This window comes from Streptomyces viridiviolaceus, from assembly GCF_014650995.1.
Taxonomy (GTDB): Bacteria; Actinomycetota; Actinomycetes; order Streptomycetales; family Streptomycetaceae; genus Streptomyces; species Streptomyces viridiviolaceus.
The window spans coordinates 1-48,528 of sequence record NZ_BMWA01000043.1 but is presented as its reverse complement, the minus strand read 5'-3'; the positions used below and the strand labels follow the sequence as shown (position 1 = coordinate 48,528).

General features: G+C 68.4%; 48 protein-coding genes and 2 pseudogenes. 33 read left to right on the top strand and 17 right to left on the bottom strand.

The window, feature by feature from the left end:
- Positions 1 to 1,219 precede the first annotated feature (1,219 nt).
- Complete coding sequence (locus IE260_RS38380) at positions 1,220 to 1,918, top strand: HNH endonuclease family protein (protein ID WP_189880515.1); 699 nt, start codon at positions 1,220 to 1,222, stop codon at positions 1,916 to 1,918.
- Positions 1,919 to 2,013: 95 nt separating this feature from the next.
- Here the strand turns inward: IE260_RS38380 and IE260_RS38375 are convergent, their stop codons facing one another.
- Positions 2,014 to 2,412 (bottom strand): peptidase inhibitor family I36 protein, encoded by a 399-nt coding sequence (locus IE260_RS38375; RefSeq protein ID WP_229881737.1) that lies wholly within the window; start codon positions 2,410 to 2,412, stop codon positions 2,014 to 2,016.
- Positions 2,413 to 3,095: 683 nt separating this feature from the next.
- Between IE260_RS38375 and IE260_RS38370 the strand changes: the two genes are divergently transcribed.
- The 3 genes and pseudogenes from IE260_RS38370 to IE260_RS42295 all read left to right on the top strand — a co-directional run.
- A complete protein-coding gene (locus IE260_RS38370; RefSeq protein WP_189880514.1) occupies positions 3,096 to 3,602 on the top strand; it encodes a lamin tail domain-containing protein in 507 nt (168 codons plus the stop codon).
- Between the two features lie 356 nt (positions 3,603 to 3,958).
- Positions 3,959 to 5,827 carry a hypothetical protein gene (locus tag IE260_RS38365; protein WP_189880513.1) on the top strand — a complete coding sequence of 623 codons (1,869 nt, stop codon included), beginning with the start codon at positions 3,959 to 3,961 and terminating at the stop codon, positions 5,825 to 5,827.
- A gap of 109 nt (positions 5,828 to 5,936) precedes the next feature.
- Positions 5,937 to 6,155, top strand: a pseudogene (locus IE260_RS42295) (lamin tail domain-containing protein); the annotation flags it as partial.
- Between the two features lie 52 nt (positions 6,156 to 6,207).
- On the opposite strand, the gene IE260_RS38355 reads toward IE260_RS42295, so the two are convergent.
- Together IE260_RS38355 and IE260_RS38350 are read right to left on the bottom strand one after the other, a co-directional pair.
- Positions 6,208 to 6,717, bottom strand: a complete 510-nt coding sequence (locus IE260_RS38355; RefSeq protein ID WP_189880512.1) for a PASTA domain-containing protein — start codon at positions 6,715 to 6,717, stop codon at positions 6,208 to 6,210.
- A gap of 197 nt (positions 6,718 to 6,914) precedes the next feature.
- Positions 6,915 to 7,418 (bottom strand): lamin tail domain-containing protein, encoded by a 504-nt coding sequence (locus IE260_RS38350; protein WP_189880511.1) that lies wholly within the window; start codon positions 7,416 to 7,418, stop codon positions 6,915 to 6,917.
- A 605-nt stretch (positions 7,419 to 8,023) separates the two neighbouring features.
- On the opposite strand from IE260_RS38350, the gene IE260_RS38345 reads away from it, so the two are divergent.
- Genes IE260_RS38345 through IE260_RS38335 form a run of 3 tightly spaced genes read left to right on the top strand, consistent with a single transcriptional unit; the run spans position 8,024 to position 9,956 of the window.
- Positions 8,024 to 8,242, top strand: a complete 219-nt coding sequence (locus IE260_RS38345) for a hypothetical protein (protein ID WP_189880510.1) — start codon at positions 8,024 to 8,026, stop codon at positions 8,240 to 8,242.
- Entirely contained in the window at positions 8,239 to 9,132 is an 894-nt protein-coding gene (locus tag IE260_RS38340) for a sigma-70 RNA polymerase sigma factor region 4 domain-containing protein (protein ID WP_229881736.1), read from the top strand. The genes IE260_RS38345 and IE260_RS38340 overlap by 4 nt, the downstream gene beginning before the upstream one ends.
- 11 nt (positions 9,133 to 9,143) lie before the next feature.
- Positions 9,144 to 9,956 (top strand): hypothetical protein, encoded by an 813-nt coding sequence (locus IE260_RS38335; RefSeq protein ID WP_189880509.1) that lies wholly within the window; start codon positions 9,144 to 9,146, stop codon positions 9,954 to 9,956.
- Between the two features lie 122 nt (positions 9,957 to 10,078).
- On the opposite strand, the gene IE260_RS38330 is transcribed toward IE260_RS38335, so the two are convergent.
- Positions 10,079 to 10,342, bottom strand: a complete 264-nt coding sequence (locus tag IE260_RS38330) for an ATP-dependent DNA ligase (RefSeq protein ID WP_189880508.1) — start codon at positions 10,340 to 10,342, stop codon at positions 10,079 to 10,081.
- A 492-nt stretch (positions 10,343 to 10,834) separates the two neighbouring features.
- Between IE260_RS38330 and IE260_RS42290 the strand changes: the two genes are divergently transcribed.
- Positions 10,835 to 11,074 carry an STAS domain-containing protein gene (locus IE260_RS42290; RefSeq protein WP_229881735.1) on the top strand — a complete coding sequence of 80 codons (240 nt, stop codon included), beginning with the start codon at positions 10,835 to 10,837 and terminating at the stop codon, positions 11,072 to 11,074.
- Positions 11,075 to 11,140: 66 nt separating this feature from the next.
- On the opposite strand, the gene hxlA is transcribed toward IE260_RS42290, so the two are convergent.
- Positions 11,141 to 11,764: a 3-hexulose-6-phosphate synthase gene (hxlA, locus tag IE260_RS38320; protein WP_189880507.1), complete on the bottom strand. Its 624-nt coding sequence runs from the start codon at positions 11,762 to 11,764 to the stop codon at positions 11,141 to 11,143.
- 26 nt (positions 11,765 to 11,790) lie between these two features.
- On the bottom strand, positions 11,791 to 12,384 hold the full coding sequence (gene hxlB / locus IE260_RS38315) for a 6-phospho-3-hexuloisomerase (protein WP_189880506.1): 594 nt from the start codon (positions 12,382 to 12,384) through the stop codon (positions 11,791 to 11,793).
- Positions 12,385 to 12,480: 96 nt separating this feature from the next.
- Between hxlB and IE260_RS38310 the strand changes: the two genes are divergently transcribed.
- Positions 12,481 to 13,749: a LuxR C-terminal-related transcriptional regulator gene (locus IE260_RS38310; protein ID WP_189880505.1), complete on the top strand. Its 1,269-nt coding sequence runs from the start codon at positions 12,481 to 12,483 to the stop codon at positions 13,747 to 13,749.
- A 101-nt stretch (positions 13,750 to 13,850) separates the two neighbouring features.
- On the opposite strand, the gene IE260_RS38305 is transcribed toward IE260_RS38310, so the two are convergent.
- Positions 13,851 to 14,633 (bottom strand): IclR family transcriptional regulator, encoded by a 783-nt coding sequence (locus IE260_RS38305; protein WP_189880504.1) that lies wholly within the window; start codon positions 14,631 to 14,633, stop codon positions 13,851 to 13,853.
- A 411-nt stretch (positions 14,634 to 15,044) separates the two neighbouring features.
- On the opposite strand from IE260_RS38305, the gene IE260_RS38300 reads away from it, so the two are divergent.
- The 6 genes from IE260_RS38300 to IE260_RS38275 all read left to right on the top strand — a co-directional run bounded on the left by IE260_RS38300 (position 15,045) and on the right by IE260_RS38275 (position 20,334).
- Complete coding sequence (locus tag IE260_RS38300) at positions 15,045 to 16,340, top strand: MFS transporter (protein ID WP_229881733.1); 1,296 nt, start codon at positions 15,045 to 15,047, stop codon at positions 16,338 to 16,340.
- A gap of 84 nt (positions 16,341 to 16,424) precedes the next feature.
- On the top strand, positions 16,425 to 17,186 hold the full coding sequence (locus IE260_RS38295; protein ID WP_189880503.1) for an SDR family NAD(P)-dependent oxidoreductase: 762 nt from the start codon (positions 16,425 to 16,427) through the stop codon (positions 17,184 to 17,186).
- Between the two features lie 16 nt (positions 17,187 to 17,202).
- Entirely contained in the window at positions 17,203 to 17,649 is a 447-nt protein-coding gene (locus IE260_RS38290) for an RbsD/FucU domain-containing protein (protein WP_189880502.1), read from the top strand.
- A gap of 10 nt (positions 17,650 to 17,659) precedes the next feature.
- Complete coding sequence (gene gnd / locus IE260_RS38285; RefSeq protein WP_189880501.1) at positions 17,660 to 19,111, top strand: NADP-dependent phosphogluconate dehydrogenase; 1,452 nt, start codon at positions 17,660 to 17,662, stop codon at positions 19,109 to 19,111.
- Complete coding sequence (locus IE260_RS38280; RefSeq protein ID WP_189880500.1) at positions 19,108 to 19,677, top strand: gluconokinase; 570 nt, start codon at positions 19,108 to 19,110, stop codon at positions 19,675 to 19,677. The genes gnd and IE260_RS38280 overlap by 4 nt, the downstream gene beginning before the upstream one ends.
- Before the next feature lie 453 nt (positions 19,678 to 20,130).
- Positions 20,131 to 20,334, top strand: a complete 204-nt coding sequence (locus IE260_RS38275; RefSeq protein WP_189880499.1) for a hypothetical protein — start codon at positions 20,131 to 20,133, stop codon at positions 20,332 to 20,334.
- A 431-nt stretch (positions 20,335 to 20,765) separates the two neighbouring features.
- On the opposite strand, the gene IE260_RS38270 is transcribed toward IE260_RS38275, so the two are convergent.
- Both IE260_RS38270 and IE260_RS38265 read right to left on the bottom strand, forming a co-directional pair.
- A complete protein-coding gene (locus tag IE260_RS38270; RefSeq protein WP_189880498.1) occupies positions 20,766 to 21,164 on the bottom strand; it encodes a PIN domain-containing protein in 399 nt (132 codons plus the stop codon).
- The gene (locus tag IE260_RS38265) at positions 21,164 to 21,439 is read right to left on the bottom strand and encodes a hypothetical protein (protein ID WP_189880497.1); all 276 of its coding nucleotides are present in this window, start codon (positions 21,437 to 21,439) and stop codon (positions 21,164 to 21,166) included. The genes IE260_RS38270 and IE260_RS38265 overlap by 1 nt, the downstream gene beginning before the upstream one ends.
- A 103-nt stretch (positions 21,440 to 21,542) precedes the next feature.
- Between IE260_RS38265 and IE260_RS42285 the strand changes: the two genes are divergently transcribed.
- From IE260_RS42285 to IE260_RS38235, 6 genes are all read left to right on the top strand, one after another.
- On the top strand, positions 21,543 to 21,857 hold the full coding sequence (locus tag IE260_RS42285) for a hypothetical protein (RefSeq protein WP_229881731.1): 315 nt from the start codon (positions 21,543 to 21,545) through the stop codon (positions 21,855 to 21,857).
- Positions 21,826 to 22,353 carry a DUF6879 family protein gene (locus IE260_RS38255; RefSeq protein WP_189880496.1) on the top strand — a complete coding sequence of 176 codons (528 nt, stop codon included), beginning with the start codon at positions 21,826 to 21,828 and terminating at the stop codon, positions 22,351 to 22,353. The genes IE260_RS42285 and IE260_RS38255 overlap by 32 nt, the downstream gene beginning before the upstream one ends.
- 30 nt (positions 22,354 to 22,383) lie before the next feature.
- Positions 22,384 to 23,235 carry a helix-turn-helix domain-containing protein gene (locus IE260_RS38250; protein WP_189880495.1) on the top strand — a complete coding sequence of 284 codons (852 nt, stop codon included), beginning with the start codon at positions 22,384 to 22,386 and terminating at the stop codon, positions 23,233 to 23,235.
- A 96-nt stretch (positions 23,236 to 23,331) separates the two neighbouring features.
- Positions 23,332 to 23,514 (top strand): hypothetical protein, encoded by a 183-nt coding sequence (locus tag IE260_RS38245; RefSeq protein ID WP_189880494.1) that lies wholly within the window; start codon positions 23,332 to 23,334, stop codon positions 23,512 to 23,514.
- Between the two features lie 44 nt (positions 23,515 to 23,558).
- Positions 23,559 to 23,942: a DUF6415 family natural product biosynthesis protein gene (locus tag IE260_RS38240; protein WP_189880493.1), complete on the top strand. Its 384-nt coding sequence runs from the start codon at positions 23,559 to 23,561 to the stop codon at positions 23,940 to 23,942.
- Between the two features lie 731 nt (positions 23,943 to 24,673).
- On the top strand, positions 24,674 to 24,892 hold the full coding sequence (locus tag IE260_RS38235) for a hypothetical protein (protein WP_189880492.1): 219 nt from the start codon (positions 24,674 to 24,676) through the stop codon (positions 24,890 to 24,892).
- A gap of 139 nt (positions 24,893 to 25,031) precedes the next feature.
- On the opposite strand, the gene IE260_RS38230 is transcribed toward IE260_RS38235, so the two are convergent.
- On the bottom strand, positions 25,032 to 25,442 hold the full coding sequence (locus IE260_RS38230; RefSeq protein WP_189880491.1) for a hypothetical protein: 411 nt from the start codon (positions 25,440 to 25,442) through the stop codon (positions 25,032 to 25,034).
- Positions 25,443 to 26,098: 656 nt separating this feature from the next.
- On the opposite strand from IE260_RS38230, the gene IE260_RS38225 reads away from it, so the two are divergent.
- Genes IE260_RS38225 through IE260_RS38215 form a run of 3 tightly spaced genes read left to right on the top strand, consistent with a single transcriptional unit; the run spans position 26,099 to position 29,558 of the window.
- Entirely contained in the window at positions 26,099 to 27,235 is a 1,137-nt protein-coding gene (locus tag IE260_RS38225) for an ABC-three component system protein (RefSeq protein WP_229881730.1), read from the top strand.
- Positions 27,232 to 27,714: an ABC-three component system middle component 2 gene (locus IE260_RS38220; protein WP_189880490.1), complete on the top strand. Its 483-nt coding sequence runs from the start codon at positions 27,232 to 27,234 to the stop codon at positions 27,712 to 27,714. The genes IE260_RS38225 and IE260_RS38220 overlap by 4 nt, the downstream gene beginning before the upstream one ends.
- Positions 27,711 to 29,558: a hypothetical protein gene (locus IE260_RS38215; protein ID WP_189880489.1), complete on the top strand. Its 1,848-nt coding sequence runs from the start codon at positions 27,711 to 27,713 to the stop codon at positions 29,556 to 29,558. Before IE260_RS38220 ends, IE260_RS38215 begins: the two co-directional genes overlap by 4 nt.
- 59 nt (positions 29,559 to 29,617) lie before the next feature.
- On the opposite strand, the pseudogene IE260_RS38210 reads toward IE260_RS38215, so the two are convergent.
- The 4 genes and pseudogenes from IE260_RS38210 to IE260_RS38195 form a co-directional block, all read right to left on the bottom strand.
- Positions 29,618 to 31,756: pseudogene (locus IE260_RS38210) on the bottom strand (helicase associated domain-containing protein); the annotation flags it as partial.
- A gap of 104 nt (positions 31,757 to 31,860) precedes the next feature.
- Positions 31,861 to 34,194 carry an nSTAND3 domain-containing NTPase gene (locus tag IE260_RS38205; RefSeq protein WP_189880488.1) on the bottom strand — a complete coding sequence of 778 codons (2,334 nt, stop codon included), beginning with the start codon at positions 34,192 to 34,194 and terminating at the stop codon, positions 31,861 to 31,863.
- On the bottom strand, positions 34,191 to 35,336 hold the full coding sequence (locus IE260_RS38200) for a helix-turn-helix domain-containing protein (RefSeq protein ID WP_189880487.1): 1,146 nt from the start codon (positions 35,334 to 35,336) through the stop codon (positions 34,191 to 34,193). Before IE260_RS38200 ends, IE260_RS38205 begins: the two co-directional genes overlap by 4 nt.
- A 46-nt stretch (positions 35,337 to 35,382) precedes the next feature.
- Positions 35,383 to 35,760: a hypothetical protein gene (locus tag IE260_RS38195; protein WP_079181329.1), complete on the bottom strand. Its 378-nt coding sequence runs from the start codon at positions 35,758 to 35,760 to the stop codon at positions 35,383 to 35,385.
- 335 nt (positions 35,761 to 36,095) lie between these two features.
- On the opposite strand from IE260_RS38195, the gene IE260_RS38190 reads away from it, so the two are divergent.
- From IE260_RS38190 to IE260_RS38170, 5 genes are all read left to right on the top strand, one after another.
- Complete coding sequence (locus tag IE260_RS38190; RefSeq protein ID WP_189880486.1) at positions 36,096 to 36,362, top strand: hypothetical protein; 267 nt, start codon at positions 36,096 to 36,098, stop codon at positions 36,360 to 36,362.
- Complete coding sequence (locus IE260_RS38185; protein WP_189880485.1) at positions 36,359 to 36,730, top strand: hypothetical protein; 372 nt, start codon at positions 36,359 to 36,361, stop codon at positions 36,728 to 36,730. The genes IE260_RS38190 and IE260_RS38185 overlap by 4 nt, the downstream gene beginning before the upstream one ends.
- Positions 36,727 to 38,217 carry a ThiF family adenylyltransferase gene (locus IE260_RS38180; RefSeq protein ID WP_189880484.1) on the top strand — a complete coding sequence of 497 codons (1,491 nt, stop codon included), beginning with the start codon at positions 36,727 to 36,729 and terminating at the stop codon, positions 38,215 to 38,217. The genes IE260_RS38185 and IE260_RS38180 overlap by 4 nt, the downstream gene beginning before the upstream one ends.
- Before the next feature lie 232 nt (positions 38,218 to 38,449).
- The gene (locus tag IE260_RS38175; RefSeq protein ID WP_189880483.1) at positions 38,450 to 39,052 is read left to right on the top strand and encodes a hypothetical protein; all 603 of its coding nucleotides are present in this window, start codon (positions 38,450 to 38,452) and stop codon (positions 39,050 to 39,052) included.
- A gap of 48 nt (positions 39,053 to 39,100) precedes the next feature.
- Entirely contained in the window at positions 39,101 to 40,312 is a 1,212-nt protein-coding gene (locus tag IE260_RS38170) for a HEPN-associated N-terminal domain-containing protein (RefSeq protein ID WP_189880482.1), read from the top strand.
- Here IE260_RS38170 and IE260_RS38165 read toward each other — a convergent pair.
- Positions 40,277 to 40,492: a hypothetical protein gene (locus IE260_RS38165; protein ID WP_189880481.1), complete on the bottom strand. Its 216-nt coding sequence runs from the start codon at positions 40,490 to 40,492 to the stop codon at positions 40,277 to 40,279. The two genes, IE260_RS38170 and IE260_RS38165, sit on opposite strands and share 36 nt — an antisense overlap.
- 342 nt (positions 40,493 to 40,834) lie before the next feature.
- On the bottom strand, positions 40,835 to 41,017 hold the full coding sequence (locus IE260_RS38160) for a hypothetical protein (RefSeq protein WP_189880480.1): 183 nt from the start codon (positions 41,015 to 41,017) through the stop codon (positions 40,835 to 40,837).
- Positions 41,018 to 41,306: 289 nt separating this feature from the next.
- On the opposite strand from IE260_RS38160, the gene IE260_RS38155 reads away from it, so the two are divergent.
- Positions 41,307 to 41,912 carry a transglycosylase SLT domain-containing protein gene (locus tag IE260_RS38155; protein ID WP_373303463.1) on the top strand — a complete coding sequence of 202 codons (606 nt, stop codon included), beginning with the start codon at positions 41,307 to 41,309 and terminating at the stop codon, positions 41,910 to 41,912.
- A gap of 290 nt (positions 41,913 to 42,202) precedes the next feature.
- Here IE260_RS38155 and IE260_RS38150 read toward each other — a convergent pair whose 3' ends face one another.
- Positions 42,203 to 44,881 carry a DEAD/DEAH box helicase gene (locus IE260_RS38150; protein WP_189880478.1) on the bottom strand — a complete coding sequence of 893 codons (2,679 nt, stop codon included), beginning with the start codon at positions 44,879 to 44,881 and terminating at the stop codon, positions 42,203 to 42,205.
- A 923-nt stretch (positions 44,882 to 45,804) separates the two neighbouring features.
- Between IE260_RS38150 and IE260_RS38145 the strand changes: the two genes are divergently transcribed.
- Genes IE260_RS38145 through IE260_RS38135 form a run of 3 tightly spaced genes read left to right on the top strand, consistent with a single transcriptional unit; the run spans position 45,805 to position 48,323 of the window.
- Positions 45,805 to 46,461: a class I SAM-dependent methyltransferase gene (locus IE260_RS38145; protein ID WP_189880477.1), complete on the top strand. Its 657-nt coding sequence runs from the start codon at positions 45,805 to 45,807 to the stop codon at positions 46,459 to 46,461.
- Entirely contained in the window at positions 46,458 to 47,477 is a 1,020-nt protein-coding gene (locus IE260_RS38140) for an HNH endonuclease (protein ID WP_189880476.1), read from the top strand. Before IE260_RS38145 ends, IE260_RS38140 begins: the two co-directional genes overlap by 4 nt.
- A gap of 57 nt (positions 47,478 to 47,534) precedes the next feature.
- Positions 47,535 to 48,323, top strand: a complete 789-nt coding sequence (locus tag IE260_RS38135; protein WP_189880475.1) for an 8-oxoguanine DNA glycosylase OGG fold protein — start codon at positions 47,535 to 47,537, stop codon at positions 48,321 to 48,323.
- The last annotated feature ends 205 nt before the right edge of the window (positions 48,324 to 48,528 follow it).

The window sequence follows — 48,528 nt, the reverse complement described above, 5'->3', positions numbered from 1 at the left end:
GCCGAGCACGACCAACCGGCCGAAGGGGGCGAGCAGTTCGTAGGCGCGCCTGCTCAGCTCACCGCCGACGGGGTCGATGACAACGTCCACCTCTCCGCTCCGATGCTGCCGAGGTCGTCGCTGCGGACGGTGTGTGTCCACGGGCCGGTGGGGGACGGCCGGCCCGGGGTGCGGCCGAAGACACCGGTCGGCCGCGTGCAGGGCCTGGATGCCAGGCTCGGCGCCGGTCGGGGCCGGTGCCTGCCGTTCGTGGCAGTCTCGTCTGTTCGTGGTACTGCGGATCCTAGCGTTGCCGGTGGTGTCATGGATCGTTGAGCGTCGTATGAAAGCACTGGACGAGGACGGAGAGCGGCAGGAGTTCGCCCGGCTGACGAACGCGTACGGGCTGGGCGGGGACATCGACTGCCCTGGATGCTAGGAGCTTCTCGGCGGCGGTTGTGGTCCTGCAGAGACCGGCTGTCGGAGCCGAAACGAACACTTCGGGCGAGGCCGCGATTCCCTGGTTCAGGTGGAGCGGGCACGGATGTTCATGGTGGGCGTAGCGGTCTTCATTGTGTTGGCCGCGTTGGCGGCGGCGGCTGGGTGATGCATCCGTGTCTTCGCCGCGTAGCGATGCCGTGCCGAGGCTTCCATACAAGGCCGCATGAAGTGCGGCGGCGAGTTCGCGGGACCGGTCCTCGCTGTCCACGTCGTACAGCATGAGGCCGACGGAGCCTGCGGCGGAGGTCTCCGTCATCATCGCCCGCAACTGCTGGTGCACCTGCGGCGGCTGACGACGTATGCGTAGATCACCGCTCCGCACGGCCGGGTGGGCAGCCCGGCACCCCCTCTGTACACCCCCGCGCTCGCCCAGACAGAAGACAAGAGATGGAAAAGGGCGGAGGGATGGGCTGGCGCCCAGAAGGGAAGCGCTTGAGCTGTACGCCCCTCACCCGGGTGAGGGGCGCAGTGGTGTGCGGGGAGCTGGTGGTGGGCCTGGCTGAGCCGGTCTGCTGGTCTGGTGTACGGGCGTACCCCGGTGGTGCGGCCTGTGTCGGCTTGTGATGCGGTGCGCCCGGTCATCACTCTCCCAGGGCACAGACCCGGTTCGCCCTGACTGCGACGGTTGTTGAGCAAGCGGCCAGCCCCTGCCCGCCCCCGGTTCCTCCCTAGATGTGAGGTCCCCTCGGGCAGGGGCTGCGCCGCGCCGACAACTGGGCGACGGTGAAGGGGAGCTGGCATGGCAGAGACCGCGCAGGTCCGGGCGAGGATCGGCAAGCGTTGGCGGCGGGGCGGCTGGCTGGCAGCCGCCGCACTGACACTGTCCACCCTGGCCGGCACAGCCCCCGCGCACAGTGCTGCCCCGGCTCAAGAGGTCACCCTGCCGCTGAGTCAGGCCATCGCCCGGCTTCCTGTGGCGGTCGAGGACCGTACGGGCTATGACCGTGACCGGGAGTTCGGCTCCGGTTGGACCGACGAGGACCGGGACGGTTGCAACACCCGGCAGGAGGTCCTGCTCGCGGAGGCTGTCACCCCGCCGACCGTGACCGGTCGTTGCACGTTGTCGGGTGGCTCCTGGTATTCCTGGTACGACGAGCAGACCGTCACGGCCACCGACATCGACCATGTCGTCCCGCTTGCCGAGGCCTGGGACTCCGGGGCCAAGTTCTGGACCCGGGATAGGCGTGTCGCCTACGCCAACTACCTGAACGACCCCCGGCACCTGGAGGCCGTCAGCCAGCGCACCAACCGGCAGAAAGCCGACCAGGACGTCGCCGAATGGCTGCCCGTCGAGTCCGTACGCTGCCGGTACCTCACCTACTGGGTGCCCATCAAGCTCTCCTGGAGCCTGGCCGTCGACACCGCGGAGCTGGACGCCCTGAGCGCCCTCGCGGCCGACTGTCCTGACAGCGACATCACCTACACACCCGTCCCCTGACACCCCGATCCGCGCGTCCTGGCCAAGAAGACCGTGACCACGGGCCAGCCCGGCTGTGCCCTGCCCGAGAGGCAGGGCACAGCCGGGGGTGTGGGTCAGCCGCAGTCGTTGCGGTTGATCTTGAGGGAGCGGGTCTGGTCGTTGAGGTTGTAGCCGCGCAGGTCGTGGATGGAGCCGCCGCTGCGGGTGACGCACACCCACCGGCCGGCGTGGTTGCGCTTCTCGTAGATGCGGGCGGTGCGGTCGGAGTTGTTGCGGATGGAGCTGCCGCGGTCGCGGATCGCGGAGGGCAGGTCCTTCACGCTGCCGTCGGAGGCGCGGCGTACCCAGGGCTGCCCGCCGAAATTGATCTCGGGGTAGATGCACACGTAGCCGGACGGGCAGTCGATCCCCGCCCGCACGGCACTGGGCTGGCTGGAGGCGGAGGCCGGATCGGCCATCGGACACAGGACGAGGGCGGCGACCGCCGCGGCACGCATCATGTTCTTGATCACGGCACTACCTGTACTGGCTGCCTGCTGCCGGCTGGCCGCAGTTGCCAGCAGGTTCACTCCAGCGGCGGAGCGCAGCGCCGGTGCATGGCCGGCGGATGTGGTGCGGGGCCTGGGCGGCAGCGCAGGCGTGCGGGTGGAAGCGGGGTCTCCCGCTGTGCGCCGTTGGCGCGGCCCCGCTATGGTTGATCTTGAAGACGCGGACCGCGACTGCTTCGGCGGATGCTGTCCTGTGCGTTGGTCGTCTAAGGAAAGACGTCCCGCTTCCTGCGGGGAGATGCAGGTGCAAGGCCTGCCCGGCGCTCCACGCAACGCCCCGTTCCTGCTGCTGCAGGGCGGGGCTTCTTCACGTCCGCGGCAGGTGCAGGCGTCAGGTGGCTGTTACTCACTTTCGGGTGACGGCTCCGCCGCTGCCGGGGTGGCGTGGCATGGTGGTCTCGGGCAGCGGGGCAGTGGCCGCAAGGGCTACGAGCCTGACAAACAGTCAACCGGGCGCATTCGGCCGGTAAATGGACGATGCAGGCAAGAGTCGCAGCAATATGGACGATTCGTAACACGCTTCACGTCTCCTCCATGCGCCGGCCACGGGGTGGGCAGGGTGTGCATGCGCGGCCGACCGGCCGCCACCCGCACCACGCACAGCCCGGCCATACGGCCTCGAGCCGCGCACCCGGCTGTGCCCGCACATGCAGGGGGAACCTGTGTCGAAGTCCATCACTGCCCGCCGTCTGACCGCCGCCGCCCTGAGCGCCGGAGCCCTGACCGCCGTCCTGGCGGCGCCGACATCTGCGGCCGACCACCGGGACCACCGGCCGAAGGTGGAGATCAGCCGGGTCCAGTACGACTCCCCGGGCCGCGACGACTACTCCAACCGCTCCCTGAACCGGGAATGGGTGGAGATCACCAACAACACCCGCCGCTCGGTGAACCTGGACGGCTGGACCCTGACGGACGAGGACGGCCGCACCTACACCTTCGACCACTACCGCCTCGACGGCCGCTCCACCGTCCGCGTCCACACCGGCCAGGGACGCGACAGCCGCCACGACCTCTACCAGGACCGCCGCACTTACGTCTGGGACAACCGCTCCGACACCGCCACCCTGCGCAACCACCGCGACCGCTTCGTCGACGACCACTCCTGGGGCCACCACCGCCACGGAGGCGATCACCGCCACGGAGGTCACCGCTGACAGCATGCGGTCGTGCCGGTGACTCAGGCTCCGGGCACCGGCACCCGCCCACGCCAAGACGGCGCCCAACCCACAAGGGGGGCGGCGCGCCGTCGGCTTCGGTGGGACGTGATGTGGCGCTGCCGGCGCGCAGTGACTCGTCGCGGGCAGGGGCTGTCCCGCCCCTTGTGTAGAGGCCGCCCCTTGGCCCGTCTACAGCACGGCCGCCGCGCTCGGCCTGGACGCCAGAATCGTCTGAAGCGAGCCCGGGTCGAGCCCAGGAGACGCCATGAGGCCCGCCTTGGTTCCTCTCACTGCAGCATTGTCAGCGGTGATCGGTATGGTCGGCGCACCTGATCAGTTGAGGAGCGCGGACCATGAAATCCCCGAAGGAACTGGACAACGTCCAGTGGCACGCCTTGACCCATGCCTACGGCTCCGCCGAGGACGTGCCTGAGCTGATCAGGGCGCTTTACCAGGATGATGAGGAGATGGCCGGAGAGGCGATTTACGAGCTCTACGGCAACATCCACCACCAGGGCACTGTCTACCCGGCTTCGGCACCCGCCGTCCCCTTCCTCGCCCATGCCGTCCGGCACGCCCCAGGCAAGCGCGACGAGCTGCTGATGCTGCTGGCCGTCCTCGCCGACCACGACCCGACGGATACCGAATCACCGCACTGGCCGGGCAGTTCGGTCGCCGCGATCTGCGCCGAGCTCTGCCGGGTCCTTCCGGACCTGCTGCCCTGTCTGAGGGACGCTGAACGGGGGGTGCGCCGGGCGGCTCTGCGGGTGGTCGCAGCCGTGGCCGAACTCCTCCCGGCCGAGCTACGGGCCTCCATCGTGGCGCAGCTCGACAGGCTGTACGCCACCGACCCCGTCCCGGCGGTGCGGGCGGACGCCGTGGTCGTCCTTGCCCGGTTCTGCCGGGAGACAGCGGCACTCGACAGCGCATTGCCCGAGGTCAGGTTGGCGGCGGCCTTGCTCGGCGCCGAGCGGTCCGGGCCGCCGTACTCGACTGAGCTTGTGGAGGTCATCGCCGAGGACGGTGCGGAACCCGACCCAGGGGACGACGACTTCCCCTGGTCGGGCACCACCACTCAGGAAGAGCAGCTCACCCGCCTGCTCACTCGGGATCCGGATGCCGGCCTCGCCGTGGCCGCCCGTTGGATCGCGGCCGGAGACCTCGGCTCGCGCGGTTCATGGCTGGCCCAGCAGATCGCCGAGACCTGGCGCGACCAGGAGCCGCAAGTCCTGGACCTGCTGGTGGCTGCCCTGCCCCAACAGGAGGACGCCGGCGCCCTCGCCAGTCGCCTCCGCACCATCGGCCACTGGATCGAGCACCTGCCCGAGCCGGGCGCCGACCTCCGGGACACGCTGAACCGGTACGCAAGTGCCGACGATGAGACCGCCGAGCCCGCGCTCCTCGCCCTGGTGCGCGCCCGCGACCCCCGCGCCCTGAAGCCGGTGCTGCGCCGCCCCAGTGCCCAGCTGCTCGAAGCGGCGGCAAGGCACTTCCCCGAGGCGGCCGACCAGCTGATACCCGTGATCCGCCGTGAGCTGGCAGCAGGAGCCACCGGGAACACAGGCATCGCCCTGGTCGGTGCCCTGGAGCCGCTCGGTGCCGCCGCCTGCCAAGCCCAGCGCGAACTGGTCGACTGCCTCAAGACCGGCCGCGCGGCCATCGTCGCCGCCCGCCAGCTCGGGCTCAACGGCATACAGACGCGGGAGATAACCGAACTGCTGTGCAACGCCGCGCAGAGCACCGATGCCTCGCTGAGCGCCGCGGCAGCCGTGGCCCACTACCGGCTGACCGGCAACGCCGGCGTGGCGCTGCGCGCATTCGAGGGGTTGCTCTCGGGCCGGGACCAGACCCACTGGTACCTGAGCAGCCTGCAGCCGCTGGGCAGCGCAGCCGCTCCGCTGCTGCCGTTCATCGAGCCTTTGCTGGAGGCCGGGTACGAGTGGACCCGGATGGCGGCCGCCGAGGCCCACCACTGGATCACCGGATCCCCGGACCGCGCCGTCCCCGTCCTCATCGAGCTGGTCGGCCCCACACCGGTCGGCCTCCGCGCCCTCAAGGCCCTCGCTTCCACCGGCCAGGTCCCGGACGAGCTCCGCCCCACCCTTCGCTCCTTCTTCTTCTCCCCACTCCGCCTGCTCAATGACTCGCCTCTGTCTGGACAAGGCCATCCGGACGAAGAACTCCGCACCCTGGCCAGGACGTTGCTTGCTGCTGACGGCTAGCTTCCGCTCTCTGCCGTCCTGGAGCGCTGCGTGGCGGCCTTTGCCGTTTCAGGACGTTGTGCGGCTGAAGTCGGTGTCGCGGTGGACTCGGAGGCAGGGAGAACTCCGGGACGGCCGCACCTACACCTGCGACCACTACCGCCTCGACGGCCGCTCCCCCGTCCGCGTCCATACCGGTCAGGGCCGCGACAGCCGGCAAGACCTCTACCAGGACTGCCGTACTGACGTCTGGGACAACCGCTCCGACACCGCCACCTTGCGCAACCACCGCGCCCGCTTCGTCGACGACCACTCCTGGGGCCACCACCGCCACGGAGACCACCGCTAGTCACACCTGACGGCCGCGCCGGTACCAGGCGCGGCCGCCGGGACGGGGGTGGTCAGCAGGACTCGTCGTTCTTCACGGAGTAGATCGCGACGCGGAGGACGTCCGTGGCGCCGGGTGCCGGATCCTGGCGGCATACTTTCCAGCCGCTGTTGAGGATGATCATGCGGCCCTCGGGTGATGCGTCCTCCTCGTTGACCATGAAGCCCCGCTCGTGCAGCACGCCCATCGCGGCGCGGTGGTTCATGCCCACGACGTCGGGAACCACGGCGGCCTCGGCAGCGGGCTTCGCAGAAGTCTGCTCGGCGGCCGGGGTGGCCTCCGGCGTGGTCTCGGTGGCCGGCGGGTCCGCCGTGGTTGGGGTGGCTGGGCTGGTCTTGGTGACGGTGACGGTCGGCTGCGGCGCGGCCTCGTTGTCGACGCCGGCGTCCTCGTTGGTGGCGTTGGCCACCGCGCCGACGACAACGAGCCCGGCCACGACGATCCAGAAGCCCTTGCGCTGGTAGACCTTCTTGCTCTTGGGCTGTGGCGCGGGCGGCGGGTTGTGCAGGTCGTTCATGATCATCCTGGGTGTGTCGTGGTGGCGGACGGGTTCACGGGCGGGTCAACCCGTCGCCGCGGACGCCGTCGTTCTCGAGGTCGGCGCCGATACGGACAACGCAGGGCCCCCGGGGACTCGTGCTGCTCAGGGACTGCCGAGCACTCGAGGAGGGCACGGCAGCACCGCCCGCGGGAGCGCGCTGCGTCGTCGGCGTGGCGTGGTCAGCCGTGGTAGGTGATGTAGCCGTTGCCGTCGCGGTCGTTGGCCGTCTTGGTGTAGGCGTGGACGTCGGCGCGGGCGCCGCCCGGCTTGTAGAAGTAGATGGTGTCCTTGTCGTTGTTCCAGATGAAGTTGCAGTTCTGGCGGTAGACGACGTTGTTCGCGTCGGAGTCGGTGCCGCGGCCGCCGCGGAGCTGGACGTAGTCGCCGGGCTGCAGGGTGTGGTTCGCCTTGAAGGTGAACGTGTTGCCGGCGGCGTCCTTGACGACGTAGCCCTTGAGGTTGACGTTCGTGCTGCGCGAGTAGTTCTTGATGGTCAGGTACTCGTTCTTGGTGTTGCCGCCGGAGCAGCGGTTGTCGTCCCGGCCCGGGGCGTCGTACTGGATGCCCTTGATCTTCAGGGCCGAAGAGTACTCGGCGGCCTGCGCCGGAACGGCCGCGACCAAGCCGAGCGCAGCGACGGCGCCGGTGGTGGTGGCGGCGGTCAGGATGCGACGGATGCGCATGAGAAATCCCCCCTCAGTGGAGCCAATTGGAGCGTCCCGGAGCATACCGAATCGGTGATCAAAGTATGGGCAGCTAGTGAAGAAATTGTGATGCTCGATGGTTCGCGGGCAGCGGCGCGAAGCCAGCCTGCCGGGCGGGGGAGAGTAGCGCTCCCTCGTCCGGGCGCCCGTGGCGGCTCGCTCCAGTACGGCAAACCAGCAAGCGAGCGGCGCCCCGAGGAGGCGCTTACGGTCGGAGGGCTGCTGAAGCGGCCGGCGGGAGGGAGGGCCGTGCGGCCCCCTCTTGGGTCTTGCTTCAGCACAGGGGGCCGCACGTGAGTGCGGCGTCGAGTAGGCGCCTTGCCCCTTCCATGATGAGGGATCGAGCGCCGTGGTGGGTCAGAAGTGGCGTTTCCCCCTCAAAGGGTTGAACTCGCAGCGCCCTTGACTCGCGAACGGGGTGGCGAGAGGTAGCGCACGGTGGCGCAGCCACCCATTGTTCCGTAACTCCGTGATCACGTGGCGTGGTACGCCGGATCGGAGTCATGCTGACGTTCCTTCCTGATGGCGCTTCAGCACCGCCATCAGGAAGACCCGTTGCTGTTCACTCACAGAAACCGAGTGCCATGTCGAGTAAGAAGGTGGTGATCGTTGCCGTGCTGGCAGCGGTCCTCACGTGGAGCACGGCCATGATCGTGCTGGGACACGCGGCAGCCGCTGCCGTCCTGCTGCCCTCCTTGGGCCTGCTCGTCCAGCAGATCGTCCAAGCCCTCACGACATCCGAAGAAGGCACCCGGCGTACCGACGAGCCGGCCGGGCCGACGGACCGGGAGGCGGCCCGATGATGCATCCCTCCGGCCCGGCCCAGCCCCCGCCACTGCACAGCACCGCCAAACGCGGCCGCCCGCCGGCCCCCATCTCCCCCGACGCAGGCCCGTCACACCGCGCCTGGCTCGAACCAGTCCGCAACGTGCTCTTCGCCAGCAGCCTGACTCTCGACGACCTCGTCGACCGCTCCGGCTACTCCAAGACCCGTATCAGCGAACTCCTCCGCGGCAACGGCTACTACCCCGCCTGGGAGATCACCTTCAGCGTGACCCGGGCCCTGGGCCTACCGACCCCGCCTCTGCGCCGCCTGTGGACGGCCGCCGCCCGTGAATCCAACAAGGGAGCCGACTGGATCCGCCGCTGCATACAGCAGGTCGCCGACGAAGGCGAAGACCCGCCCCTGCCCTACCAAGCCTTCACCGAGGCCATGCGCCGCCCCTACACCGACTACGCCCGCGCCTTCCTCCTCACCGACAGACGGGCCCACTGGGTAGTCGGGGAAACCTTCGACATCCTCTGGCTCACCTGGAACGAAGCCGCCGCCAGCCCCAACATCCACCGCCACGCCTGGCGCCTGCTCCGATCCCGCGTCATGCTGCGCACCGCCCGCCACCCCGACGGCCACCCCGACCTGCGCGCCGCGGTCTTCTCCACCAGCGAAGTCCACGACTACGACAAAAACCCCGGACACCTCGTCGTCGTGACCGAGCTCATCGACCTCTTCGACGCCATCACCCGCCTGCCCGACGACCAGATGGACGTCGCCGTCCTGCACTACCTGTGCGGCATGCCCGACCACCGCATCGCCGACGTCCTCGGCCTGGCCCCCGCCCTCACCCACGCCGTCGACCACCACGCCCGCGTCACCGTCGAAGCCCTCCTCACCACCCCGAACCCCACGGAGTGACCCCCCGCGCCATGACTGCCATCGACCAGCTCCTCGCCCGCGCCCGCCTCCACCCGCAGCCCGACGTCCCCGACGACACCATCCCCTACGAAGACACCCCCTACCCCGCTCAACTGCCCGACACAGCTGCGCCCACCGGCACCGACAGCAACGATCAGGCCGCCGCCCGGCACCTGTACACCCTGTGCGAAACAGCCGCCGGCACCGTCACCCCCGACACGCTCGCCTTCCTCACCGACCAGGTCCCTGACCTGCACAGCGCCTGGCTCCTCGGCTGCACCCTCCACCTAGCCGGCATCGAGGACGGCGCCCGCTTCTGGTGGCAGTACGCCGCCGGCGACGGCCACGCACCCGCCTGCTACACCCTCGCCCTGCACCACCTCGCCCGCGGCGAACACCACGCCGCCGCCTTCTACCACCGGCAAGCCCCCGCCGACATCCCCCACGAATCCGAGACCCTCACCGTCTCCGGCACCTGCCCACCCCGCAAGATCAGCTTCGACTCCAGCCTCTCCACCGTCCTGCGCATCCTCACCCAGCTCTCCACCCCCGGCCAGCGCCGCCGACCCCACCGCATCGACGCCCTGACCAACTACGTCGCCGACACCGTCACCCGCCACTACATCCGCAACCCCAGCATCGAAATCCCCGTGCCCGAACCCCGCTTCGCCGACAGGGTCGGATGGCTTCTGACCGCCACCCTTCCCTGGAGAAGCAGCCCTCGCCCCTCCCCGACTCCCGAGCCAGCCCTGCCCACACGCCCAGCACCCCGCCACCCCAGGAACCCAGCGACACGGACCAGGACCTACGCCTCAAAGACCTGACCGGTCAGCCGACGCGCGGGGGAGATGGCTCTGCACGCGATAGCGTCGGTGCCAGTGGGCAAAGCTGACGACCTGTCCAAGCAAGACGATCCGCCCGCTGGGCACCCGCCACCCCGCCGAGCTCACGGACACCGCGTGTTGCCGTCGGCGTTGGAGAGGTACACCACCGCCTCGCCGTCCAGGATCACGCCAGGCGGCAGACGCATGGCGGCCACGGCCAGGTCCGTCCAGAGCGCGGTGACGTCGCGGCTGGTACGCGACTGCAGCCGGACACTGTCCTCGGTCCGCCACAGCACGGTCCGGTGGCCATCGACCTTGATCTCATAGGCCCATGGTCCCGTCGGAAGCTGCGTCACCGGGCGGGCCAGGGCGACGTCTACGGCCACTCCACCCCATCAGCCTGCGCCCCTGCGCGCACCAGCAGGGGGCCAGGGCGCCGGCCCGGCCCAGCGGCCGCGCGGGGCCGGGGGCCAGGCGGAGCTCCTGGCGACGCCCGCCCCGGCACGACACCCCGGACGCACCGAAGATCATGGGGTTCACGGGGCGGGCACCGCTGCACCGTAGTGCCGACGTCCTGTCCGGCTTGCGCTCAGCCGACGAGCGCCTTGGATGGAGGCAGGCGGCATCTGCACTCACCACCCATCGGCAGGCGTGCAACGCGTCGCTGGGGGCCCGGTTCGCATCCAGAGCCGCGAGGAGGGATGGGCTATGGGCTGGACCATCGCCCGAACCGACCAGATCGCCGTCAGCTGCGACCTTGCCAACGACTGGACCGTCGTCGAGATCGACGGCGAGGTGGACATCCACACCCATGCCGCGATCCGCCAAGCAGTCAGCCGACTGCTCGGCGAGGGGCACCGCCACTTCGTCCTCGACCTGTGCCCGTTCCCTTCCTCGACTCGGCGGGCCTGGGCGCCGTGGTGGCGATCACCAAGCGCATCCGGGAACACGAGGGCTCGCTGCGGATCACCTGCCCCACACACCGGATACTCCACGTCTTCGCGGTCAGCGGCCTGCGTGATGCATACGACTTCTATGACTCGCCGCAGGAGGCCGTCCGCCGGGCGCCGCCGGTCGACGGCCTGGCGCACTGGCCGGGACCCGCGCACCACGCGTGAAGACGTCACCTGATAGCGCCGAGCGGCCAGGGGCGGACAGGCCCACGTGTGGAGCCGTCTCAGCGGCTAGCGAATGGCGGAGCGCAGGGCCTGGGCGGCTGCTGCCGGATCATCTGCGCCGTAGATCGAGCTCCCGGCCACCGCGACTTCGGCCCCGGCCGCCTGGACGGCGCCGATGCTAGCGGTATTCACTCCTCCGGCGACGGAGAAGGGCACGCCGGAGCGTGCGCCCGCCTCCAGCAGCGTGTCGAGACTGAAGCCCGGCTGGGCCTGCTCGTCGAGACCAGCGTGGAATTCGATGAACCGGGCGCCCAGCGCGTGGGCCTCTCGGGCACGTGTTGCCTTGTCCCGCACGCCGATGAGGTCGACGACGACAGCCTTGCCGGCCGCCTTCGCTGCGTCGACGGCCCCGCTGATCGTGGAGTCGTCGGCGGTTCCGAGTACCGTGACGATGTCTGCCCCCGCGTCGAAGGCGATCTGCGCTTCCAGGGCGCCGGTATCGGCGGTCTTCAGGTCCGCGAACACCGTCTTGTCGGGGTGTGCCGCCTTCATCGCCCGGATCACGGCGAGGCCCTCACTCTTGATGAGCGGAGTACCCAGCTCGATGATGTCGACGTACGGGGCAACCTTGCCGGCCAGCTGAACAGCGGCCTCGGTGTCGAGCAGATCGATGGCTACTTGCAGTTTCATGTGTATGTTCCTTATCTATGGGCCGGTCACTCGAGGTTCGCGTGCCGGTCCCAGAGGTCTTCGGCCGTGGCCCCGCTTCGCAGCCACAGGGTGTGGAAGGCCGCGTCTGCCAGGAGCGAGACGGCCTGTTCGAAAAGGCTCCCGGCGTATTGCACCGAGGCCCGCAATGAGTGGTCCCTCTTTGCCGCGGCAGGTACGTGGACCACGACCGAGGCAGCTTCGGCCAGAGGCGAGTCGTGGACGGCTGTGACCGCAACGACACGGGCTCCGACTGTGAGGGCGGTCCGCGCCGCAGCAACCACGGACGGGGTGCTCCCTGAGCCGGAGGCCACGATCAGTACGTCGCCCGCCCGGATGGCCGGCGTGGTGGTCTCCCCGATCACGTGCACCTCGGCCCCCAGGTGCATGAGCCGCATGGCGAACGAACGCAGCGCGATACCCGACCTGCCCTGCCCGAACACGAACACCCGGGCGGGGCTGTCGAGCTCGGACAACAGCAGATCCATCTCATGCGCGTCGACCGCGGCGAGGGCCTCGGCTACCTCGGAGAGGATGACGGCTGTGCTCTCCCGCCACCCGTGACGAACGGTGGCGGAAGATTCAGAAACGGAAGCTGACATGCCTCCAGCGTGCCGCCTGTTCAGGTGGCAGGCATCAAACTTTCAGGGCATTTGCCCTACCCGTTTAGGTAGGTCGAGTCGACGTACCCTGGCACCATGACTTCCCTTCCGTCCGGGTCCGTCGCAGCTCTCGTCGCTGAGCGCGTAGGGGATGTGGCGACCGCTCCACTCCTGCAGGTGGCAGCGCGGCTGCATGCCGTGATCGATGAGGTGCTGCCCCACCGAGCGCTCGCCATCTTCACGGAACTGTGCACCGGGCGGCCCCAGAAGAAGGCCGGCGACCCGGCGATCACCCAGCGGATCACGATCTCGGAACTGGATGCGGTACGCCGTCAGGTGGCCGACGGGCAGCGGCCCAGCAGAGCGGTCATCGCGGGCGTCGAGCATCCTGTCCTCGTGTATGGCGCGGACACCGGGGCCATCCTCGTCCTGTGTGATCCGCAGGAACCGGCGCGAGCTGACGCGGAAACCTATGTCCGGGCGGTCTGGAAGATTGCAGCGACGCGTATCCGCCAGCAGGTGTCCGAAGCCCGCCCCGACTACCTGCGGGAATCACGTGCCGTGTCGAGCGAGCGGCTCCAGGTCACGGCAGAGCTGACCGACCGGCACGTGACAGATCTCGAGTCGCTGCTCGCCGCCCTCCGCAGCCGCGAACTGGACGACAAAAGGGCCAGAGCCCTGGCGACCGACATGGCTACCAGCGCCGTGGTGAGAACCAAGACCGGGAGCGACCTCGTCGTCTCCCTGGCCGAGGAGGCGGTGTCGCAGGCGTTCGAACAGCTGAAGAACGATCTGCGCCCCCTCAGCCGCTACGGAACCCTCGGAGTTCAGTTCGTCGAGCCTCCTGCGGACGGCCGGGCTCTTCCCGGGGAAGTCGCACACGCGGCCAGGGCTATCGTCCGCGCTTCCGCGCTCCTCATGGGAGACCAGGACGACGTCACCCGCATCCGGATCCAGTGGAACTGCGACGGGACCAACCTGCTCGTCTCCATCCGCGATGATGGTCCTGGGCACCTCAGCCGCGGCCTGCCGGCCCTGCGGCAACTCTCAGCCCGCGCGGCTGCACTGGGCGGACACCTGACCGTCAACGGCGTCGAGAGCTGGGGCTCTGAAATCGACGTACGCCTTCCGCTGGACCCGCCCGACACATCGGATCAGGCAGTGCAGTCGTGGAATCTCGCTCCTAGAGAGGTCGAAGTGCTGCGCCTGCTCGCCGACGGCCGCCGCAACCGCCAGATCGCCACGGAACTCGGAATCAGCGAGAACACCGTCAAGTTCCACACGAGTCAGGTCTACCGCAAGCTCGGTGTCACCTCGCGCGCGGCCGCCGCCTCACTCGCCGCCGACGTGGGACTTCGCTCCTAGTGCCCTGCGACCCGGCCTGCCAGCGCGTCGTGTGCTGCCGCCGGGGAGGGTGTCGGACTCGCACGCTTCGGCCGTCCCCCGCAGCGGCTGCGGACGTCAGGTCAGGGAGCCTGTGCGGCGTCCTGCGGGGTGGCCTGGGAGGCGTTGGTGTAGCCCAGGCTGTGCGACACCGCGGTGGTGGTCTTCAGCAGCTCGGGGAGCAGGCCCTTGAGGGCCTCGATATCGAGTTGGGTGCTGAGCGCGGTGATGGAGATGGCTCCAGCCACGTTGCCGGCGTAGTCGTGGACGGGCGCCGCCACGCAGTTGGAGATCTTTTCGTATTCACCGTCGTCGTAGGACCAGCCGTTGGTGCGCACCTCCTCGAGCCGGGCCTCGAAGTCTTCCCGGCTGGTGAGGGTGGTGTCGGTGTAGCGGCGGAACTCGGCCTTCGAAAGGATCGCGTCGCGGCTCTCGTCGTCGATGAAGGCGAGGATCGCCTTGCTCACTCCTGCGGTCTGGACGACCACGTCGCCGCCGATGCGGGTGTCCAGCCGGATAGAGCTGGGCGGTTCGACCTTGTCGATGTAGATGATGCGATCACCCTGTGGAACGGCGAACTGCACCGTCTGTCCGACGCGTTCACTGAGTTCGACGATGTGGGGATGGACCAGCCGCCGCAGATCGAACTGTCTGAGGGCGGAGTCGGCGAGGGCTGCGAGCCGGAAGCCGACGCCGTACAGGCCGCGTTCGTCCCGGCGGACGAACCCGCTGGTCTCCAGGGTGTGGATCAGACGCAGTGCGGTGGTGCGGTGGACGCCGCACATGTCTGCGATTTCACGCAACCGGCGGGGCCGCACACTGCAGAACTCTAGGATGTCGATCGCCCGCTGAACCGTCTGTGCCATCAGAGCAACCCCCTGCGTTCGCCGACCCTGTGCATATAGCAAACACTACCTGCAGTCTCTGCACAGCCTTGACCCCCGGCGACAGCGTCGTGCCACGGGCACCGGGACCGGATGCCGAGTCCGGCCGCGGCCTGCAGCTCGTCGAGATGCTGAGTGACGGGTACGGCGTGACCCACACCCAGGAGGGGAAGACCGTCTGGTTCACCCTGGCCGCCTTGGCGACGGCGGACCGAACCATGAGTTCGAACGTTTTCTTTGGTGCATCTATTGCACACCCTGTGCATCCATAGTTACCTTCGCTTCACTCAACCGTGGTGCCCGTAACCGGGCTGTAACTGGAGGTTCTCCGTGTCCCAGTCCATGCAGAACCGGGGTCAGCCGGTCCCGGTAGACGACTTGGCGACAAGAACCATGGCCAAGGTGAAGAGGCGGCTGGTGCCGTTGATCGCGCTGCTGTACCTGATCGCTTACCTGGACCGGAACAACGTGGGCTTCGCCAAGTCCGCCATGGCCGCGGACCTGGGCTTCTCCGATGCCGTCTACGGCCTGGGAGCCGGCATCTTCTTCATCGGCTACGTGCTTTTCGAAGTCCCGAGCAACGCGGCGATGTACCGCTTCGGGGCTCGCCGCTGGATCGCCCGGATCCTGCTGACGTGGGGTGTGATGGCCTGCGCCATGGCGCTGGTACAGGGCGAGAAGTCCTTCTACGCCATCAGGTTCCTGCTCGGTGTGGCCGAGGCCGGCTTCTTCCCCGCCGTGCTCTTCTACTTCACTCTGTGGTTCCCCACCGCGCAGCGCGTGGCCGTGCTGGGGCTGTTCGTGATGGCCCAGCCCGTCGCGAACGCCCTCGGCTCACCGCTGTCGGGCCTGCTGCTCAACCTCGACGGGGCGCTGGGGCTGCAGGGATGGCAGTGGATGTACGTCCTCGAGGGCCTGCCCGCCGTCATCATGGGCGTTCTTGTTCCCCGGCTCCTCACTGACCGCCCCTCCCAGGCTTCCTGGCTGGAGCCCGAAGAACGTGAGTGGCTCGTCGAGACGATGGATGCCGAGCTCGCAGCGAAAGGCGTGCACGGTGGGCAGCCGTTCCTCGCCGGTCTGAAGGACAGGCGCGCGTGGATCTACGGCGGGCTGAATTTCGGCATGGTCTGCGGCATCTACGGCCTGGGGCTGTGGCTGCCCACGATCATCGGGAACCTCGGTCGCTTCGACAGCACGACGCTCGGCTTTCTGGTGATGATTCCTTACGCTGTCGCGATCCCCTTCGTCTATCTCTGGAGCCGGAACGCCGACCGGACCGGGCGGCGTGCGCTTCACGCGGTGATCAGCCTGATCACGGCGGCGGCCGGTCTGCTCGGCGCGGCCTATCTGTTGCCCGTCAGCCCCGTACTGGCCATGGTCCTGCTCACCGTTGCCGCCGTCGGGATCTACTCCGCCATCGCACCGTTCCTGTCGATGCCCTCGGCCGTGTTCGCCGGGGCAGCGGCAGCGGCCGGGCTCGGCCTGGTGAACTCGCTGGGCAACGTCGGGGGGTTCGTGGCGCCGTACATCGTGGGGCTCATCAAGGACACCACGGGCAGCGACCAGGTTGCGCTCACCTTCCTCGCCGGCTGTCTCGCGGTCACCGGCATCGTCGGCTACCTCTACGCCAACCGCCGGCCCGAGGGCAACGCCGCGGTCGAGCCGGCTCGCGCAGCCCAACAGTCCTGAACCGCCTCCGTCGGGGGCGCACACCGTCCGGCACGTTCCCGCGCCCCATGACTCACGTATGAAGACCATCCTCGAGAGGACGACATGACACAGCTTCTCACCGGCCGTACCGCACTGATCACCGGCGGGGGCGTCGGCATCGGAGCGGCCATCGCGCTGGAGCTGGCCCGCGCGGGCGCGCGGGTGGCGGTGACCTACCGCAGCCACCCGCCGACCCCCGAGCTGCTGGAGGCCCTGGCCGCGGCCTCCGGCCGGCCAGCGCTCGCCCTCGGGCTGGACGCCACGGTGGACAGCGAGGTCAAGGGCGCGGTACGTGAGGTTCACACGCAACTGGGCGACCTCGACATCCTGGTGAACAATGTCGGCGGGCTGGTTAAGCGGGCCCGTCTCGACCAGCTCGACCTCGCGCTGTGGCAGCGGATCCTGGCGGTCAACGTCGACAGCGCGTTCCTGTTTAGCCACCACGCGCTGGCCCATCTGCGTGCCGACCACGGGCGCATCATCAATGTCGCCTCGCTCGCGGGTCACACCGGAGGGCACCCGGGCGCGCTGGCCTATGCGACCGCCAAGGCGGCGGTGTTCGGCTTCACCCGCGCCCTGGCCAAGGAGCTGGCGCCGCAGGGCATCACCGTGAACGCACTCGCGCCCGGATTCATCGAGGCGACCCCGTTCCACGACACCTTCACCACGGCGGACTCCAAGGCCGAGACCATCGCCGGGATACCGGCGGGTCGGGCCGGCGTCCCCGGCGATGTCGCCGGCGCGGCCCTGTGGCTGGCGTCCGACCACGCGTCGTACGTGACCGGCACCGTCATCGACATCAACGGCGGACAGTACTTCCGCTGATCCCGAACGGACGCACATGATCAAGGGCACCATCACCCACCCGCAGATACTGCAGGCGCTGGCCACGGCCGGACACAAGTCCACCGTTCTGATCGCCGACGCCCACTACGCCGCCGCGACGGCCGTGGGGCCGAACGCCCACACCGTGCACCTGCATCTCACCGCCGGAGCACCCACCATCCCGGACGTGCTCAGGGCGGTGCTCGACACCGTGGTGGTCGAGCACGCCAGCCAGATCAAGGCGACGGCCGACGCCCTGCCCAGCACGGTGCAGCAGGAGGTCGCCGAGACCCTGCCGACAGGGGTGCCGCTGGAGTACGTCGAGCGGTACGCGTTCTACGAACTGGCCCGCCAGGGCGACCTCGCGCTCGCCGTCGTCACCGGCGACACCCGCCGGTTCGGCAACGTGCTGCTCCGGCTCGGCGCCCTCATCACACCCCCCGAGCCCGCCACAGGCCGATAGGACCCCGCTCATGCACCACCCACAGCCATCCTCGGCGGACGTAGCCGTCATCGGACTCGGCGTCATGGGCTCCAACCTCGCACGCAACCTGGCCCGGAACGGGTTCGCGACCGCCGTACACAACCGCTCGCCCCACAAGGCCCAGGAACTGCTCTCGACCTACGGTGCCGAGGGCACGCTGATCGCCTGTGAGGACCTCACAGCCGTCGTCGCGGTGCTGCCGCGGCCCAGAAGGATCGTCCTCATGGTGCCAGCGGGAGACCCCACCGACGCCCTGCTCAACGAACTGGTCCCGCTGCTCTCCCCCGGGGACATCGTCGTCGACGGCGGCAACGCCCACTTCACCGACACCCAGCGCCGCGAATCGGCCCTCACCCACCGCGGCATCCACTTCGTCGGCGCCGGCATCTCCGGCGGCGAGGAAGGAGCGCTGCACGGCCCCGCCATCATGGCCGGCGGCTCGGAAACCGCCTACGTATCGGTCAGGCCACTGCTGGAGAAGATCGCCGCGAAGGTCGACGGCCGACCCTGCTGTGCCCGGGTCGGCCCCGGCGGAGCCGGGCACTTCGTCAAGATGGTCCACAACGGCATTGAGTACGCCGACATGCAGCTCATCGCCGAAACCTACGACCTGCACCGACGCGTGCTCGACGTGCCGCCGCAGCGCATCGGCGAGATATTCGCGCAGTGGAACCACGGTCCGCTGAACTCCTACCTCGTGGAGATCACCGCCGAGGTGCTGAGCCACACCGACCTCGCGACCGGCCACGCGTTCGTGGACGTCGTACGCGACAGCGCGGGGATGAAGGGCACGGGCGGATGGACCGTGCAGACCGCGCTCGACCTCGCCTGCCCCGTACCCACCATCGCCGAGTCGGTCCTCGCCCGCAGCCTCTCGGCAACATCAGGGCTGCGCGAGGCGGGAGCCTTGCTGCCCCAGTCTCCCCGCCCCGCGCCGCCGCTACCCACCACGGACGACTTCAGCGAGGACACCCGGCTCGCTCTGCACGCGTCCAAGCTGGTCGCCTACGCGCAGGGATTCGACCTCATCACGGCCGCCGCCACCGCCTACGGCTGGGACGTCGACCTCGCCACACTGGCGCGGATCTGGCGCGGCGGCTGCATCATCCGGGCCGGACTCCTCGATGACATGACCAACGCCTACGCCGCGCCCGCCCGGTCACGGCTTCCCCTCCTGACCGCCACCCCCTTCCGCGAGGCGCTCGCCGAAGCGCAGCTGCCCTGGCGGCGGATCATCGGCATTGCCGCTGCCCACGGAGTGCCGATACCGGCGATGTCCGCGAGCCTGGCCTACTACGACTCGCTGCGCGCCGACCGCCTGCCCGCGGCCCTCCTCCAGGCCCAGCGCGACTACTTCGGGGCGCACGGATACCAGCGGGTGGACCGCCCCGGGGTCTTCCACACCGACTGGTCCGGTGCCCGCACCGAGGGGGCGGCATGACCACGGCGGCCTCCCCCTTTCCGTCAACCGTCCCCGGGACGGGGGACGGGCCCGGCCACGAGGTGGCGGTCCTGGTCATCATGGGGGTGTCAGGGTGCGGGAAGTCCACCGTTGCGGGGATGCTGGCCGGCAGCCTCGGCTGGGCCCTGGAGGAGGGCGACGACCTCCATCCGCCGAGCAACATCGCCAAGATGGCGGCCGGGCAACCGCTCGACGACACCGACCGGCTGCCCTGGCTCCAGCGGGTGGCAGGCTGGATCGATCACCAACTCGCGCAGGGCCGCCCCGGCGTGATCACCTGCTCCGCGCTCAAGAGGAACTACCGGGACCTGCTACGTCGCCCAGGAGTGGTGTTCGTCCACCTGACGGGCAGTCCCGAGATGCTCCAGCGGCGGCTCGAAGCGCGCCTCGACCACTTCATGCCCACCGCGCTCCTGCACTCCCAACTGCACACGCTGGAACCGCCGGACCCGGACGAAGCAGCCCTCACCATCCAAGCAGCCGCGAAACCGGCGCTGCTGGTCGAGGAGATCATGCGGAGACTCCCTCTCGCCCCTGCTGAATGACCGCCGGCGGGCGGTCTCCTGGCGCTCAACTCGACCGAATCTCCCGCGATCCAGGCCATGAGCTGATACAACATCGCCCGCCAGCGCGCAGGGTCCACACCCTGGCCCACGGCCACCGCACGATCTTCAGGAGTCCACACAACCCCCGAGGATCACGCGGTGGCCGACTCGCTCTCCTTGCCACAAAAGGGGTGACCTCATTGCCCGACCCTGAGCTCCCGCACCGTACGCACCGCGAGGGCCGTGACCAGCTTCAGATGCAGTCGAGACCGCAGACATCCCCCGGCTCCCGCACCGCCCCTGACGGTCCCCCCAGTCCCCCCGGACGGCCCCCGGCCGCGCCTAGCCGGGCAGGACAGGACGGTAACGCCTCAGGCGCTCTACGTTCCCGCCCGCCTGGGTTCGGCAGGCCGTCTTCATCACGAAGATGCCGGCCCCGGGCGGAAGGGAACCATGATGAAGAACATCGAGGACGGCCTCTACGCCCATGACCGAGTCGTCGGCGGACCGCTCGCCGAGGCAGCCCTGCGCCGTGCGCGCGAAGCTGGCCGGCGCCTGGACCGGCTTCAGCAGGAGCCGGCCGCACTGACCGACGCCCAACTGCGCGACGAGGTGCGTCGCGCCCTGCGCCACTTCATTCCCGCACCGTTGCGGTAGTGCCTGTCGGGACGCTGCCGGGGGATGTCCGGGCGGATCCGGCGCTTGAGGACGCTCCAGCAGTGCCGGGCGCCTTGCCGTGAGACCTGCCAGGCGCGCCCGAGGTCTGCGAGGCTGGCGCCCTTCTCGACGGCCCGTGAGGCGTAGATCACGACCCGAACGGTTTGTCCCTGACACCCGAGAGCCGGACCGTGTCGTCATACCTCCCCGGCGACCGTAGTCGAGCGGTTCCTCCGAGTCGCCAGATTTTCGCCACCGCGCTGGCGGATGACGGTGGAGCTCGGCGTGTACCACGAGCGGTGCTGCTCCCGGCGAAGCAGTGCCGGGTCTTGCTGGTGTCAGGCGGCGGGCCAGGCCTGGGGCACAGCGACGGTCGTGGCGGCGGTGCTGGCGGGTCGTGGTGACCGTCTTCTGCCGTCGGCGGCTGACGTTTACTGGCCGGGGTGGACGGCCTGGACGCCGGTGCCGGCGTATGCCTTGGGCGTCAGGGTGAGCAGAAACCGCCCGGCGGGGTGGGCGGCGGAGGGGCGGGCGGCGTGGATGGCGTGGACGGCGGCCCAGGAGTGCCCGAAGCGCAGCAGTTCGGTGGCGGTGACCGCGGCGTCGGTGTCGAAGGCCTCGATCCGGATGAACCGCAGTCCCTTGATGTAGCCCAGCAGCCCGGGCCGCTCGGCGTCACCGGCTGTCAGCGACAGTACCGGCGCATACAGATCACCGAGCCCGCCGGAGGCCTGGACGTAGAACGCGGCGACCGCCTCGTTGAACGGGTCCTTCGGGTCGTACAAAGCGGCGGCGGTGGTGTGGTCCAGAACGACCGAGATCGCCGCCACTACGCGGCCGTCTGCGAGCCATGGTGCGCTCCGCCCAGGCGCTCAAGCAGCGCACGGGCCTTCGCCTCGGCCTCCTGGCTTGGCGCCTGGCCCAGCGCGGAGGCGAGCTCGGCGCGGGCCAGCTCGGCACGCTCGGCGTACTCGGCCCTGGTCGGCGTGTCCTGCGCCAGCTCTTCCACCAGGTTCCGGATCGTCGTGCCGTGCTCGGCGGCCAGCTGCGCCAGCCTGTCCCGCGCCGCCGCGCTCACCTTGATGCTCGTCTCATCTGCTGCCATATGCCTTACTGTACCGCGTTCCTCTACTGCTGGTAGAGGAACGCGGTACGAGCTGGATGTGAGAGCAGACGAGCCCGGTCCGACAGGCCCCGGGGCCGTGCACATGACCGGTCAGATCGTCTCGGCCCCGCTCCATGCCCACGGTGAGGGATCGGGCCGTCGACCGGCAGACGTCCGCCGGGAGGCGGTCTCGTCGTTACCGCAGCGTGCAACGCAAGCGGTGCGGGTGGACACCGACACCGCCCAGGGGCCGGAACTGGTTCTGCAGGGCAAGTTCGCCGACGCGGCGACCAGGGCCGCTTGCAGCCAGGACAGTCCGCCCGCAGACGACGAAGGGGTCATCCGGATCCCGGTCCGGATGGTGGCGCAGATCAGGGAGGCGTGTGATGCTGCAGAAGCCGCCCACGCCCGGCTTTGAGGACCTGCTCGACTCCGCCCAGCAGCACGCTCTGCACCTGGAGCTGCGGGACGTCTACGCCGTGGGGGAGGAGCGGGAGGTCTTTGAGGCGTTCCTGCGCGACGGGAGCGTGCCCGCGGACGACTCGGAGTTCTGGAGCGGGTGGCTGCCGCTGGTGGAGCGGACCGTCGCCCGCGGGGTGAAGGTCCTGCGGGCCCGGGTCGTGTCCGAGCCCGTCACCGACTACATCCGCTTCGAGCACGCCATCACCGACGCCAACGTCCGCGCCGGCGAACAGGTCCGCTGGCTTTCCCGCCGCCGCGCCTCCACCTTCGCGCTGCCCGGCAACGACTTCTGGCTCATCGACGACCGGATCGTGCGGTGGAACATCTTCTCCGGTGATGGCCAGGCCCTCGAGCCCGACCACACCGACGACCCGAGCGCGGTCAAGCTGTGCGCTGAGGCGTTCCGTGCGGTGTGGGACCTGGCCACCGAGCACGCCGATTACCGCATCTGACCGACGCACAACCCAAGGGCCACGCACCTCATGCCGACCGCCTCCCCATCGTCCAGCGCACAGGGGGCCCGTGAGGCGCTCGCCGTGCGGCTCATGCACCTGCGCAAGGACGCCGGCCTCACCGGGAAGGAACTCTCCGCCCGGTGCGGCTGGCACCCCGCCAAGACCACGCGCATCCAAAAGGGCGCGGCCCTGCCCTCGGACGCGGACATCCGCGCCTGGTGTACGGCGTGCGGCGCCGACGACCAGACCGACGACCTCATCGCCACCGCCCGCGCCGTCGACTCGATGTACATGGAGTGGCGCCGCCTGCACCGCAACGGCATGCGCCAGGTCCAGCAAGACTGGTACGCCCTGCACGAGCAGACCCGCCACTGCCGGGTCTACGTCTCCAATCTGCCCCCGGGCTTCCTCCAGACGTCGGCGTTCGCGACGGCCCTCATGAAGCAGATCACCGCCTTCCAGGGCACCCCGGATGACGTCGCCGAAGCCGTCGCCGCCCGCGTCGCCCGCTCCCGGTTCCTCTACGAGGGCGGCCACCGCTACGTCGTCCTCATGGAAGAGTCCGTCCTGCGCTACCGAACCGTCGGCCCCGAGGCGATGCGCGGGCAGCTGCGCCACCTCCTGGCCGTCATGCCGCTCGCCTCCGTCTCGCTGGGAATCATCCCGTTCACCGCGCAGCGCACCGTGTGGCCGCTGGAGGCGTTCTACATCCACGACGACACCACGGCCGTGGTGGAGACACTGACGGCGGAGATCAAGGTGACGCAGCCGCGAGAGGTCGCCGACTACGCCAAGGCGTTCGCCGGCCTCGCCTCGATGGCCGTCTACGGCGACGCCGCCCGCGCCCTCATTCAGGCTGTGATCGACGCCCTAGAGTGAACCTGCGCAATTCTCCGCAACTTCGTTGAGGGCGCGGACCGTAGGTGCGTAGCGTCGACGGCACCGACGGACCACCAGCTGGAGAGGCGGGGCCTCATGCGCGTACACACCGACAGAACCGCCCTGGCTGCGGAAAGTAGCGACCTCCAGTCGCCCGCCTACGGCGTCCCCTCGTCGGCCCTGCTGGCCCGCGCAGACCGGGGCTTCGCCCGGTTCCTCGGTCAGCACGGCGAGGACCAGGACGACAGGCCCGGCGACGGCGAGGACCCCCAGCGGTGACCGCCAGGCACCCACGCCAAGACGCTCCAGCAGCGAGGCCCGCCATGCACACCAGCACGCACACGGTCCTGCACGACCCCGACGGCCTGATCGAAGCCGGGGTCCCGCTCGATCGCGAACCGTACGAGAGCCTCGTCAAGGCCGTCCTCGCATGGACCGGCGAAGACACGCTGACGACCCGTGACTTGGAGCAGATCGCCCTCCAGCTCACCGGCCACGCCCGCGCCATCGCCGCCGACGTCCGCCGCCGTGCCGACCAGCTGCCCCAGGACAAGGCGCTCGCTGACGTTGTCCTACGCGAGGCGGAGGGCCGGCTCTCCACGACGATCGAGGGCACCGTGCGCTGCGTCCAGAACCGCGCCCGCCTCGTCCGCGCCCTCTACGAACGCCTGGACCGCCTGGACGCCGCAGTCACTCAGGCCGTATGAGGCGCCCCGCTACGCCAGAGCGGCAGCCACGGTCTCCAGCACGGCGCGTTGGTGCGGGTCGACGGGCACGTCGGCCTGGCGCAGCGAGCGAAGCGTGGTTCCCTCGGCGCACAGCCTGCACAAGCCCGATCACCGGGAGCGGACCGGCGCCGATGAGGGCGTGTGAGGAAGAGCTCTCGTAGACCGGCCGGTAGCAGCCGGGACACAATCGGCAGTCCTGCGTCATCACCAACGAACGGCGCGCGGAGGGGCCCATGGGCCTGTGGGGGAAGCGGGCGAGAGCCTTTGCGGGCGGCGTCGGGAGTTTGCGGGTATGAGTGAGCAGATGGGTATGCTGCTTTTGGCAGATAGCGCCTGCCCGCTCCGAGTCACGGTGGCCCACGTCCGCCGTGGCGGCGAAGACAAGGTTCTCCGAATCGCGCCCTGCACTTCCGCCAGGTCATCAGACATCCGTGCGGGGAACGTGGGCAGTCCCGCGAGGAGCACCCGATGACCCAGAACCACCGTCAGAAGTCGTGGATTCGCGCTTTCCAGGCCGCCACCGAAACGACGTACTTGAACGCTCGCCGCCGCCACCTCAATTGGCCGACCCTGGCCGAAGTGATGGAGGAGCACGAGGGGCTCGGCAACTTCGGCATCGGCGTCTTTAACCCCCCCCCGTCTGGCCGCCGAGCAGCAGCGCGCCGAACTCGCCGCCGAGCGCGAGAACCCGGCGCAATGAGGACCTGGTCGTGAAGACGGCCCTGTGGCTGTGCGACAACGTCACGCCGATCAAGACGCCCACCGCCGGCAGCTACGGTGTGAAGCACTTGATCGAGAATGCAGCTGGCGTCTACCTGCCCAACGGCGTGCTCATCGCCTCCGCATTCATCGTCGGGTACCCCTTCAGGTACGACCAGCCGAACGTGCGGTTCGGTATGAGCCAGCGGGACCTGAACAAGTTGAGGTGAGCGCGGGCGTCGCCCTGCAGACCGGGCCCTCGGGCGTGATCCGAGGGGCCGGGCCGGGACCTGGTGCTGGCGGTTATGGCCAGCCCACCCGGGCAGTCGCAGAACCAGCTCGTCGGCGACGGCGGGCCGGGAGCCCGCGCTATTCCGCACCGATCCGTGCGTCGATCACGATGTCGGGCACGGCGGCCCCGTCCACGGCCGAGAGGTCGACTGCATCGATCACAGAGGTAATCGCGTCGTACGTCCGCTGGTACAGGGCCCGGTGACCAGAATCAAGGGGGACCATGGGGAGGGTGCCCCACAGGACGCGGTCCGTGAGTTGTGCCAGCTGCGGGCCTGTGAGGGAGATACGCAGCATCTCCTGTTCGGAGGTGCCCTCCTTGGCGTCTCCGGGGAACTTCACGCTGCTGTACCGGTATGTGGCTTGGGTTCGCAGCAGTCGCCAGGTCAGTGCGGTGCACAGCAGATCGACCTTGGCGACGCCGGCGGCCTTCTCTAGGCGTGTCCGGTGCGTACTCGACCACTTCAGCGGAACGTTCCGTAATGTCATGTGGCTTCTCCTCCCGTTGGCGTCTGCAGACGCCCTACCCAACAGCACGACGATTCACGTGGGAACGCGGGGGAGGCCATCGTGCTGTCTCTCCAAGCGGCCGGCCGCGCGCCCCCGACGAACGGTTCGCCGGATCGGTCACCACGGCGGCGGCGCGCTGAGCGGAGCGCCGCGACGTGCCCGGCCACGTCGCGGCAGTTGCTGCTCCCCCCGCAACCACTGTGGACGGTGCGGTCTGCTCACGCTCGTGCGTGCGTGACGGCGGCAGTACGGCCGCCAACCCAACTCTCCCCGGGTAGACGGCACCACGGACCTCGGCCCAGCGCCCCTCTGGCCACAGCTGGCCTGCACCGCCCTCGCCGAGAAGCTGGACACCGTGAAGGTGATCCACGGCGTGCACGGCAAACCGGACCGCTCGGTGACGAGCGTCCCCGACGACCTGCTCCTGAAGGACGCTGAGGAGCTGGCTGGCCCAGTGCGCCGACCGGGCATGCCGGCAGCGGCCGCGGCAGGCGTTATGAAGGTCATGCCCGGTTCTACACCGCGTCGGCCGCAGCGTGCACATCGCTCCCCAGCCTTCACGATGAGCAGGCCGGGATGATATGACTACGTTGCGTGATCTTGCGTGACGGCTCAGTGCCGGGGGGCGGTGAAGTGTGGCTGGGGAGCTGAAGCCAGGCAGGGACGGGGCGAGGCCAGTCTTCGAAAACATTCCGGAGCCGGCCTCGCCGCCGGTGGTGGTCACCACTCCTCAGGGCGTTCCCACTTTCACCCCGCAACAGCTCCTTGCTCATGTGTACAAAGCGGACGACTGGGAGGACTTCACCGTTGAGTGGGTCCGAGCCTTCGGCCAGTGGAACGGGCGCCCCTATCTCCGGGTGAAGAGGATGGGTGGGGCCGGCGACCGAGGAGCAGACGTCGCGGCTTGTCTGACTCCGCAGGGCACAGCCGGCGAGTGGCACTGCTACCAGTGCAAGCACTACAGCAAGGCGCTGACACAGAGCGATGCGTGGCCAGAGATGGTCAAGATCTTCACGGCGAAGGTGCTGGGCGAGTACGAGCTGCCCACTCGGTACGTCTTCGTGGCACCGAAGATCGGTCAGACCTTGGACCGGCTGCTCCTCCACCCCCCGAAACTGAAGAAGGACTTCCTCGAAGCCTGGGACAGGACGGACTCCAAGCTCGGGACGGACCTTGATCCGGCAGTGCGGCAGGCGGTGGGGGATCTTGCTCGACAGACAGAGTTCTCCATGTTTGAAGCTGCGGACATCGACAACATCCTCGAGCTGCACGCCACAACTCCGCACCACGTACGACGCTTTCCAGAGCAGCTCAGGCCCCGTCCAGATGCCGAGCCGGCGCCCGCGGAACAGAGGGACGACGAGGCCGTCTACGTGCAGAAGCTCCTGGACGTCTACAACGAGAAGTACGGCCTCAGCCTGGAGACCCTTACTCAGGCGCGCGAGCACCAGCGGATCAACCGGCATCTGGCCCGACAGCGAGAGGCGTTCTTCCACGCAGATGCGCTGCGGGTCTTCGCTCGCGAGAGCGTCCCTGATGCCACCTACAAGAAGATCGAAACGAACCTGTACAACGCCGTGGTCGACATCGAGGACCGCGACTACAACTGCGGACATGACCGCCTGGACGCCGTCCTGGACGCTGCCGCAGCCCACCAGCCCAATCCGCACAACATCCTCGCCTCCGTTGTGGAAGTCATCGACCTCAAGGGGCTCTGCCACCATCTGGCGAACGACGACAAGCTGACCTGGTGCAAAGAGGAGTCCGCGTGAATCCTCTCAACAGTCCCCTGGAAGTCGGCGTCCGCGCCTTGGTCCTCCTGGCCGAGACTTTTCCCCGCCGTCTGGACGTCGCCCAGCTCGTCTACCTCGACCACGCGATGCTCCATAGCGGCGACCTCGACGACGGCCCGTCCAGCCTCCACCCAGACCTTCCTGTCGGCCCTGGCGAACTCGGAATGCGTCGGCGCCTCATCGAACGGGGACTCGTCGTGCTGATGCGTGCTGGCCTCGCCGACATGACCGCCACCGACGACGGCTTCCTGTACGGGGCCACAGAGGAGGCCGCCAGTTTCCTCAACGTCCTGGAAGCCCCCTATGTCGGGCTGCTCACGGAACGGGCCTCCTGGCTTGTCAGCACCTACATGCACGAAGAAACGGACGTCCGCGACGGCATGAAGCAGATCACCCAGCGCTGGTTCGACCGCCTCACCGCTGACACGCCGCACTCAGCCGAAGGGGACGTCCTGTGAACAGGCTGACGCTGGTACACCTGACCTTCCTCGGAGTGGGCAAGCCCCCCGCGACCGTTGAGTTCAGCCCTGGACTGACCGTCATCTACGGTGCTTCCGAGACGGGCAAGTCCTACATCGAGAAGTCCGTGGACTACATGCTGGGCGCCAGCGAGCTCAAACCGATCCCAGAGGACAAGGGCTACAGCCGCATCCTGCTCGGAATGCGAGTGGACGATGGCAGGCTCTTGACCCTCTCCCGTGGGCTTGCGGACAGCACCATCGACGTGTTCAACAGGGATCTGCGCCAGTTCACCACGGCGCCGGCCGATGCCACGCTCGGCTTCAAGCACAGCTCGACCTCCCAGCGGAACATCTCTCGATACCTCCTCAAGGTGCTGGGGATCGACGGACTGAAGATCCTCCGGAACTCGCGTGGCGAGGTACGGCTGCTCAACTTCCGGGACCTAGCCCGACTGTCCGTCATCAACGACTCGCGTATGGCCGGAGAGCGGTCCCCGGTCCTCACCACAGGGCTGCCGCAGAACGAGACCGGCGAGAAGTCAGTCCTCAAGCTCCTCCTCACCGGGCACGACGAACCAGTCGGACCGACCGCACCCGGCACTGTGGAGAAGAAGGTCGGCAAAGGCCAGGTCGAGATCCTCGACCGCCTCATCGACGACAACCGCGGAAAACTTACGATCGCCGCGAATCAGTCCGAGCTGCGTGAGCAGCTGGCTCGCCTGCAGAGCTCACTGGACAACGCCACGTCCCGATCCGGTCGGCTCATCGCTTCCCGCTCCGCGCTCGTGCAGCGTCGCCGTGACCTGGAAGCCAGCGACAGCGCCGATCAGCAGCGCGCCAGTGAAGTACGTCAACTTCTGGCCCGGTTTGCACTGCTACGGGAGCAGTACGAGTCGGACCTCGAACGCCTGCGCATGGTTGGTGAAGCTGGAAATCTCCTGGGTTACTTCCAGACCGGCACCTGCGTTTTTTGCGGTGCGGAACCAGAGCATCAGCACCCTGGGCATCACCTTGCTGAGACAACTCGGCTGGCGGCAGCTGTTGCCGCTGAGACCCGAAAAACCACGGAGCTGCACCGCGACCTCCTCAGTACGATCGAAGACCTTGAGGCTCAAGAGGCTGATCTGAACGCGGACTGCGCCCGCCGCGCTGACCAGCTCGCAGCCATCGACAGTGAACTGCATGCACTTGAGGAGCAGCTCGAACCACTTACGACCGACACCAGCGAGGTCATCGCAGCTCGCTCACGACTGGAGCAAGAGCTGGCTATCCATGCCCAGCTCGAGCAGCTCGAAGAGATCAAGGCATCACTGCCGATTGCCCTGCCGAACCCGCCACCGGCCAGGCCGGACGGCATTCCCGCTGCCGACGTCTCAGACTTCGAGCAGGCGATTCACCAGACCCTTCAGGCCTGGCAGGTACCCGGAGAAAACCGCGTCACCTACAACCCGACCAGTGCAGAGATTGCAGTCGACGGGCGGCCCAGAGGGAGCCGGGGCCAGGGCATGCGGTCCATCATCCACGCGGCCTTCGCCGTATCACTGGCACGCCGCAATACTGCTCGCGGTCTGATCCACCCTGGATTCGTCGTGCTCGACTCGCCCGTGCTCACCTACCGACAGCCCGAGAATCGGGAAGCTGATCCGGAGCTGATGACCTCCGACGTTGTGGAGCACTTCTACCGAGATCTGCTCGACGACCCCCCGGGCCAGGTCATCATCATCGAGAATGGCACTCCGCCTGCCACCATCGCCGAACGTGCCAGGATCTATGCCTTTGACGCCGACGGTTCCGAACGTCTCGGTTTCTTCCCGCCCCAAGACGAGCCACCGACGGGCTGACCGTAGATCAGGTTGGTGAGTGGCTGGCCATGCTGCGGCCGACTACTCACCAGCCAGCATTACGCCCACCCCACTCCCAGCTTCCGCAGAGCGGCGAGCTGGTCGGCGTCCAGCCGGTCCCTTCTCGATTTGGTGTTGGAGACCCATACGCCCAGCTTCACGGTCACCGGCTCGCCGCCGACCGTGATCTGTTCGCTGTGCCCCCTCGGCACTGGCCGGTCGCCTTCCCGCTCCACCCACTGCGTGAGGGCGGCCAGGCCCCGCTGGAACGCCGCCTGCGCTTTGCTCGGTCCCTTCCGTCGTGCGCGCGGCTGCCGGGGCGGGAGAGGGCGCCTCAGTGGGCTGCACGCCCAGCTTCGACAGCCGCTCCTGCTGCTCGGGGAGAAGCTGCGCCCAGGTGCCCGGGTTCTTCTGCCGCTGAAGCCACTTGCCCAGGTCGTCGCCCTCGAACAGCACCCCGGGTTCGATGGCCGGCAGGACGCCGTCGGCGTCGACCAGGTCGGCGAGGACGCGGTAGTGCCGCTGCCAGTCCAGCGGCCACGGGCAGTTCCAGTCCTCATCGACCGCGGCCAGCTGCTTCGCGCGCTCCGCCGCCCGCTCCGCGTCCTTGCCCAAGCCGCCCTTCCGGCGCAGGTTCGCCATATGCTGGTCGACCGGGACCATCGCCTCGCCCTCGCCCCATACCGCGTCCTGACGCGGCGCGAGGTGCCCCATGGCCCGCCGGTAGGACCGCAGCGCGGCGAGCTTGTTCTCCCACGCCTCCTCGCCCGGCTCCCACACCATCCCGGCCTCCGGCGCGTCCAGCAGCGTCTTGCGCCGCTCCTCCAGCTCCCTGGCCCGCAGCGCCTTCCTCTGCTGGTGGACCCATCGGCCAAGCGGAAACCCCTTGGTCGCCCCGACCTCGACCTCGACGTCATACGGGATGGCGTAGAGGCCCGTGATCTCGTTCTCCTTCCGCCACTGCAGCAGCGCCTGGTAGCCCTCCAGCCACACCAGCGACTCCGGCCGGTAGACCCGGGTCCGCAGGAACGCGGCGATGGTCGCGGCGTCGCGCGGGCTGGAGAAGTGCAGCAGGGCCGCTTCGGTAGCGGCCTGCGTGTCGTCGTCCTCCTGGCCCTCGCCATCGCCCTCACCGCCGGCCCCGACGATCCGCCCCTCTTCGTCACGCCTCACGTGGACCTTGCGCTTGCCGCTCGTGAGTGCGCGGGAGGCGAGCTGCTCGACGAGTCGTTCATCGTGCGAGCGCAGGCCCTGGAGCACGGCTACAAGGGGGCGGAACGAGGCGCTGGCGACCATGTCCTGCGGGTCCTCGCCGGGCTCCAGGAACACTGGCACGATGATCCGCGCGACCTTCGTGGAGCCGTCGCGGTTGAGCCGCAGCGCCCGGCCGATGTTCTGCACGATCTCCACCTGCGAGCCGCGGGTGTCGGCGAAGCAGACGGCCTCCACACCCCGTTCGCCGGTGATGTCGACCCCTTCCCCGAGCACGCGAACGCTGGCGAGGAAGGCGCGGTGGACCCGGCGGCCGGCTGCGTCGATTCCGTTGGCGAACTGCCGCAGCACCTCCCGCCGCTCGGAGACGAGATGGTCGCCGCACAGCCACGCCGACCACACCCGGTCCGGGGGTACGTGGCGGCCGGCCTCCAGCTCGTAGAAGGCCGCGTCGATCGACGAAGCGGGCAGCTCCTCCGCCTTCGCCAGGTCCTCGTCCGAGGCGTCGTTCATGTACAGCTCGGCAGCGGTTTCGGGCAGCTTCTCCGCGAACGCCGCGGCCTCCTCCACCTTCTGGTGGAACGTCATGACGGTGCGCAGGTTCCATGCGGCGACGTGCTCCAGGAGCGCGGTCTGCAGCAGGGCCAGACGCCGGCCCCGCCGTGCCTCCTCAGACTCACCGAGGACCGGCGAGGGTCGCGGATCTCCAGCACGTCGATCTCGAACCCGGCGAGGATGCCTCGCTCGATCGCCTCGGAGAGTCCGAGCTCGGCGCCGGGGAGCCACGCTCCGAAGGTGCCGTCCGGGTCGTCGGCCATGGTCGCGATCTCCGCCTCCTGGCCGTCCGCGCCCCTTCGCGGCTGGGGTGCCGCCAGGATGCGCGGGGTCGCGGTCAGGTAGAGCCGGAAGTCGGCGGGGATGCGGGCGTTGTCGTGGATCGCGGCCCACGGCCGCCCGAGATCACCGGCGGTTGAGTGGGCCTCGTCCGTTTTACCGATCGGTGAGGTGTACGGACCGAGGCTGACCTGCACTCTTCATGGTGAACATGTGCGTGATGTTCGGGCTGCCCTGGCGACGGCGACAACCGTCCTCAGTCCTCATCGAGGTCGTCGAAGATGCTCCGCCCGTATGGTTCGTTCGGGGGCGTGGAATGCCCGGGGAGCTTTGACGCAAGAGACTCCTGCGGATCGAGTTCATACTGAATTCTCCAAACCTCTTCCTCCATCTTGTTAATGATCTGCTCGATAGAGGAAACTGCCTGGTGGTCTCGTTCGAAGGCTTTTCGGTAGTTGTAGAGTTCGCTTCGCAGCTCGTCGTAGTAGATGTCCGGATCGCTACTGCGGGGATCGTAATTCCTGCCCCAGTCCTGGAGTACCTCATCGAAGCGAGACGGAAGCTGCTGCTTCACTTGGCTTAGTAACTGCTCTCGTTCGGTTTCAGAGAGAAGAATCTTCCATTCGGGGAGCCAGGTCCAGCCGGCATCCGGTGATTCGATGGCCAGCTTGGTAACTCGTTCCAAGACCCTTTTTTGGTCTGCCGGTCGGAGTAGATTTGCTTGCTTGAATCTGGCGAGGACCCGAGGCTCGTCCACTACGTTCAGGAAGGATGTAAACCTGGTCATGTGGGTGACGGTGTCGGGCTCTTCCTGTGCGTAGAGAGCGAGGAAGTCGTCGGAGCATCGGTCGGCGAGGAAGTCGTGCCAGATTCGTTGGCTGAGCCAGTCGTCCAAGGTTTCGAAGTCTGCGATCTGGAGAATCGTAACCACTCTGGGATAAAGGGTTGGTGGCACTCTGAGTAGCGTTCCGGGATGCTCTCCGGTGTCGCAGTCGATGCGTGAGAGAATGGCACGCCAGTTCTGGCCTGACAGGAAGATCTCGATCAGGTTGGTGTCGTCAGCCAGGAAGGCGGCGAAGCCTTCTTCCAGGGTGGGGTGCCGGAAGGACCATCCGGTGACGGTGTGCTCGCCGGGCGGGTGACCTTCCTTCAAGAAGGTTCCGGTAAGTGTGCGGAGCGCTCGGCCTACGCCGGAAACGGTTCCTCCCAGGCGCGTGGCGACGTCGTGTTGGGTCGAGTCCAGGTTAAGGGGGGCTGGCAGGCAGCCGCCGGCCTGGTAGGTCAGGGCGAGCGCGGTCTTCTCGTCTGGTTCGAGTCCTTCGTAGGTATCGCGCAGGAAATCGCTGGGACGTGCCATAAAGTCGGTAAGGCCCCGGCTGTTCAGCTCGAGGTGGTGGGTGAAGGCTTGTTGACCCAGGCGTTTGGCGACTTCGGGGTAGAAGGGTTCCGTGTCAGCTGCTGCGTGCAGGTGAGGTTTCATGGCGGACCTGACGCCATTGGGCTGGTCGCCGAGTTTGATGTGGTTGTAGAGGATCTGGCGGCGTTCGTGTGCCGGGAGTTGAGCGACGTCGATGACGACTTGCTGTTCGTGCAGAAGGGGGTGGGCGGATTCCTTCAGGTAGGGGCGTGCGTCGCGGTAGATGTAGTCGCGGGAGGTGAGGACGACTTTGGCTCCGCCGCGAATGGCGGCCATGATCTGGCGCATGTGGCGGGACCAGTCGTCCGTGAGATGGCGCTCGTGGCGCACGGTGCCAAAGGCGTCGTCGATCCAGAAGAACTGGTTCGGCTCGTGCGGGTTCCAATGGCGTACGAGTTCATCTGCGTCGTGGGCGTTGACGGTCAGGCAGCCCCAGGCGTCGAGGGCGGTCATAGCCAAGGTCGCGGCGATGACGGATTTGCCGACGCCCGGCTCGCCGAGCAGGAGGACGAAGCCGTGCTCCTCTACGGCCTGGGCGGCACGTCGGTAGGCGTCGGTGACCACGAAGGTGGCCAGTTCGTCGCGCAGGTAGTCGAGCAGGGCCTGGGCTTGGGTGTAGGCGCGTTCGTCGAAGATCTGGGAGAGGTCGCCGAGTCCGTAGACGCGGGGGACGAAGGTCCGCAGGCGCTGGTGAGTGGCGATGGTGTCGCAGATCCATCGGCCGTCGAGGATCAGCGCGTACCCGACGCCGGCATCGAGCAGCCGTCGTCGGATAGCAGCTCCCGAGGTGCCGCTGACCCGCGCGTTGGTGAGCAGGACGTAACTGCCGCACAGATCCTGGTCCACCAGTGCTTGGGCCTTGGCGAACTCGTCGCTGAGTTCCGAAGGCGTGAGGGTGGTGTCGGCTTTCGTGGTGTGTTTGCACTGTAGGACGAATGGACCGTCGGGGACGTCCTGGACGCCGATCGGGTCAGGTGGCTGTTGCCAGGTGCCGTAGAAGGCACCGTCGCGTCCGCCGTCGTTGGAGTCGGCGAAGGTGTGTACGGACTGTGCCCACACTTCGCGGAGTACTGCGGCGCACAGGTCTTGGAATGCGCGCCAGCCCAAGGTGTGCAGGGCGAAGTCGGGGGAGCCCGGTGCTGCGACGGCGCCTTTGCGAGGGTGGTCGGTCACTGTGGCTGGTCCTCGGCGGGGCTGTTGTGGGGGAAGCGGACGGGGCGTTTGAGGTTGTTGCCGTGGGTCCAGGGCAGGGCGCCGTCGTGCTGGAGGCGGCCGACGACGATGCCGGGGGTGATACCGGCCTGGCGGGCGAAGGCTTTGATGTTGTCGAAGGGCATGGGCCTGCGGGCGAGGCGTCGGTATGCGGCGTTGTGCTCGGGCGGGATGAGGGTCTGGGCTGCGAAGACGTCGGCTTCTTCTTCGCTGCGGTCGCCTTCGGGTGTGCGTTCGTCAGCGCGGTCGGTGTTGTCGAGGAAGGTCAGTCTCTTGCCGTGCAGGAGGGTGTGTCCGATCTCGTGGAAGACGGTGAACCAGAAGTGGTCGTCTTTTTTGAACCTGTCGCTGAGGGCGATTGCGACTTTGTCGGGGGTGAGCCAACGGGTGACGCCGGAGACGCTGGTCAGGGGAGGGGCGGGGAGGAAGACGACGGCTACGCCGGCCTGGGCGCAAAGATGGGAGATCCGGCCGGGCCAGGTTGCCGGGTCTTCCAGGGTGAGGGCGCGCAGGCTAGGCAGGAGGGCGGTGAGGGCGGCGCGGTCGAACGGCTGGCAGGACAGGGCGCGGGCCCTGAGTTCTGCCTGGCGGAGCCATACCGCGGTGGCGTAGTCGTCGGTCTTCAGGACGGTGGAGCGGCGGAAGGCAGTGCGGTAGCTGCGCCAGAGGTCTTCGGCAACGTCCGGGTCGGCGACGCCGAAAAACGCCAGCAGACGCTGGAGGTTGTCCGCGCTCCTGTCCTTGTTCGGCAGGATGTTGCGCTTGACGAGCTCGGTCAGTGAGAAGTTGTCGAGCCAGTCGATGCGCTTGCTGAGCCGCTGGAGCTCCTGCTGGCGGGTGACGTGTGTGCGCCAGGCGGCTTCCAGTTGGTTCCACATGGAGGCCGGGATGCCGGTGGCGCGCTCGAGGAGGAGCGCGGTCTCGGGGGTTAGGACCGCGGTGCCCTGGACGATCTGGTTGATGTGCTTGGTGGACAGACCGGTACGCCGGGCGAGATCGGCCTGCGGGATGCCGAGCGCTTCCAGTTGTTCTTTGAGGGTCTCGCCGGGTGGCTGGGCGGAGTCGGGCGCGTAGGCGAAGGGCGGGGCGGGAGGCGGGGTCACGGGTGGTGCCTCTCTGAGGTCGGGGAGGCGAGGGTGGCGGGGGCGGTCATCGCGTGATGGCGATCGCGGTGACTATCAGGGCGCGTACGGAGTGTTCGTCGAGGGCGCCGTCGTGGTGAGTGGCGGGCGGGTCGTCGCGGGGGCGTACGACGAGGTGGCCGTGGTTTCCGAGCGAGACGATCCGGCTGACGCCGCTGTCGGTTGGGTCGGGCCGTAGCCGGGCGGCTGCGAGGTGATGCAGGTCGGCCAGGTGGTCGGCGGCGGCCATCTGGCCGAGGCGTCTGTGGAGCGTGACGGCGGCCTCCGGCCCGTAGCGCGCCCGGCGTGCCGCGTCGCTGTTGCAGACGCGGGCGAGCTCCGCGTCGTTGAAGGCGATGTCCACCGGCAGCCCCAGAGACCTCTTGCGTATACCTGTCGCTTCCATGCTACTCTCTCGATCAAGGAAAGTTTCATTCACCTGATGGGTGCATGAAACGTTCCTCGTGATGAAGTGTTCTTGCAGGTCAGATCGGTTAGAACTGGAAGGAGGTACGTCATGCCGGGCAGGTCCAGTAAGGCGAGTGGGTCTGGTGGGAAGCGTGGTCGGAGTGCGGTCACGGGTCGGTTCGTGAAGCAGTCGACGGTGCGTAGGCACCCGTCGACGACGGTGAACGAGCGCGCGTCGCGCGGCTCGAAGAAGAGCAAGTAGGCGGGCTTCGCGCCCGCCTTTCGCATATCCCGGCCTGCCGAGGCAGGCCGGAGGAAGGAGAGGTGGTCGTCATGACGACGGCAGACACCCAGCACCAGGAGACCAAGGACAAGACGGTGACGGTCACGGTGGACGGCGAGCCCGTGACGGGGGTGCCGAAGCGCACGACGCCGAACGCGATCCTGGGCCTGGCCGCTATCGACGCGGGCACGCACTACCTGGTCCGGATCACCGGTCGGCATCAGCACTCGTTCGCCGGCCGCGGGGAGGAGGAGATCAGCGTGCATGAGCGGGAGACGTTCGTGTCGGTCTCCACCGGCCCGACCCCGACCGCATGACCGCGGTGATGCCGGAGGCGGGGCCCGCGGGGATAGTCGCGGGCCTGCGCCGCGCCGGCTACACGGTGGAGCAGAGCGGCAACTTCGCCGTCTTCGACTACCTCGTCGAGGTCGGCCCGCAGGCCGGGACGACGGTACGCATCGGCTTGGAGCTGGTGCCCGACTGGCCGCTGTCGGCCCCGCACGGGCCGCACATCACCCCTCGCCTGGGGCACCCCCACGGTGCGGTGCACACTTCTCCGCTGGGGCCGGAGTGGGAGCACTGGAGCCGGCCGCCCGCCGACTGGGCGCAGGACCGTACGGTCCGCGGCTATCTGAGACACCTGCGCACCCTGTTCGCGCAGCTGGAGAACGGACGCTCCGCATGATCAGCCGCTTCTCGGTCGCGATGACCAGCGAGGTCGCCCAACACCTGACCGGCCACCTGCGCCGTGCGGACGGGCAGGAGGACTGCTGTTTCGTGCTGTGGCGGCCGAGTACCGGCGCCAGCCGTACCACCGCGCTGCTCACTGAGGTGGTGCTGCCGCGGGAGGGCGAGCGGATCGTGCACGGCACGGTGGACTTCACCAGCGCCTACTTCCTGCGCGCCGCAGCCCTCGCAGCTGAGCACCGCTGCGGGCTCGGCTTCATCCACGCCCACCCCAAGGGCCGCGGATGGCAGGGCCTGAACGGCATCGACCACGCGGCCGAGACGTCATTCGCCGCGCAGACCCAGGTGATCACCGGCCGCCCGCTGGTCGGTCTGACTTTCGCGGGCACGGATGCCGGTTTCGGCGCCCGCATCTGGCAGCAGCAGGCCCCCCGCCGCTACGCCCCTACCGAGGCGGAGAGCGTCCGCGTGGTCGGTGGCCACCTGACGATCACCTTCAACGACCGTCTTCTCCCTGTGCCGGCGGCGACGAACCGGCAGCTGCGCACGGTCTCCGCCTGGGGGCAGACAACCCAGGACGATCTGGCCCGTCTGCACGTCGGTGTCGTCGGATGCGGCTCGGTCGGCATGCTCGTCGTCGAAGCCCTGGCCCGCACCGGTATCCAGCGCCTGAGCCTGTTCGACTTCGACACCGTTGAAGAGGTCAACCTCGACCGGCTCCTGCACGCCACCATCCGTGACGTGCGCCTGCACCGGGCCAAGGCCCGTCTCGCCGCCCGAACCGCCCGCCGCGCGGCCACCGCCAAGAACTTCCGCGCGACGTCGTACGAGCTGAGCGTGGTCGAGCCGGCCGGGTTCGCTGCCGCGGCCGACTGCGATGTGATCTTCTCCTGCGTCGACCGGCCCTGGCCCCGCGCCGTCCTCAACCTCCTCGCCTACACTCACCTCATTCCCGTCGTCGACGGCGGTATCGCGGTCGACGCCCGCGGCGGACGCCTGCGCGGCGCCGAATGGCGCGCCCACATCGCCGCGCCCGGACGCGCCTGCCTGGAATGCCTGGGCCAGTACGACCCCGCCCACGTCAGCGCCGAACGCGACGGCTCTCTCGACGACCCCGCCTACATCATCGGCCTGCCCGGCGACCATCCGCTGCGCCGCAAGGAGAACGTCTTCGTCTTCTCTGCTGGAGCCGCGGCCGCGCAGTTGAACCAGTTCGTCACCATGACGACCGCGCCGGGCGGCATCGCCGACACCGGAGCTCACCTGTACCACCTGACCACCGGCACCCTTGAGCGCCGCGAGGACGGCTGCGAGGCGGGCTGCCCCTACGACGGCATGCTGCGAGGGCTCGGCGACGACGCTCCCGTCACCGTCACGGGACGGCATCTGGCCGCCGAGCAAGCCCGCGCTGCACGTGGTCTTGCCGTACGCCGCTGGCCGCTTCGAACTCGGCGTGCCGTCGATGACCTCCTGCTCCGCCTTTGATGATCCGGTGGGATACGGGATGCGAGGCTGGCCAGAGGTATTCACGCGGCCGGCCCGGCTCGCGGAACCGGGTGCCCGTGCGCAACCTGATTACGTTCCGCCGGGCTTCACGCGCTACTGCGGGAGGCTTCGGTGGGTGAGGCATAGCCAGGTCAGGGCCTCTGGCTTGGCAGTGACGAGAAACCCTGGTCTCAGCCGATAATCGTCATGCATCGGAGAGTATGGAGGGGTTGTGGGGGCGGGATGGACGGCTTTGCTGGTGGCCGTGGTTGGTGTGGTTGGCACCTTGGGTGCCTCGCTGTTGACGCAGAGCCGCGCGGACCGCACCAAGCGGATGGAGATGGAGGCAGCTGCGGAGCAGCGGCGTGAGGAACGTGATCACGCAGAGGCTCTCCTCCAGGCGGAGCGGGCCCGGAACCGGGCTGAGGAATCCATCGCCTTGCGCAGGGCGTGCTACATCACGCTCAACACGACAGCCCGCCAGTACCTGACGGCACAGGTCGACTTCATGCACGCGCTGCGTAACGGGACAGGGATTGAGGCCGCGCTCGAGCAGCTTGAGGCCCGCCGAACGACACTTCGGGAAAGCTACGCCGAAGCGCAGATGATCGTCCCCCTGCAGGTAATGGCTGTGGCCGGCGCAGCCAGCAGGCGTCTGAACGCCGGCTACGGACGGCTGAAGCAGATCGCCGCGTCCACCCCCTATAACCAGGAAGACCTGGACACCTTCGAAACGGGCGTCGAACAGTCGTGGGCTCTCCTGTCCGAGATGCGGCAGCAGATGCGGTTCGACCTCGGGGTGGACACGGAGCCCGCGTCTGGCACTGACCTTTGACGACCACACTCGCGCGTCACGCGCGCACTGGAGAAGAATCGACTGCCGATGGGGCTCTACAAGCGCATGATCGAGCAGCAGGACGACCAGGGCTGGTGCTTCACCGATCAGTACGTGTGCACCGGCTGTGTGGACGACGACGTTCTCGAAGCGGTACTGAGCGCCGCGGAGGATGACGACACCGTCTGCAGCTTTTGCGAACAGTCCCCGGCCGCAGAGCTCGACGTCCTGCTGGGGACGTTCGTAGCGGCTGTGTACAACGAGTACCGTTCCGCTGACGACGAGGGTGTCTCCTGGGACGGCAGAGAAGGCGGCTACCAGTGGACCATCCTGGATACGTGGGAGGTGGTAGAGAACTGTGGCGGCTCAGACGTCCTCGTGGGGGAAGGCCTTTTTGATGCCGTATGCGACGCCATCATCGACAAGCCCTGGGTGCCTGTCGACTTCATCGCCCCTCGCCGTGATGAGGCTCTCCGTGATGGATGGGCACGGTTTTGCGAGCAAGTGCAGTACCGCACCCGCTACGTCTTCTGGCTGCGGGAACTGGAGGAGGAGTACCTGGGGGCTGGCGAGGTGTCGGCCGGCCGCATCCTTGACCACGTGGGCGACCTCGTCGACAGACTCGGTCTCGTCAAGGAACTGCCCGCCGGCACTCGCCTGTGGCGTGCGCTGACCCACGACGAACCGCAGGTCGACTGGAACGCGCGGCGCCTGGGCACAGCACCACGTGAGCATGCCCGGCAGGCCAACCGTATGAGCCCGGCAGGTATCCCCATGTTCTACGGGGCAATCGATGCCGAAACCGCGGTCCAGGAGACCTCACTACGCAGTGCAGAGTCCTGGGCGACGGCCGCCGTCTTCGAGACGTCTGCTCCCTGCACCGTCGTCGACTTCACAGGCCTGCCGCCCGTGCCCTCCTTGTACGACCTCGACCGAGCGGCGGACCGCCGCCCTCTCATTTTCCTGAGAGACTTCGCCGCCCAGCTGACTGCACCAGCGCGCTCGACTTACGAGCAGATCGACTACGTGCCCACCCAGGTGGTCACCGAGTACCTCCTGCACGTCTTCCGCCCCCAGACGCCGGTCTCCGGCCTGCTGTACACCTCCTCTCTGACCGGCAAGATGGCAGCAGTCCTCGACGTGCCAAATGAACGCTGCGTCGACCAAGGCACCGACGCGCCTGGCCGAGGGGATAGCCGTCTGACCCTCGTGCTCGACTCCGCCTCACGCCGTACGGTCCCTGTCCGCCGCGATTCGTGACTTTTCTGGCAACTGCCGAAATTCGCTGGAGGAGCTGGCGTGGAGGATCACCTTGATCGTCATGGCGACGTCCTCGTCGTCCTGGTCCTGGCCGTGCTCGTACTGAGTGCGGGCTTCGGTCATGGCACGCTGCCAGCTGCGCTCGCCGCCGCCGTGCTCGCGGGCCAGGCGTGCGGCCATGCCGCGCTGGTATCCGCCGGCCTGCTACGGGTGACGCCACTGGGCTACGCCTCCACCGCGACGTAGCCCAGTGGCTCGGCCGGCCCCTGCCCGTCAGCGATGCCGACCTCCTCCGCCAGCTCTCCGCCGAACGCACCGAATTCCACCGGCCCTGGTGACTGTGAGACGCATCCGTCGTGCCGGTTGTGGACGGGTTGCGCCTCCAACAGAGTCCGCGTGTACGCCTGACCTGGGGTGAAGCGCTGGGATAACACTCAGGACGCCTGTTGCGCTCTGCGTTGCAGTGGGCCCTACGCACGAGACCCCGGGAGCATCGCGGCCCCGGGGTTTCGCTGTCCGGCGTCATGCCCAGGCGATGCCCAACTTCCGCAGCGACTCCAGCTGGTCCGCCGTGAGCTGGTCGCGCCTCGACTTAGTGTTCGAGACCCATACGTCCAGCTTCACGACCACCGGTTCCTCCTCGCCGTGGACCGCGATCTCCTCGGCGTGGCCGCGCGGCACCGGCCGGTCGACGCGTGTACACATTTGCGAGCTGCGCTCTGCCGGCTTCCGGGTGGAGCAAGCCGGGCCGGAAGCCTGGTTTTGCGGCTCTCGGCGTGACGCCTCCCACGAGAGGCAGGTCACGTCCTAGGCGGGATCGTAGAGCCGTACAGCGGTCTGGCGCACAGGAAAGCCACTAAATGACCGAATTGGGCAGTTTCTACTCTCTTGGGTAGTAGGTCACATTCTTGCTTCTTGTTTTCGTGGTCGTTAACCATGTTTCTCGTCGCCGCAAGCAGCGGGTCGGGCCGGGCGGGAATTGCCGGGGCCGTCCTTGTTTGCCGCGTTGTGCGGGGCCTCGCCCCGACGCCCGACAGGCCGCGACCGGATGATCCGGCCGGCGCCTCAAAGACGTCCCCAGGAGACCCCCATGACCGCGATCACCGCTGCGTCCCGCCTCGCCCGTCTGCGCAACCTGGCCGTCACCGGCCTGGTCACCACCGGCGCCGCGGCCGCGGCCCTGACGCTGATGCCGGCCACCGCCCACGCCGCCGAGGCCCCCAAGGCCGCCCCCGCCATCGCCTCCAAGGCCGCCGGCCCCGCCGGTGCCAAGGGTGGGGCGAACAACCTCGACGGCTGGATCAAGCAGTCCCTGGCCATCATGAAGGCCAAGGGCATCCCGGGCACCTACGAGGGCCTGTACCGCAACATCATGCGCGAGTCCAGCGGCAACCCCAACGCCCAGAACAACTACGACGTCAACGCCAAGAACGGCATCCCCTCCAAGGGCCTGCTCCAGGTCATCGACCCCACGTTCAAGGCATTCCACGTCGCCGGCACCGCCAACAGCTCCACCGACCCGGTCGCCAACATCACCGCCGCAGCCAACTATGCCGCCCACCGCTACGGCTCCATCGACAACGTCAACTCCGCGTACTGAGCCACCCGGCGTTCGTCTGACCGCCGAACGCAGTCTCCCGTCGGAGATGACCAGTAGGTACGGGAAAAGCCTTCAACGCCTGCCGGACGGCGACCATCGCGGGGCCCTCGATGCCCTGCTCCCGGCAGCCCGCCTACTAAGCCGTGGCACTGCACGGCGGCGGTCGCCGTGCGCAGCCCCCTCAAACCATCAAGAGCAAGCTCAGTGCCCTTTGCCACCGCGAGACCCCTGTGTGCCCGCCCCGGCGTCGGGCCGACACGAGGGCGGCCGGGGCGGCTCGTGTTGCGCGTCTATGCCCACTGCACGCCCAGTTTTCGTAGCGCGTCGAGTTGTTCCTGGGTGAGTTTGTCGCGCCTGGACTTGGTGTTCGAGATCCATACGCCGAGCTTCACGGTCACCGGCTCCGTCTCGCCGTCGACGGCGATCTCCTCCGTGTGGCCGCGCGGTACAGGCCGGTGGGTGCCTTCGCGTTCGACCCACTGGGTGAGGGCCGTAAGGCCTCGTTGGAACGCCGCCTGGGCCTTGCTCGGGCCCTTCGTCGTACGACCGGCCGCCGGGGCGGGAGAAGTCGCCTCCAGCGGCTTGATGCCCAGCGCGGTCAGCCGCTCCTGCTGCTCGGGGAGGAGCTGCGCCCAGGTGCCCGGCTTGCGCTGCTGCTGGAGCCATCGTCCGAGGTCGTCGCCGTCGAACGTCACGCCGGGCCGGATGTCGGGCAGGACGCCGCCGGCCTCATCGGCGGCGAGTTCGGCGAGGACGCGGTGGTGGCGTTGCCAGTCGAGTGGCCAGGGGCAGTTCCAGTCCGGGTCGATCGCCGTCAGCTGCTCCGCGCGCGTGGCGGCGCGCTCGGGGTTCTTCCCGAGGAGGCCGCCTTTGCGGCGGAGGTTGGCCATGTGCTGTCCGATGGGCACCTCCGTTCCGCCGGCGGGGTCGTCCCAGACGGCGTCCTGCCGCGGAGCGAGGTGGCCCGTGGCCCGCCGGCAGGCCCGGAATACCGCGAGCTTCTTCTCCCACGCCTCCTCGCCCGGATCCCACACCATCCCGGCCTCCGGCGCGTCCAGCAGGGTCTTGCGCCGCTCCTCCAGCTCTCCGGCCCGCAGCGCCTTCCTCTGCTGGTGGACCCATCGCCCGAGCGGAAACGCCTTGGTCGCCCCGACTTCGACCTCGACGTCGTAGGGAACGGCGTAGAGGCCCGTGATCTCGTTCTCTCTCCGCCATCGCAGCAGCGCCTGGTAGCCCTGCAGCCAGACCAGGGACTCGGGCCGGTAGACGCGGGTGCGCAGGAACGCTGCGATGGTCGCTGCGTCGCGCGGGCTGGAGAAGTGAAGCAGGGCCGCCTCGGTGGCGGCCTGCGTGTCGTCGCCCTCCCGGTCCTCGCCGTCGTCCTCGCCGCCGGCCCCGATGATCTGCCCGTCTTCGTCGCGCCTCACGTGGACCTTGCGCTTGCCGCTGGTGAGCGCGCGGGAGGCGAGCTGCTCGACGAGTCGTTCATCATGACTGCGCAGGCCCTGGAGCACGGCTACGAGGGGGCGGAACGAGGCGGAGGCAACCATGTCCTGCGGGTCCTCGCCGGGCTCAAGGAACACCGGCACGATGATCCGCGCGACCTTCGTGGAGCCGTCCTTGTTGAGCCGGAGTGCGCGGCCGATGTTCTGCACGATCTCGACCTGGGAGCCGCGGGTGTCGGCGAAGCAGACGGCCTCGACTCCTCGCTCGCCGGTGATGTCCACGCCCTCCCCGAGCACGCGACAGCTCGCGAGGAACGCGCGGTGGACCCGGCGCCCAGCGGGGTCGATGCCGTTGGCGAACTGGTGCAGGACCTCTCGTCGTTCGGCGACGAGGTGGTCGCCGCACAGCCACGCCGACCACACCCGGTCCGGGGGTACGTGGCGGCCGGCCTCCAGCTCATAGAACTCCGCGTCGATCGACGACTTCGGCAGCTCCTCCGCCTTCGCCAGGTCCTCATCCGAGGCGTCGTTCATGTACAGCTCGGCAGCGGTCTCGGGCAGCTTCTCCGCGAACGCGGCGGCCTCCTCGACCTTCTGGTGGAACGTCATCACGGTGCGCAAGTTGTACGCCGCGGCGTGCTCCAGGAGCGCGGTCTGCAACAGCGCGAGGCGCCGGCCCCGCTGCGCCTCCTCCGACTCTCCAAGGACCGGCGAGGGGTCGCGGATCTCGAGCACGTCGATCTCGAACCCGGCGAGGACGCCCCGCTCGATCGCCTCGCTCAGCCCGAGCTCGGCGATCCACGGCCCGTAGGTGGTCGAGTCCGCGGCCATCGATGCGATCTCCAGCTCCTGGCCCTCCGGACCCTTCTGCGGCCGGGGCGAGGCGAGGATGCGCGGGGTCGCGGTGAGGTAGAGCCGGAAGTCGGCGGGGATCCGCTGGTTGTCGTGGATCGCGGCCCACGGTCTGCCAAGGTCGCCTGCCGTTGTGTGGGCTTCGTCCACGATGGCGAGGTCGAAGCCTGCCATCTGCTGACCGTAGAGGCGCTCCCCGCCCGCCAGGGCGGCTTCCAGCGGCCCGCGGACCTTCCCCTGGCCCAACGGGTCCTCCCAGTCGTCGCGGTCCACGAGGGAGGCGTATGTGGCGAACACGATGACCGGTCCGGACCCGGCCCACAGGGCAAGCTGGATCGGGTTGGTGGTGGTGCGCACCCCCAGCGAGTTGAGCACCGGGTCGTTCTCCAGCGAGCACACCGCGACCATGGGGGAGCGGTGGCCCACCAGGCGCCACGCCTGGGCGGTCTGCACGAGCAGGTCCAAGGTCGGCACGGTGACGAGGATCCGGCCGCCAGGGAAGCACTCCAGCGCGCACGCAGCAGCAGTGATCGTCTTGCCCGATCCAGTTGCGGACACGATCGTGCCCCGCGCCCCCTCTGAGGGTACGGATGACCTTGCAGGGTATCCCACCCACTTGCGGAAACTCGCCTTCTGGTCGACCTGGTGTTCCCGGAGCTGAATCACCGGCATTCAAACGCCTCCCATTCTCCAATTAAAGAATGCTCAGAACCTGCTCTGAAAGCCTGTCCCCTCGATCCCTGATAGGCGGTCAGATTGGTGCAGCGCAAACTCCGTTCACGACGCTCATTGACCGAGAAGAGCATGGTCGAGAGACGAGCAACCCATTAGAATCATGGACATGACTAACGGCTTCTGCGAAGTCATGTTCCTTCCATCCTCCCAGTGTGACCACTGCCGTTCAGCACAGTCGAACCTTCCCCGAAGGGTGTACGTCACGAAGGGGGGAAGCGTTTATCACCGCACCCCAAACTGCGAGGGTCTCAAGGATGGCCAGCGGTACGCCCGCTGGAAAGGCCTGGATGTCCACGACGTCGAGTCCGTCCCGCGCAGTGACGTCCAGGCCCGGTTTGGAGCATGCGAAGTATGCCGCCCAGATCTTCCGCCACCTCCCCGGTAGACATCTGGTGAGCGCCAAAGAGCGCGCTACGGCGACGACACCTACGAGTACACCAACGACCTTTACTGACCGAAACCGGTTGCACGAGGCATGGCTCCTGCTGGACGAGTGCATCATCCAGCTTGGACCCCGCGGATAGAAACTCTGGACCTGTCTCACAGCCGAAGAGCAGCCGCAGCGGCAGCAGTAGCCGCTCTCACCGCAGTCGGAGCTACCCTGCAGGGCATCCTTGGAGCTCTGGTCTCCTTGAGTGTGGGCCTCGTGATGACCGCGGCAGTTACCGTGGCGCTCCAGCAGAGCACCGTGCGCAGAGACAAAACTATGCGTCACCGCGCCGACTCCGCGCCTGACTGCGGTCAGAGCCCTGCTCGAGGGTGGCGGCCGGCCCCCGCCCACTACCGGCGCAGGGGCCGGGCCGGTCAGCGCGCGGGCACGTGACGGCTGGAATGTCAGTGGGGTTGCGTAAGTTGGCGTCATGACTGGTCCACAACACAGCCCGCACGAGGACGACGCCGTGTCGGCCTTTGGGCCGGGCCCGGGAGTGCAGGCGTACTACGCCCGCCAGGCCCAGCGCCTCGGGCGACACTACGAGAGCGTGACCTTCGACGACGTCCACGGCGCGCTCTTGGACCTCCTCCCGCCCGCCGGAGCCCGGGTGGTGGACGTGGGGGCGGGGACGGGGCGCGATGCTGCGGCGCTGGCCGCACGCGGTTACCGGGTCACGGCGGTGGAACCGGTACCCGAGCTGCGCGAGGTCGCCCAAGGCCTGCACACCGGCGACAACCTCTGCTGGGTGGCTGATGCGCTGCCGGGTCTGAACCGTATCGTCGGCCTGTACGATCTGGTCCTGCTGTCAGCGGTGTGGATGCATCTGGAGCCGGCCGCGCGCGGCCGGGCCATGCAGCGGCTGGCGGACCTGCTGGCACCGTCAGGCCTGCTCATGATCTCCCTGCGGCGGGGCAGCCCCCCACCCGACCGGGTGATGTTCGACATCCCCGCTGCCGACGTCATCGCCGACGGACAGCGCGTGGGACTGCGGCTGGTGCGCCAAGTCGATGACGGCCCCGACCGTCTCGGCCGCGGCGAGGTGTGGTGGCAGGCTGTCGCCCTGCAGAAGGTGGCACCGGCATGACCCACCACCGGGACTTCTACGCCTTCGATGCATCGCCGCGTGCCTCCTGGCGCCTGGCCGTGCTGATGGGGGCCAACGCGCGCACCTACAAGTTCGCCCTCGGCCAGGCTCTGCTGGACCTGGCCCAGCAGGGCCGCACCTTGGTCGAGCTGGCCGAACTCGCCGCCGCCTACAGCCTGCACCTGGTGCGGCACCTGGCCGACAACCCGCAGGCACCGCACTCGGTGCAGTTCGGTGACAACGACTTCCTCACCGTCGCCACCCAGGAGAGCGCCGCCACCCTCACCGCCGGACACCCCACCGAGCGGCTCGTGGCCGCCGCGGAACGCTCCATGCCCGCCATGGTGATGCAGAAGTTCCACAACCTGCGCGGCCAGACCACCGTGCCCCACACCTTCTACGAACTGGCCGGCCCACCGGGCCACCGACAGGTCCGCCTGACACCCGCCCTGCTCCGCCTCGCCCAGTCGGAACAGACTCCGCTCTTGACGGCCGAACTCGCCGCACGCTGGAGCATCGTGGAATGCTCCTTCACCACCGGCGTGGGCCGCAGCCTGATCCACGAAGGCGTCATCGTCGACCGCGACACCCTGCAGATCACCGACAAACGCCGCCGCAGACCGGTGACCGGTCTGACCCAGGCCACCGCCGGGTTCCAGCACGGCCGCTGCCTGATCTGCACTAACCCCCTGCACCCCGACGCCGCCATCGCCGTCGACCACGTCTTCCCGTTCTCCCTGATGCACCGCCTCGCCGCCGTCGGACCCTGGCCCGGCCCCGACCTGGACGCCCTGTGGAACCTGGCCCCCGCACACTTTGCCTGTAACCAGGCCAAGAGCGACCGCCTGCCCACCCAGGCCGAACTGGCGCGCCTGGCCGCCCGCAACGACGCCATCATGCACTCCCCGCACCCCCTGCGCTGCACCCTGCAGCTCACCCTGAACACCGCCTGGCCCGGCCGGTCAGCGGCGTCGTGGCCGCAGTTCCTCACCGCAGTCCAGCGCATCATCGAATAGACCTCCCCGGGCGGGTCGGCGAGCATGATGGACGGCAGTGAATATGGGGGAGTAGGCATGGGGTGGAAGGACGGCGCGGCTGAACTCGACGCGCGCATGCTGCAGCGTCCGCTGCCGGCGGATGCAGCGGCCAAACTGAGAGCCTGGCTGACCACCGAGGGCGCGCCGTACACGGACGGTACCGGCAGCCATGCCGTGCGATACCGCCCTGCCTCCTGGGTCGGTATCCGGCCATGGCCCAGCCTGCTCACCGACTGCAGCGCACAGGGCTCGGCGAAGCTCAGCCGGGCAGAGGTGCTGGCGGTGGCCCGAGCCAGTGAAGAGAGCGCCGACTGGCTACCCGCCCTCGTCGCCAGCTACGTCTGGGGACAGGGCAGCAATGGCTACGGACCGTACCGTCTGGCAAGAATCCTGAGTACGCCCTCGCTCCCGGCTTACCTGGCGAAGGCCGTCTCGCTGCTCGCGGACGACGGCGCAGTCCCGGCCTACCGCAGCATGCGCGGCGCCGTGCCCGGGCTGGGCCCGGCGTTCTTCACCAAGTTCCTCTACTTCGCCGGCAGCGCTCTGCCCAAGGTGCCGGGCCCGCGTCCGCTCATCCTCGACCAGCGCATCGCCCGCACCCTACGTGGCTATGCAACTCGAGCCGGGCAGGAAGCAGGCCTGGACCAGCCCGCGCGGCTAGCCGGATGGCTGTGGAGTGACGGAGGCTGGACACCGCACCGCTACGACGTGTACCTGCAATGGATGCACGCCGCCCAGGGTCAGATCACGCTCTGGCCGCCTGCTCGGGACCTGCTGGAACTTGCCATTTTCAGCGGCTGCTTGGAAGCGGGCGGCCCTTCGTGATCAGCGTGCAGGACGGCAGGTGCCAGATCATCCCGTGCAGGTCTCCGGCGTAACCTGGGCCTGGCTCTGTCCGCAGTTCCCATCACAGAACGGGCCGAAGACGCAAGCCCGTCGGAACTCGATCACGGTGTCCTACCTTTCAAGACGTGGGTCTGATCTGGTCATTCGTAAGATCGGAGGGCCCAGGGGCTCTGGGTATGGCTGT

Coding starts and splice junctions, on each gene's coding strand:
- IE260_RS38135 (WP_189880475.1), top strand. CDS start 47,535: ATGGGGTGGAAGGACGGCGCGGCTGAACTCGACGCGCGCATGCTGCAG.
- IE260_RS38145 (WP_189880477.1), top strand. CDS start 45,805: ATGACTGGTCCACAACACAGCCCGCACGAGGACGACGCCGTGTCGGCC.
- IE260_RS38280 (WP_189880500.1), top strand. CDS start 19,108: ATGACCACGGCGGCCTCCCCCTTTCCGTCAACCGTCCCCGGGACGGGG.
- IE260_RS38290 (WP_189880502.1), top strand. CDS start 17,203: ATGATCAAGGGCACCATCACCCACCCGCAGATACTGCAGGCGCTGGCC.
- IE260_RS38335 (WP_189880509.1), top strand. CDS start 9,144: ATGACTGCCATCGACCAGCTCCTCGCCCGCGCCCGCCTCCACCCGCAG.
- IE260_RS38190 (WP_189880486.1), top strand. CDS start 36,096: ATGACGACGGCAGACACCCAGCACCAGGAGACCAAGGACAAGACGGTG.
- IE260_RS38355 (WP_189880512.1), bottom strand. CDS start 6,717: ATGATCATGAACGACCTGCACAACCCGCCGCCCGCGCCACAGCCCAAG.
- hxlA (WP_189880507.1), bottom strand. CDS start 11,764: ATGAAACTGCAAGTAGCCATCGATCTGCTCGACACCGAGGCCGCTGTT.
- IE260_RS38340 (WP_229881736.1), top strand. CDS start 8,239: ATGATGCATCCCTCCGGCCCGGCCCAGCCCCCGCCACTGCACAGCACC.
- IE260_RS38140 (WP_189880476.1), top strand. CDS start 46,458: ATGACCCACCACCGGGACTTCTACGCCTTCGATGCATCGCCGCGTGCC.
- gnd (WP_189880501.1), top strand. CDS start 17,660: ATGCACCACCCACAGCCATCCTCGGCGGACGTAGCCGTCATCGGACTC.
- IE260_RS38300 (WP_229881733.1), top strand. CDS start 15,045: ATGGCCAAGGTGAAGAGGCGGCTGGTGCCGTTGATCGCGCTGCTGTAC.
- IE260_RS38380 (WP_189880515.1), top strand. CDS start 1,220: ATGGCAGAGACCGCGCAGGTCCGGGCGAGGATCGGCAAGCGTTGGCGG.
- IE260_RS38295 (WP_189880503.1), top strand. CDS start 16,425: ATGACACAGCTTCTCACCGGCCGTACCGCACTGATCACCGGCGGGGGC.
- IE260_RS38170 (WP_189880482.1), top strand. CDS start 39,101: ATGGGGCTCTACAAGCGCATGATCGAGCAGCAGGACGACCAGGGCTGG.
- IE260_RS38305 (WP_189880504.1), bottom strand. CDS start 14,633: ATGGCACAGACGGTTCAGCGGGCGATCGACATCCTAGAGTTCTGCAGT.
- IE260_RS38345 (WP_189880510.1), top strand. CDS start 8,024: ATGTCGAGTAAGAAGGTGGTGATCGTTGCCGTGCTGGCAGCGGTCCTC.
- IE260_RS38185 (WP_189880485.1), top strand. CDS start 36,359: ATGACCGCGGTGATGCCGGAGGCGGGGCCCGCGGGGATAGTCGCGGGC.
- IE260_RS38160 (WP_189880480.1), bottom strand. CDS start 41,017: ATGTGTACACGCGTCGACCGGCCGGTGCCGCGCGGCCACGCCGAGGAG.
- IE260_RS38230 (WP_189880491.1), bottom strand. CDS start 25,442: ATGACATTACGGAACGTTCCGCTGAAGTGGTCGAGTACGCACCGGACA.
- hxlB (WP_189880506.1), bottom strand. CDS start 12,384: ATGTCAGCTTCCGTTTCTGAATCTTCCGCCACCGTTCGTCACGGGTGG.
- IE260_RS38370 (WP_189880514.1), top strand. CDS start 3,096: ATGCAGGGGGAACCTGTGTCGAAGTCCATCACTGCCCGCCGTCTGACC.
- IE260_RS38195 (WP_079181329.1), bottom strand. CDS start 35,760: ATGGAAGCGACAGGTATACGCAAGAGGTCTCTGGGGCTGCCGGTGGAC.
- IE260_RS38245 (WP_189880494.1), top strand. CDS start 23,332: ATGCGCGTACACACCGACAGAACCGCCCTGGCTGCGGAAAGTAGCGAC.
- IE260_RS38365 (WP_189880513.1), top strand. CDS start 3,959: ATGAAATCCCCGAAGGAACTGGACAACGTCCAGTGGCACGCCTTGACC.
- IE260_RS38265 (WP_189880497.1), bottom strand. CDS start 21,439: ATGGCAGCAGATGAGACGAGCATCAAGGTGAGCGCGGCGGCGCGGGAC.
- IE260_RS42285 (WP_229881731.1), top strand. CDS start 21,543: ATGACCGGTCAGATCGTCTCGGCCCCGCTCCATGCCCACGGTGAGGGA.
- IE260_RS38310 (WP_189880505.1), top strand. CDS start 12,481: ATGACTTCCCTTCCGTCCGGGTCCGTCGCAGCTCTCGTCGCTGAGCGC.
- IE260_RS38350 (WP_189880511.1), bottom strand. CDS start 7,418: ATGCGCATCCGTCGCATCCTGACCGCCGCCACCACCACCGGCGCCGTC.
- IE260_RS38150 (WP_189880478.1), bottom strand. CDS start 44,881: ATGCCGGTGATTCAGCTCCGGGAACACCAGGTCGACCAGAAGGCGAGT.
- IE260_RS38255 (WP_189880496.1), top strand. CDS start 21,826: ATGCTGCAGAAGCCGCCCACGCCCGGCTTTGAGGACCTGCTCGACTCC.
- IE260_RS38165 (WP_189880481.1), bottom strand. CDS start 40,492: ATGGCCGCACGCCTGGCCCGCGAGCACGGCGGCGGCGAGCGCAGCTGG.
- IE260_RS38275 (WP_189880499.1), top strand. CDS start 20,131: ATGATGAAGAACATCGAGGACGGCCTCTACGCCCATGACCGAGTCGTC.
- IE260_RS38240 (WP_189880493.1), top strand. CDS start 23,559: ATGCACACCAGCACGCACACGGTCCTGCACGACCCCGACGGCCTGATC.
- IE260_RS38180 (WP_189880484.1), top strand. CDS start 36,727: ATGATCAGCCGCTTCTCGGTCGCGATGACCAGCGAGGTCGCCCAACAC.
- IE260_RS38250 (WP_189880495.1), top strand. CDS start 22,384: ATGCCGACCGCCTCCCCATCGTCCAGCGCACAGGGGGCCCGTGAGGCG.